The sequence below is a fragment of the Acinetobacter sp. NRRL B-65365 genome, from assembly GCF_001605865.1.
GTDB classification, from domain to species: domain Bacteria; phylum Pseudomonadota; class Gammaproteobacteria; order Pseudomonadales; family Moraxellaceae; genus Acinetobacter; species Acinetobacter vivianii.
In genome coordinates this window covers 1-56,925 of the sequence record NZ_LRPD01000027.1, presented here as the reverse complement: position 1 = coordinate 56,925, position 56,925 = coordinate 1, and the positions used below count along the sequence as shown (strand labels likewise).

The 56,925-nt window shown below is 39.5% G+C and carries 62 protein-coding genes (1 of these 62 only partly in view); 32 read left to right on the top strand and 30 right to left on the bottom strand.

What is annotated here, in order from left to right:
• The 6 genes from tadA to AWW72_RS11555 form a co-directional block, all read left to right on the top strand.
• On the top strand, window positions 1-369 hold the 3' portion of the coding sequence (gene tadA / locus AWW72_RS11580; RefSeq protein ID WP_062847436.1) for a tRNA adenosine(34) deaminase TadA. 141 nt of this gene lie to the left of the window's left edge; the window shows 369 of its 510 coding nt (coding positions 142-510); the start codon falls outside the window, past its left edge; the stop codon is at window positions 367-369.
• 66 nt (window positions 370-435) lie between these two features.
• Window positions 436-876 (top strand): SRPBCC family protein, encoded by a 441-nt coding sequence (locus AWW72_RS11575; RefSeq protein WP_047427874.1) that lies wholly within the window; start codon window positions 436-438, stop codon window positions 874-876.
• Between the two features lie 9 nt (window positions 877-885).
• Window positions 886-1,563 (top strand): (d)CMP kinase, encoded by a 678-nt coding sequence (gene cmk / locus AWW72_RS11570; protein ID WP_062847435.1) that lies wholly within the window; start codon window positions 886-888, stop codon window positions 1,561-1,563.
• 118 nt (window positions 1,564-1,681) lie between these two features.
• Window positions 1,682-3,364, top strand: coding sequence for a 30S ribosomal protein S1 (rpsA, locus tag AWW72_RS11565; protein WP_004772497.1), 1,683 nt, complete (start codon window positions 1,682-1,684; stop codon window positions 3,362-3,364).
• 157 nt (window positions 3,365-3,521) lie between these two features.
• Window positions 3,522-3,824, top strand: a complete 303-nt coding sequence (locus AWW72_RS11560) for an integration host factor subunit beta (protein WP_004653854.1) — start codon at window positions 3,522-3,524, stop codon at window positions 3,822-3,824.
• A 14-nt stretch (window positions 3,825-3,838) separates the two neighbouring features.
• Window positions 3,839-4,204: a lipopolysaccharide assembly protein LapA domain-containing protein gene (locus AWW72_RS11555; protein ID WP_004772496.1), complete on the top strand. Its 366-nt coding sequence runs from the start codon at window positions 3,839-3,841 to the stop codon at window positions 4,202-4,204.
• Between the two features lie 85 nt (window positions 4,205-4,289).
• Here the strand turns inward: AWW72_RS11555 and AWW72_RS11550 are convergent, their stop codons facing one another.
• Together AWW72_RS11550 and AWW72_RS11545 are read right to left on the bottom strand one after the other, a co-directional pair.
• The gene (locus AWW72_RS11550) at window positions 4,290-4,616 is read right to left on the bottom strand and encodes an AzlD domain-containing protein (protein ID WP_004772494.1); all 327 of its coding nucleotides are present in this window, start codon (window positions 4,614-4,616) and stop codon (window positions 4,290-4,292) included.
• Window positions 4,613-5,269 (bottom strand): AzlC family ABC transporter permease, encoded by a 657-nt coding sequence (locus AWW72_RS11545; protein ID WP_062847434.1) that lies wholly within the window; start codon window positions 5,267-5,269, stop codon window positions 4,613-4,615. The genes AWW72_RS11550 and AWW72_RS11545 overlap by 4 nt, the downstream gene beginning before the upstream one ends.
• An 89-nt stretch (window positions 5,270-5,358) precedes the next feature.
• Between AWW72_RS11545 and AWW72_RS11540 the strand changes: the two genes are divergently transcribed.
• Window positions 5,359-5,907, top strand: a complete 549-nt coding sequence (locus AWW72_RS11540) for a helix-turn-helix domain-containing protein (RefSeq protein WP_062847433.1) — start codon at window positions 5,359-5,361, stop codon at window positions 5,905-5,907.
• Window positions 5,908-6,020: 113 nt separating this feature from the next.
• Complete coding sequence (pyrF, locus tag AWW72_RS11535; RefSeq protein ID WP_004772489.1) at window positions 6,021-6,701, top strand: orotidine-5'-phosphate decarboxylase; 681 nt, start codon at window positions 6,021-6,023, stop codon at window positions 6,699-6,701.
• A 12-nt stretch (window positions 6,702-6,713) separates the two neighbouring features.
• Here the strand turns inward: pyrF and AWW72_RS11530 are convergent, their stop codons facing one another.
• Window positions 6,714-7,631, bottom strand: coding sequence for a LysO family transporter (locus AWW72_RS11530; protein WP_004772487.1), 918 nt, complete (start codon window positions 7,629-7,631; stop codon window positions 6,714-6,716).
• A 231-nt stretch (window positions 7,632-7,862) separates the two neighbouring features.
• Between AWW72_RS11530 and AWW72_RS11525 the strand changes: the two genes are divergently transcribed.
• Window positions 7,863-8,438: a TetR/AcrR family transcriptional regulator gene (locus AWW72_RS11525; protein ID WP_062847432.1), complete on the top strand. Its 576-nt coding sequence runs from the start codon at window positions 7,863-7,865 to the stop codon at window positions 8,436-8,438.
• 25 nt (window positions 8,439-8,463) lie between these two features.
• Here AWW72_RS11525 and AWW72_RS11520 read toward each other — a convergent pair whose 3' ends face one another.
• Window positions 8,464-9,690 (bottom strand): multidrug effflux MFS transporter, encoded by a 1,227-nt coding sequence (locus tag AWW72_RS11520; protein ID WP_062847431.1) that lies wholly within the window; start codon window positions 9,688-9,690, stop codon window positions 8,464-8,466.
• A 231-nt stretch (window positions 9,691-9,921) separates the two neighbouring features.
• Window positions 9,922-11,436 (bottom strand): flavin-containing monooxygenase, encoded by a 1,515-nt coding sequence (locus AWW72_RS11515; RefSeq protein ID WP_062847430.1) that lies wholly within the window; start codon window positions 11,434-11,436, stop codon window positions 9,922-9,924.
• 155 nt (window positions 11,437-11,591) lie between these two features.
• Between AWW72_RS11515 and AWW72_RS11510 the strand changes: the two genes are divergently transcribed.
• From AWW72_RS11510 to AWW72_RS11490, 5 genes are all read left to right on the top strand, one after another.
• Window positions 11,592-12,611, top strand: a complete 1,020-nt coding sequence (locus tag AWW72_RS11510; RefSeq protein ID WP_062847429.1) for an AraC family transcriptional regulator — start codon at window positions 11,592-11,594, stop codon at window positions 12,609-12,611.
• A gap of 118 nt (window positions 12,612-12,729) precedes the next feature.
• Window positions 12,730-13,875 carry a cell division protein ZapE gene (gene zapE, locus AWW72_RS11505; protein ID WP_062847428.1) on the top strand — a complete coding sequence of 382 codons (1,146 nt, stop codon included), beginning with the start codon at window positions 12,730-12,732 and terminating at the stop codon, window positions 13,873-13,875.
• A gap of 290 nt (window positions 13,876-14,165) precedes the next feature.
• Window positions 14,166-16,328 (top strand): malate synthase G, encoded by a 2,163-nt coding sequence (locus tag AWW72_RS11500; protein ID WP_062847427.1) that lies wholly within the window; start codon window positions 14,166-14,168, stop codon window positions 16,326-16,328.
• Between the two features lie 180 nt (window positions 16,329-16,508).
• The gene (locus AWW72_RS11495) at window positions 16,509-17,129 is read left to right on the top strand and encodes a 2OG-Fe(II) oxygenase (RefSeq protein ID WP_004772473.1); all 621 of its coding nucleotides are present in this window, start codon (window positions 16,509-16,511) and stop codon (window positions 17,127-17,129) included.
• A gap of 77 nt (window positions 17,130-17,206) precedes the next feature.
• A complete protein-coding gene (locus AWW72_RS11490) occupies window positions 17,207-17,872 on the top strand; it encodes an SOS response-associated peptidase (protein ID WP_062847426.1) in 666 nt (221 codons plus the stop codon).
• A 56-nt stretch (window positions 17,873-17,928) separates the two neighbouring features.
• Here AWW72_RS11490 and AWW72_RS11485 read toward each other — a convergent pair whose 3' ends face one another.
• Window positions 17,929-18,393: a MarR family winged helix-turn-helix transcriptional regulator gene (locus tag AWW72_RS11485; RefSeq protein ID WP_004772470.1), complete on the bottom strand. Its 465-nt coding sequence runs from the start codon at window positions 18,391-18,393 to the stop codon at window positions 17,929-17,931.
• Window positions 18,394-19,034: 641 nt separating this feature from the next.
• Window positions 19,035-19,892, bottom strand: coding sequence for an alpha/beta hydrolase family protein (locus AWW72_RS11480; protein WP_062847425.1), 858 nt, complete (start codon window positions 19,890-19,892; stop codon window positions 19,035-19,037).
• 134 nt (window positions 19,893-20,026) lie between these two features.
• Between AWW72_RS11480 and AWW72_RS11475 the strand changes: the two genes are divergently transcribed.
• A complete protein-coding gene (locus tag AWW72_RS11475) occupies window positions 20,027-20,482 on the top strand; it encodes a hypothetical protein (RefSeq protein ID WP_005257874.1) in 456 nt (151 codons plus the stop codon).
• Between the two features lie 13 nt (window positions 20,483-20,495).
• Here AWW72_RS11475 and AWW72_RS11470 read toward each other — a convergent pair whose 3' ends face one another.
• Together AWW72_RS11470 and brnQ are read right to left on the bottom strand one after the other, a co-directional pair.
• Window positions 20,496-20,756, bottom strand: coding sequence for a hypothetical protein (locus AWW72_RS11470; protein WP_004772467.1), 261 nt, complete (start codon window positions 20,754-20,756; stop codon window positions 20,496-20,498).
• A 426-nt stretch (window positions 20,757-21,182) separates the two neighbouring features.
• Complete coding sequence (brnQ, locus tag AWW72_RS11465) at window positions 21,183-22,484, bottom strand: branched-chain amino acid transport system II carrier protein (protein ID WP_047427841.1); 1,302 nt, start codon at window positions 22,482-22,484, stop codon at window positions 21,183-21,185.
• Between the two features lie 357 nt (window positions 22,485-22,841).
• Here brnQ and map point away from each other — a divergent pair, with 357 nt between their 5' ends.
• A complete protein-coding gene (gene map / locus AWW72_RS11460; protein ID WP_062847424.1) occupies window positions 22,842-23,636 on the top strand; it encodes a type I methionyl aminopeptidase in 795 nt (264 codons plus the stop codon).
• 31 nt (window positions 23,637-23,667) lie between these two features.
• Here the strand turns inward: map and AWW72_RS11455 are convergent, their stop codons facing one another.
• Both AWW72_RS11455 and AWW72_RS11450 read right to left on the bottom strand, forming a co-directional pair.
• The gene (locus tag AWW72_RS11455) at window positions 23,668-24,588 is read right to left on the bottom strand and encodes a LysR family transcriptional regulator (protein WP_062847423.1); all 921 of its coding nucleotides are present in this window, start codon (window positions 24,586-24,588) and stop codon (window positions 23,668-23,670) included.
• Between the two features lie 55 nt (window positions 24,589-24,643).
• Window positions 24,644-25,072: a guanosine-3',5'-bis(diphosphate) 3'-pyrophosphohydrolase gene (locus AWW72_RS11450; protein ID WP_062847422.1), complete on the bottom strand. Its 429-nt coding sequence runs from the start codon at window positions 25,070-25,072 to the stop codon at window positions 24,644-24,646.
• 89 nt (window positions 25,073-25,161) lie between these two features.
• Here AWW72_RS11450 and AWW72_RS11445 point away from each other — a divergent pair, with 89 nt between their 5' ends.
• A complete protein-coding gene (locus AWW72_RS11445) occupies window positions 25,162-25,485 on the top strand; it encodes a hypothetical protein (RefSeq protein WP_004772461.1) in 324 nt (107 codons plus the stop codon).
• A gap of 51 nt (window positions 25,486-25,536) precedes the next feature.
• Here AWW72_RS11445 and grxD read toward each other — a convergent pair whose 3' ends face one another.
• A complete protein-coding gene (gene grxD / locus AWW72_RS11440; protein WP_004772459.1) occupies window positions 25,537-25,878 on the bottom strand; it encodes a Grx4 family monothiol glutaredoxin in 342 nt (113 codons plus the stop codon).
• A 163-nt stretch (window positions 25,879-26,041) separates the two neighbouring features.
• Between grxD and AWW72_RS11435 the strand changes: the two genes are divergently transcribed.
• A complete protein-coding gene (locus AWW72_RS11435) occupies window positions 26,042-27,256 on the top strand; it encodes an aspartate aminotransferase family protein (protein WP_062847421.1) in 1,215 nt (404 codons plus the stop codon).
• A gap of 58 nt (window positions 27,257-27,314) precedes the next feature.
• Here the strand turns inward: AWW72_RS11435 and AWW72_RS11430 are convergent, their stop codons facing one another.
• The 3 genes from AWW72_RS11430 to AWW72_RS11420 form a co-directional block, all read right to left on the bottom strand.
• Complete coding sequence (locus AWW72_RS11430; protein WP_004772457.1) at window positions 27,315-27,746, bottom strand: CBS domain-containing protein; 432 nt, start codon at window positions 27,744-27,746, stop codon at window positions 27,315-27,317.
• A gap of 138 nt (window positions 27,747-27,884) precedes the next feature.
• Window positions 27,885-28,262, bottom strand: coding sequence for a DUF2750 domain-containing protein (locus AWW72_RS11425; RefSeq protein WP_032810616.1), 378 nt, complete (start codon window positions 28,260-28,262; stop codon window positions 27,885-27,887).
• 334 nt (window positions 28,263-28,596) lie between these two features.
• Complete coding sequence (locus AWW72_RS11420; protein ID WP_004772455.1) at window positions 28,597-28,830, bottom strand: SEL1-like repeat protein; 234 nt, start codon at window positions 28,828-28,830, stop codon at window positions 28,597-28,599.
• A 226-nt stretch (window positions 28,831-29,056) separates the two neighbouring features.
• Between AWW72_RS11420 and AWW72_RS11415 the strand changes: the two genes are divergently transcribed.
• The 4 genes from AWW72_RS11415 (at window position 29,057) to AWW72_RS11400 (ending at window position 32,025) form a co-directional block, all read left to right on the top strand.
• Window positions 29,057-29,416, top strand: a complete 360-nt coding sequence (locus AWW72_RS11415) for a hypothetical protein (protein WP_004772454.1) — start codon at window positions 29,057-29,059, stop codon at window positions 29,414-29,416.
• 113 nt (window positions 29,417-29,529) lie between these two features.
• Window positions 29,530-29,859 carry a hypothetical protein gene (locus AWW72_RS11410; protein ID WP_062847420.1) on the top strand — a complete coding sequence of 110 codons (330 nt, stop codon included), beginning with the start codon at window positions 29,530-29,532 and terminating at the stop codon, window positions 29,857-29,859.
• A gap of 116 nt (window positions 29,860-29,975) precedes the next feature.
• Window positions 29,976-31,097 (top strand): signal recognition particle-docking protein FtsY, encoded by a 1,122-nt coding sequence (gene ftsY / locus AWW72_RS11405; protein WP_062847419.1) that lies wholly within the window; start codon window positions 29,976-29,978, stop codon window positions 31,095-31,097.
• A gap of 331 nt (window positions 31,098-31,428) precedes the next feature.
• Complete coding sequence (locus AWW72_RS11400; RefSeq protein WP_004772449.1) at window positions 31,429-32,025, top strand: nitroreductase family protein; 597 nt, start codon at window positions 31,429-31,431, stop codon at window positions 32,023-32,025.
• Window positions 32,026-32,171: 146 nt separating this feature from the next.
• Here the strand turns inward: AWW72_RS11400 and AWW72_RS11395 are convergent, their stop codons facing one another.
• Window positions 32,172-32,660 carry a pyridoxamine 5'-phosphate oxidase family protein gene (locus tag AWW72_RS11395; RefSeq protein WP_062847418.1) on the bottom strand — a complete coding sequence of 163 codons (489 nt, stop codon included), beginning with the start codon at window positions 32,658-32,660 and terminating at the stop codon, window positions 32,172-32,174.
• Window positions 32,661-33,020: 360 nt separating this feature from the next.
• Here AWW72_RS11395 and AWW72_RS11390 point away from each other — a divergent pair, with 360 nt between their 5' ends.
• Together AWW72_RS11390 and AWW72_RS11385 are read left to right on the top strand one after the other, a co-directional pair.
• Window positions 33,021-33,482: a hypothetical protein gene (locus AWW72_RS11390; RefSeq protein WP_062847417.1), complete on the top strand. Its 462-nt coding sequence runs from the start codon at window positions 33,021-33,023 to the stop codon at window positions 33,480-33,482.
• Between the two features lie 1,199 nt (window positions 33,483-34,681).
• Window positions 34,682-35,371: a DUF2057 family protein gene (locus AWW72_RS11385; protein ID WP_062847416.1), complete on the top strand. Its 690-nt coding sequence runs from the start codon at window positions 34,682-34,684 to the stop codon at window positions 35,369-35,371.
• A gap of 92 nt (window positions 35,372-35,463) precedes the next feature.
• On the opposite strand, the gene AWW72_RS11380 is transcribed toward AWW72_RS11385, so the two are convergent.
• Genes AWW72_RS11380 through AWW72_RS19665 form a run of 3 tightly spaced genes read right to left on the bottom strand, consistent with a single transcriptional unit; the run spans window position 35,464 to window position 37,671 of the window.
• Complete coding sequence (locus AWW72_RS11380; RefSeq protein ID WP_062847415.1) at window positions 35,464-37,122, bottom strand: PepSY-associated TM helix domain-containing protein; 1,659 nt, start codon at window positions 37,120-37,122, stop codon at window positions 35,464-35,466.
• A 2-nt stretch (window positions 37,123-37,124) separates the two neighbouring features.
• Window positions 37,125-37,412, bottom strand: a complete 288-nt coding sequence (locus AWW72_RS11375) for a hypothetical protein (protein ID WP_062847414.1) — start codon at window positions 37,410-37,412, stop codon at window positions 37,125-37,127.
• A 1-nt stretch (window position 37,413) separates the two neighbouring features.
• Complete coding sequence (locus tag AWW72_RS19665) at window positions 37,414-37,671, bottom strand: hypothetical protein (protein ID WP_005257846.1); 258 nt, start codon at window positions 37,669-37,671, stop codon at window positions 37,414-37,416.
• 168 nt (window positions 37,672-37,839) lie between these two features.
• Between AWW72_RS19665 and AWW72_RS11365 the strand changes: the two genes are divergently transcribed.
• Entirely contained in the window at window positions 37,840-39,999 is a 2,160-nt protein-coding gene (locus AWW72_RS11365) for a TonB-dependent siderophore receptor (protein ID WP_062847413.1), read from the top strand.
• Window positions 40,000-40,077: 78 nt separating this feature from the next.
• On the opposite strand, the gene AWW72_RS11360 is transcribed toward AWW72_RS11365, so the two are convergent.
• From AWW72_RS11360 to AWW72_RS11325, 8 genes are all read right to left on the bottom strand, one after another.
• Window positions 40,078-40,374, bottom strand: a complete 297-nt coding sequence (locus tag AWW72_RS11360; RefSeq protein WP_005257841.1) for a cyd operon YbgE family protein — start codon at window positions 40,372-40,374, stop codon at window positions 40,078-40,080.
• A 4-nt stretch (window positions 40,375-40,378) separates the two neighbouring features.
• Window positions 40,379-40,480: a cytochrome bd-I oxidase subunit CydX gene (gene cydX / locus AWW72_RS11355; RefSeq protein ID WP_000270276.1), complete on the bottom strand. Its 102-nt coding sequence runs from the start codon at window positions 40,478-40,480 to the stop codon at window positions 40,379-40,381.
• A 14-nt stretch (window positions 40,481-40,494) separates the two neighbouring features.
• Entirely contained in the window at window positions 40,495-41,640 is a 1,146-nt protein-coding gene (gene cydB / locus AWW72_RS11350; RefSeq protein WP_004772432.1) for a cytochrome d ubiquinol oxidase subunit II, read from the bottom strand.
• Window positions 41,637-43,214: a cytochrome ubiquinol oxidase subunit I gene (locus tag AWW72_RS11345; RefSeq protein ID WP_005241807.1), complete on the bottom strand. Its 1,578-nt coding sequence runs from the start codon at window positions 43,212-43,214 to the stop codon at window positions 41,637-41,639. The genes cydB and AWW72_RS11345 overlap by 4 nt, the downstream gene beginning before the upstream one ends.
• On the bottom strand, window positions 43,214-43,405 hold the full coding sequence (gene cydP, locus AWW72_RS11340; protein ID WP_004653758.1) for a cytochrome oxidase putative small subunit CydP: 192 nt from the start codon (window positions 43,403-43,405) through the stop codon (window positions 43,214-43,216). Before cydP ends, AWW72_RS11345 begins: the two co-directional genes overlap by 1 nt.
• A gap of 556 nt (window positions 43,406-43,961) precedes the next feature.
• Window positions 43,962-44,573, bottom strand: coding sequence for an OB-fold-containig protein (locus AWW72_RS11335; protein ID WP_171066990.1), 612 nt, complete (start codon window positions 44,571-44,573; stop codon window positions 43,962-43,964).
• A gap of 22 nt (window positions 44,574-44,595) precedes the next feature.
• Window positions 44,596-44,901, bottom strand: a complete 306-nt coding sequence (locus AWW72_RS11330; protein WP_104021878.1) for a Rieske (2Fe-2S) protein — start codon at window positions 44,899-44,901, stop codon at window positions 44,596-44,598.
• Window positions 44,902-44,917: 16 nt separating this feature from the next.
• Window positions 44,918-45,931 (bottom strand): adenosine kinase, encoded by a 1,014-nt coding sequence (locus tag AWW72_RS11325; protein WP_062847412.1) that lies wholly within the window; start codon window positions 45,929-45,931, stop codon window positions 44,918-44,920.
• Window positions 45,932-46,043: 112 nt separating this feature from the next.
• On the opposite strand from AWW72_RS11325, the gene AWW72_RS11320 reads away from it, so the two are divergent.
• From AWW72_RS11320 to AWW72_RS11305, 4 genes are all read left to right on the top strand, one after another.
• Window positions 46,044-46,493 carry a GNAT family N-acetyltransferase gene (locus AWW72_RS11320; RefSeq protein WP_062847411.1) on the top strand — a complete coding sequence of 150 codons (450 nt, stop codon included), beginning with the start codon at window positions 46,044-46,046 and terminating at the stop codon, window positions 46,491-46,493.
• Window positions 46,494-46,625: 132 nt separating this feature from the next.
• Window positions 46,626-49,565 (top strand): insulinase family protein, encoded by a 2,940-nt coding sequence (locus AWW72_RS11315; RefSeq protein ID WP_062847410.1) that lies wholly within the window; start codon window positions 46,626-46,628, stop codon window positions 49,563-49,565.
• A 20-nt stretch (window positions 49,566-49,585) separates the two neighbouring features.
• Complete coding sequence (locus tag AWW72_RS11310; RefSeq protein ID WP_062847409.1) at window positions 49,586-50,752, top strand: phospholipase A; 1,167 nt, start codon at window positions 49,586-49,588, stop codon at window positions 50,750-50,752.
• Window positions 50,753-51,280, top strand: coding sequence for a cysteine peptidase family C39 domain-containing protein (locus AWW72_RS11305; RefSeq protein ID WP_062847408.1), 528 nt, complete (start codon window positions 50,753-50,755; stop codon window positions 51,278-51,280).
• Here the strand turns inward: AWW72_RS11305 and AWW72_RS11300 are convergent.
• Together AWW72_RS11300 and AWW72_RS11295 are read right to left on the bottom strand one after the other, a co-directional pair.
• A complete protein-coding gene (locus AWW72_RS11300) occupies window positions 51,268-52,605 on the bottom strand; it encodes a TrkH family potassium uptake protein (protein WP_062847407.1) in 1,338 nt (445 codons plus the stop codon). The two genes, AWW72_RS11305 and AWW72_RS11300, sit on opposite strands and share 13 nt — an antisense overlap.
• A 1-nt stretch (window position 52,606) precedes the next feature.
• Window positions 52,607-53,257 carry a potassium channel family protein gene (locus tag AWW72_RS11295; RefSeq protein WP_062847406.1) on the bottom strand — a complete coding sequence of 217 codons (651 nt, stop codon included), beginning with the start codon at window positions 53,255-53,257 and terminating at the stop codon, window positions 52,607-52,609.
• 234 nt (window positions 53,258-53,491) lie between these two features.
• Here AWW72_RS11295 and AWW72_RS11290 point away from each other — a divergent pair, with 234 nt between their 5' ends.
• A complete protein-coding gene (locus AWW72_RS11290; protein ID WP_249409169.1) occupies window positions 53,492-53,764 on the top strand; it encodes a hypothetical protein in 273 nt (90 codons plus the stop codon).
• Window positions 53,765-53,966: 202 nt separating this feature from the next.
• Here the strand turns inward: AWW72_RS11290 and ilvA are convergent, their stop codons facing one another.
• Window positions 53,967-55,505 (bottom strand): threonine ammonia-lyase, biosynthetic, encoded by a 1,539-nt coding sequence (ilvA, locus tag AWW72_RS11285; RefSeq protein WP_062847405.1) that lies wholly within the window; start codon window positions 55,503-55,505, stop codon window positions 53,967-53,969.
• A 104-nt stretch (window positions 55,506-55,609) separates the two neighbouring features.
• On the opposite strand from ilvA, the gene rpiA reads away from it, so the two are divergent.
• Window positions 55,610-56,281 carry a ribose-5-phosphate isomerase RpiA gene (gene rpiA, locus AWW72_RS11280; RefSeq protein ID WP_004772412.1) on the top strand — a complete coding sequence of 224 codons (672 nt, stop codon included), beginning with the start codon at window positions 55,610-55,612 and terminating at the stop codon, window positions 56,279-56,281.
• The coding region (locus AWW72_RS11275; RefSeq protein ID WP_062847404.1) for a M48 family metallopeptidase at window positions 56,281-56,925 on the top strand (645 nt) is incomplete at its 3' end. The genes rpiA and AWW72_RS11275, both read left to right, overlap by 1 nt.

The window sequence follows — 56,925 nt, the reverse complement described above, 5'->3', positions numbered from 1 at the left end:
CCGATTAAACTTTCAGATCCTACTGCACATGCAGAAATACAGGCTTTACGTGCAGCGTGTCAGTCTTTAAATAACTACCGTTTACCTGAAGATACGACACTGTATGTTACGCTTGAACCTTGCACCATGTGTGTGGGGGCTTTAGTGCATGCACGGGTGAAGCGTGTGGTTTTTGCCACGACTGAGCCAAAAGCGGGCTCTCTGGTCAGTGCCAGACAATTACTTGAAAGTGGTTATTACAATCATAAATTTATTTTTGAGCAAGGTTGTCTGCAAGCGCAGTGTTCCTTGCAGTTAAGTGATTTTTTCAAACAAAGAAGAAATGAAAAGAAGAAAATCCGTTCGTCAAAAACGTCCTTAAATGATTAAAAATGTCTCATGAGTTATGGCACACTAAGCCTCCAATGTTTTTGGATATAATCAAAAGGCGAAGTTATGCGTAATGCAATCACGATAGAAAAAGAATTCAATGCACCGATCTCTGAGGTTTTTGACTTGTTGTCAAAACACGCAACCTATAACAAGGCATTTGCACCATTACAGGTGGTTCGCGTGAAAGATTCTGCTGATCCAGAACGTCCTGACGGGATTGGTTCAATTCGCCGCATGGGATTTGGTCCGATTAAACCGCTTCAGGAAGAAATCACGCTACTGGAAGAGAATAAACGAATTGAATATAAGTTGATCAACAATCCATTAGTAAAACACCATTTAGGGCAAATTGACTTTAAAGAAGTCACACCTTTTGTAACTTTGGTGACCTATAAGATTGAATTTACAGCAAAAGCACCTTTTGTAAGTAAATTAGTTCTTGCACAACTCAAAGCAGCCATTACACTAGGTTTTTCAAAATTAGCCAAATCAGTTGCTTCATAAGAGATGGGAATGACAGTTCATATTATTACGATTGATGGTCCAAGTGGTTCTGGTAAGGGCACGTTGGCTGCAAAAATTGCCGCACATTATGGTTTTAATTTATTAGACTCTGGTGCGTTATATCGTTTACTTGGGCTGTCTTTGTTTCAACATGGCTTGCTGGATCAGCTAGATACCAAGCTAGAGCAGTGTGTTGAATACGCCACACAGCTTGATATCGAATTTAAATCTACAGAAGCTGCAACACTTGTTTTTCTGGAAGGCATTGATGTTACCAATACCATTCGCACAGAGCAGGTCGGTGAGTATGCATCTAAAGTGGCAACTGTCCCAGAATTAAGAAAAGCATTATTTGAACGTCAACGTGCATTTATTCAGGCACCGGGCTTGGTAGCTGACGGACGTGATATGGCGACATCGATTTTTCCAGAAGCCCAAGCCAAGATTTATTTAACTGCATCGGCTGAATCTCGTGCAGAGCGTAGAGTAAAACAGTTGCAGGGTATGGGTCTTGATGCTAAAATAAGCGACATTTTATCTAACATACAGGCTAGAGATAAGAGAGATATGGAGCGAACTGTTGCTCCGCTCAAGCCAGCTGAAGACGCGTATGTCATTGATAGTTCTACAATAGGCATCAATGAAGTGTTTCAGTTAATGGTGGACTATATCGATAGCCGTATTTAATAGATAAACCCTTTTATTTTCAGTTGAAGCATTGCTTGATCAGATTTTTTGGACAATGTAACAACTTAACTAAACCGGCCTTGTCTGATCCAAGACCGCGGACTTTATCAGGTATATCATGACCGAATCTTTTGCAGCCCTCTTTGAAGAAAGTGAATTAAACCTCAACGTTGAAAAGGGTGCAGTCATCCAAGGTACTGTTGTTAGTATCGATTCTGACTGGGTTACTGTTGACACTGGCCTTAAATCTGAAGGCGTTGTTGACCGTGCTGAATTTTTAAATGAACAACGTGAACTTGAAGTTCAAGTTGGCGATACTGTTGACGTAGTTGTTGAAGCGCTTGACAACGGTATGGGTCAAACAGTTTTATCACGTGAAAAAGCGAAACGTGCTGAAACTTGGACTAAACTTGAGAAAATCTTTGAAGACGGCGAAATCGTTACTGGTGTTATCTCTGGTAAGGTTAAAGGCGGTTTCACTGTTGACATCGGTCCTGTACGTGCATTCTTACCAGGTTCTTTAGTTGACACTCGTCCTATCCGTGACACAACTCACCTTGAAGGTAAAGAGTTAGAGTTCAAAGTAATCAAACTTGATGCTAAACGTAACAACGTTGTTGTATCTCGTCGTGCAGTTATGGAAGCTGAATCTTCAGCTGACCGTGAAGCATTACTTGCTCAACTTGAAGAAGGTCAAACAGTTACAGGTACGATCAAGAACCTTACTGATTACGGCGCGTTCGTTGATCTTGGCGGTATTGATGGTCTTCTACATATCACAGATATGGCTTGGAAGCGTATCAAGCACCCTTCAGAAGTTGTTGAAGTTGGTCAAGAAGTTACAGTTAAAGTACTTAAGTTTGACCGCGAGCGTAACCGCGTATCTTTAGGTCTTAAGCAATTAGGCGAAGATCCATGGTTAGCGATCATGAGCCGTTACCCTAAAGGTTCTATCGTTAAAGCACGTGTAACTAACTTAACTGACTACGGTTGCTTCGCTGAAATCGCTGAAGGCGTTGAAGGCTTAGTACACGTTTCAGAAATGGACCACACAAACAAAAACATCCACCCATCTAAAGTTGTTCAGATCGGTGACGAAGTTGATGTTATGGTTCTTGAAGTTGACGAAGAACGTCGTCGTATTTCATTGGGTATCAAACAAACTCGTGCTAACCCATGGGAAGAGTTTGCTAAAGCAAATGAAAAAGGCGAAAAAGTTTCTGGTACGATCAAGTCAATCACTGATTTCGGTATCTTCATCGGTTTATCTGGTGGTATCGACGGTTTAGTACACTTGTCTGATATTTCTTGGAACGAACAAGGCGAAGAAGCAATTCGTCGTTACAAGAAAGGTGACACAGTTGAAGCAGTTATCTTATCTGTTGACGCTGAAGGCAACCGTATCAGCCTTGGTATCAAGCAATTAAACAGCGATCCATTCAATGACTTCTTGGCTGCGAATGAGCGCGGTGCTTTAGTTAAAGGTACTGTAACTGCTGTTGATGCTAAAGGTGCTACAGTTAAATTAGCTGATGACATCGAAGCAACACTTAAAGCTTCTGAAATCAACCGTGACCGCGTTGAAGATGCGACTAAATTCTTAGAAGTTGGTCAAGAAGTTGAAGCTAAGATCATCAACGTTGATCGCAAATCTCGCTCTATCAACTTGTCTATCAAAGCGAAAGACGAAGCTGAAGAGAAAGAAGCTGTGAACAATGCTCGCCAAGCTGCTGCAACTCAAGCTGCAGAAAGCAATGGTCCTAAGACTATTGGTGACTTAATTAAAGCTCAAATGAAGTAATTTGTTAAAAAGTACGTTTCTTGTAACAGAGACGTACTTTTTTATACAAAAATACTGTAAACGGTAGCGTAGTAATCATGTACTGCGCTACCGTTTTGTATTTAAACAGGTTATTATTAAAAACATTGGAAAGTAGCGATAATTAAAGAGGTCATCAATGACTACTGAAGCACTTAATAAATCTGATTTAATTGAACGGATTGCTCTTAAAAACCCACACTTGGCTGAACCTTTAGTTGAAGATGCAGTTAAGATCATGATTGATCAAATGATTGAAGCACTTTCAAGCGGTGATCGTATTGAGATTCGTGGTTTTGGTAGTTTTGCATTACATCACCGTGAACCCCGTTTAGGTCGTAACCCTAAAACAGGTAAGTCAGTTGATGTTGCAGCGAAAGCAGTTCCACACTTTAAACCTGGTAAGGCACTTCGTGATGCAGTAAACGAATCTGCTGAATAAGTATTGAGGTCTTTATGCGTTATGTCTTAATTGCATTACTCGTTGCCATTTTTGGTTATTCACTTGCTTTGGTACTTCAAAACCCGGCTGAGCTACAAGTAGACTTGTTATTTACTCAAGTTCCAGCGATGCGTTTGGGGTTATTACTTTTATTGACGTTAGTCTTAGGTGTTGTTGTTGGTTTACTTCTAGGCGTACAGGTTTTCCGCGTTTTCCAAACCAGTTGGGAAATTAAGAGATTGCGCAAAGATATTGATCATCTTCGTAAAGAGCAAATTCAACTTGCACAGCAAGCTGCCGCAGAAGCTGCTGCGAGTGTAAGACATGAGAAAACGGTTCTGGATATTAACCCAGAAAGCCAGCCGCGTACTCCGTTATAAATTTTATATTTCAGCCTTATAAAATCTTGATGATTGTATAAGGCCCTTAAAAGCTCTTTATTGGATTAAAGAGCTTTTTTTGTTTTTATGGAAAACCGAAATATCTCAACATGGCGGTAATGAGCATGGCGACTAAAATCACCACGATAAGAGAATATTTTTTCCATGCAAAAATGATCGCAACCGAAACGCCAATAATTTTACTGATGCCACTAAAGTGAGTTTCTGTAAAAAGGGTATTAAATACGGCTAAGGTGAACAGCAGAACACAGGCAGAATCAGCCAATAGCTGTTTATGATGTTCTTTGATCTCAATGCGATTTGCCAGATAAAAGCCTGAATAACGAATCAGGTAGGTCCCTAAAGCGAGTACAACAATGCCTATGAAGATATAACTTTCGCTGTATTTCATTTCGTTTTTCGACCTATCATTAAACCAAGCATGGACACTAAAACCGGAAGTCCTGTTGGAAGTAAGGGAATAGAAGCTAAGGAAAGTGATGTGCCTAGAAATACTCGATTTCGTGTGGTTTTATTCTTGAGCATGGGTAGGATCAAGGCAAAAAGAATGGCTGGAAATGCTGCATCAATGCCAAAGACATAGATATCTGGAATATTTTTGCTGAGCAGATAACCGAGGAATACACCGAGCGGCCAAAGTATGCTGATGCCTAGGCCACACATCCAGTAAGCCCATTTTTTCAAATGCGCTTCTTGTTGACTCAGTCCGAACATCACACTTTCATCATTCATGATGTGACAAGCAATAAAGTGATAGACATTTTTCTCAATAAATGTTGCGACAGATAATCCAAAAGGCAAATGGCGCAAATTGATGAGTATGCCTGTGAATGCGGCAAATACAGGATTTGCTCCTGTTGCAATCATGCCAATAAAAGTAAATTCAGCTGCGCCAGCTAATACTGTTAAGGACAGAGCGAGAGGAATCCACATGGGCAGGTCAAAACTGGCTGCAACTGATCCAAGAGAAATCCCGACAATTCCTGTTGCGACTGAGATGAGAATAATGGCTTTGATTAAGTTATAGCGTTCTTTATCTTGCATCTTTATTTTCTATATCAAACGACCGTACGATATAATAGATTAATTTTATATCGTTCGTCAAAACGAACAATCGTTTTTTATGGTGATTTATGGCATTGCCAATTGAAATTGTTGCAAAGGGTTTGCAAAGAGAGAGACAAAAAGCAGGACTGTCATTGGCAGAAGTCGCGCGTCGGGCGGGTATAGCCAAATCAACCTTGTCGCAATTGGAAGCTGCACAAGGAAATCCTAGTCTGGAAACATTATGGGCCTTGTGTGTGGCTTTGGATATTCCATTTGCAAAGTTAATGGAAAGCAATATTGCACAAACTCAGGTCATTCGTTTTGGCGAAGGGCCATCTGTTACCTCTGAAATTGCCCATTATCAAGCGATCCTATTGGCCAATTGTCCAACGGGCGCCAGACGTGATGTATATATGCTCACCACACAGCCTGGTGAACCACGTTGCAGTCAGCCGCATCCGATTGGCAGTATTGAGCATATTGTGATTATGAAAGGTCAGGCCAGAGTAGGCTTAATTTCCGAGCCAGTTTTGCTGAATGAAGGAGACTATATTTGTTATCCTGCCGATCAGCCCCATATTTTTGAGGCTTTGCAAGACGATACTAGAGCAATTCTTATTTCCGAGCAAAGATAAGGGCTATTTCTGTATGATCGAAACGCTTTTTTGCATTATGGTTACTTTCTTGCTTTGTTCATGCTGTGAATCACTTTATAATTAACTGATTTTTATGTGATGGAACTAGATTCGTGAGTATTATTGTTGCCCTAGACGCAAAAAGCCAATATGACGCCTTAACAATTGTTGATCAGCTTGATCCGTCACTTTGCCGTGTGAAAGTTGGCAAAGAGCTTTTTACTCATGAAGGTCCATCAATTGTGAAAAACTTACAAGACAAAGGTTTTGAAGTTTTTCTTGATCTAAAGTTCCATGATATCCCGAACACTACCGCTCAAGCAGTATGTGCTGCTGCCGACTTAGGTGTGTGGATGGTGAATGTGCATGCTTCAGGTGGCCGTAAGATGATGGAAACTTGCGTTGAACGATTGAAGGCTGGCAACTATCAGACTCAGTTGATTGCAGTGACGGTATTAACGTCAATGGGACGTGAAGATTTGCGTGATATCGGTCTGGATATCGAGCCAGTTGAACAAGTGAAGCGTTTAGCAAAACTCACTCAGGAAAGCGGGCTGGATGGTGTCGTGTGTTCAGCACAAGAAGCCAAGATCCTTCGTGATATGTTGGGTCAACAGTTTGCATTGGTGACACCAGGTATTCGTCCAGAGGGTTCAAATGCAGATGACCAAAAACGTATTGTTACCCCAAAACAGGCCATGCTTGATGGTTCAACGCATTTAGTAATTGGTCGTCCAATTACTAAAGCGGAAAAACCGACTGAGATGTTGAAATCAATTTTGGCTTCAATCTAATGAAGTCAAAGTTTAAAACTTCATACTGAGAAATAAGCTGATTAAGAGTGGTGCGAGGAGCGACAGAATCAATCCACTCATCATGGCATGTGGTACATAATGTGTGCCACATGACTGTTTCACCATCGCAAGCGTCACATCCATCGACGTGGCACCTGCACTGGAAATCGCAGAGCGTGGAAAACGCCAACCTAAACAGTACATCAATAAAATCGCAAAGATTTCTCTAAATAAATCGGTTAATAAGGCAATGCCACCCAATTTGGCTGAATGTAATTCAGTAAATAAAATCCCAGACATTGAATACCAACCATAACCTTGTGCTAGGGCCATGACTTCATTCAGGCTGTAATGATTCGATAGAATAAAATAGTTAACAATTGCCGCAAGGCAAGATCCAATAAAGGCTGCGACAGGCACCAATAAGATTTTCCAGCTTAACCAGCTACGATCGAATTGAGTAAAGGCCAGTTCAACACCAATCAAGAAAATAAAGATTAATAATAAATACCAGCTATTAAAGGCAATATGCAGATCTAATTTTTGAATAAGCATACCCAAGCCAATACCCACGGCTAAGGCCAGAAAGGCTTTTCCAATATTCTTCAGTGCATTTAGAAACAAGTGGAGTGAAATTTTCCCTTGCACGCTTTGGCGATCAATCAGCTTATACGTCATTAAACAAATGAAAAAAGAACCAATCGAAGTGGTAAATGCAATGAGTACTGCTGGTGGCAAGATTGCAGCTGGATTTGGAATATGGTTGAGTGCTTGTGTGAGTTCAAACGCAACACTAACCAGTAAAATATAAGAAAAATAAGGAAGAATTCTAAATACAAATTTTTTTAGGGATTGAGATAAATGCGGTGCTATAAAATAACCTAAGCTAATACAAACAAAAATTTGGAAAATCAGAACAAAAGAGGTCATACGATCAGAGCGTTGAAAGTGCTGATTTATTATGCAGGGAAATCTGATAGTTGGGTAGATTTATATATCATTTGATCAAGAAAGTTTGGGGCTGAAACAATGAGAAAGAGTTGAACAGAGCATCTTCCAGATTTTTATTCTATTTTGATCTACAGATTGAATGAGCTGATTCATCTATGAATATTGTTTGAGGTGAAATATACTTTTATTAGTACAAGAGGTAGATGATTTGTGACAGCAGCTAAGATTCAAAAATATGCATTGGAACGTTTTGCAAAACAGGGCTTTGCCGCCACGTCATTGAATGAAATTGCGACTGATGTTGGTATAAAAAAACCTTCGATTTATGCACATTTTAAGAATAAGGATGAGCTCTATCTTAGCCTGATTCCCATTATGATTGATGAAGAACTGGGATATGCTAAAACAATTTTGCAAGGTGGAGAGCATCTACAGCAACAATTGCATGATTATTTTATCAGCATCGAACAGCGCTTTAATGAGTCTTATGCGGTTCAGTTCTGGATGAATGCTTTGATCAGTCCACCTGTGCATTTGTATGATCAGGTGATTGAGCCGATGCATGTATTTATGGCTGATCTGGAACAGTTATTTTCGCAAGTGATTCAGAATTCTGAAGTGTCTAAAAATCAGCATCAACTCGATTCCCAGACACTTGCTCGGGTATGCATGAGTTTTGTGGATGCATTGCAAAGTGAATTGATCTGTGGCGGTCGAGAAAAGTTCCGACTTCGTCTGGATGCCATCTTAAAAGCATTGAATGTATTGATCAGTACCTCAATTTAAAAGGTACTGATGCGTGTGAATATCATTATTCAGCTTCTGCAACAGGAAAGTGAGCCCGTTGTCCTGAGGCGGCAAAAATAGATAAGCCCAGTGCGATACTGCCACAGATGAATAAACTTGCAGGAAGCAGGCTGATATTAACGTCCATAAAGCTGACAATAAAACCAATCAGTGAAGCAAAGGCATATTGGAGTAAGCCCATTAATGATGAGGCTGCACCTGTTAAATGCTGTGGGCTTTGTTGCATGGTAAGTGCGGTGACGTTACCAAAGATAAATCCTGTAGACCAGATACTTAGTCCCAAAAGAACAATGTATTGCCACAAGCTTAAATCATAAAAAGATACACTCATTAGCAGAATCAAGCTGGCCCCACTAAATATACACATCCCAAGTACCAGTAAGCGTTGCGCAGACCAGCGTTTCAATAACAGGATTGAAACTTGCCCAAGAATGATTAGTCCAATCGCATTGGCTGCGAATAAGGTACTAAAAGTTTCATTATGAATATGATAATGCTGAATAAAAATAAAAGGAGACTGGCTTAGGTAAACAAAGAAAGCACCCAAGATAAAACCACCCGCAAGGGTGTAGGCCATAAAGCTTTTATTTAAGCTCAATGTTTGATAGCTGGTTTTGATTGTAGTGAGTTGGAGTGGCTGACGATATTCAGGCTTTAAGGTTTCGGGTATAGCGTAATTACCCCAGAACCATAAGATTGTACCGAGTACGGCCAATGTATAGAAAATAAGCGTCCATGATCCGAATCGAAGAATAAAGCTACCAAATAAAGGGGCAATGATTGGAATGATCATCATCACCTGCATCAGGATGGAAAAGTTTTTGGCGCTACTTTGTGCATCGCATACATCTGAAATAATCGCTCTGGGTACAACTAAACCCGCAGATGCACCAATGGCTTGTAGGAATCGGGCAGCCAGTAACCATTCAATCGACGGTGCAATTGCAGCCAGTAATGAACCTAAAATGAAGATCGCAATACCGATTAGCAAAGGTTTACGGGGTCCAAAACGATCAAGTAAAGGCCCGTAAATCCCTTGACCAATTGCAAGACCAATCAAGAAGACCGAGAGCGTCAATTGAACTTGTCCAGGCGTGGTTGCAAAGCTTTCTGCAAGAAGTGGAAATGCAGGTAAATAAATATCAATCGCCAGCGCATCTAAAGCGGTAAATAAGGAGAGCAGTAGTAACAAAGACCAACTGATTTTAGAAATTGGAGGAGCAGATTGCATATCTTGTAAACTCGAGTGCAGAAAGCGAATAGGTATTAGTTAACTACCTAACGGTAGGTAGTTAAAATCTTAGCATGAATTATTTAGTTTTGCCTATAAAAAGAAATGCGGTTTTAAGTTAGAAAAGATAAAAAAATGAAGAGAGGGCAAGCAAGAGGTATAAGTCGTTGTATCATTCAGAAATAAAAAGCCCCTGAGAAGTTCAAGGGCTTTTTAACTGTATTTTGCTATTTATGCAGCATTGGATTTGGTAGCAGTTGAGCTATTGATAAAATTATAATCAGCCACGTTTACTTTGCGTGTCTCTAGCCAGTATCTCCATGTATAGGTTGGCCATAGTGAGAAGTTTTTGCCATCAGCAGCTTGATACCAACTGCTACAGCCACCCGCTTGCCAGACCGTACCTTTCAGTTGCTCTTGTACACGCTCATTAAACTGATCCTGAACATCCTGCTTGATTTCGACAGCTTGAGTCTTGGTTTGATCGACAGTTTGAATCAATTGCAGAATGTAGTTCACCTGTGATTCGATCATGAAAATCACAGAGTTATGACCAAGAATAGTATTTGGCCCAAGTAACTGGAACAAATTCGGGAAGTTTTTGGTGCTGATACCATAGTAGCTTTCCGCGCCATCTTTCCATGCTTGTTTGAGTTCAATACCGTTACGACCAATGCAATTGAAATGCTTTAAGTAAATACGTGGGTCAGTAATGAAGCCCGTTCCATAAATCAGGCAATCAATTTGGCGTTCTTTGCCATCTTTGGTGATGATGCCATTCGCTGTAATTTCTTGAATAGCATCCGTCACCAGTTCAACATTGTCACGGTTAAAGGTCGGGAAGTATTTATTAGAAATCAAAATACGTTTACAGCCCATCACAAAGTCTGGGGTTAATTTTTTTGCCAGTGCTTTGTCTTTTACCTGAAAACGAATAAAAGCTTCTGCCAGTTTTTGACCATATTTCATGATTTGTGGCTGTACAATCGGCACGACACGAGATTCATTAGTCCAGTACAGACGGGTACGATGAATTTGACGATAGATGTTTGAAGCTTTAAACAGTGTTTTGCTGAGCTGTGAGTATTTGCGTTCATCACGTGGAATTACCCAAGCTGCGGTACGTTGTAATACATAGAGCTGCTTCACTTCGGGTGCAATTTCTGGAATGTATTGAATCGCACTACCACCTGTACCAATGGATGCAACTGATTTACCTGTTAAATCATAATCGTGATCCCATTGAGATGAATGGAACACTTTACCTTTGAAGTTCTCAATTCCTTTGACATGAGGAATTTGTGGAACATGTAATGGGCCAGAAGCAAAAATCACAAATTGTGCTTCGAGAGTGGCTTGGTCTTTAAAGTCCAATGTCCAGATATTGCGGTTTTCATCAAACTCGGCTTTGGTCACTTCATGTCCGAATTTGCAATAGTCTTTTAATTTGTATTGTTCAGTGATGTCTTGAATATAAGTAAAGATCTCATCTGCTTCTGCATAACGTTTTGACCAATCGGTTTTTGGTGCAAATGAAAGGGAATACATATGCGACTGCACATCACATGCTGCGCCTGGGTATTGGTTTTCGCGCCACGTGCCACCCACGTCATTGGTTTTTTCTAAAATTACAAAATCATGGATCTGACTTTGTAATAGGCGAATGGCCATTGCTAAACCACCAAAACCTGCACCAATAATTGCCACTTTTGTTTTTTGAATCGCATTTTTGGTTACATCACGCATAGCGTATATCCTGCACAGCTAAATTTTATGCAAGTTTAATGGTTTTATCGAGATTAAATATGATTGTACCGACGTAAAACTTGACCATTTCGGCAATTCATTTGCTCAGGCTTTTATAGTAAAACATTAAAGTTTTGAGAACTGTATTTGGAACTATGAAGAGATCTATCCTCGGATTGATGTATTTGATTCAAGGCATGCGTCATGTTGGCATTGATGTAGATGCACGTTTAGCAAATATGGGTATACAAGCCGATGCTTTAGATCCAGCTTCAATTATTCCTGATGAGATCGAATGGGATATCTTGCAACATATTAGTCAGGATATTTTACCTGAACAAGGTCTGTTCATCGGGCAACATTATGCGTTGGCAGGTTATGGGCCATTTCTGATGTTATTGGTCACCAGTGAAACTCTCCATAAGGCTTTGTTAAATGGTGTGCAATTTCAGCAGTTGACTCATTTATTTGGTTCTTTACATCTCGAAATTAAAGAAGATTTTATTCATTTGTTCTATCAGCCTGTTGATTTGAATACGCATTTAGGACAATTGCGCGCGCAATGTGAAATTTCAGGTACGTATAAGTTCTTACAAGATATTTTTAAAATGATGGGATTAGAGATCCCTAATATTCGGATTGAATTGCCATTTACCCGTCCGAAAGACTTAAATTTGCTTGCAGCCTATCAGGATTATTATGGAATAGATGTCAAATTTGGATGTAGAGAGGCTGCTTTCATATTAGAAAATACTCAAATACTCAACATTAAGATCCCATCTGCTGATGTATTGACCTATCGCATTTATGAAGAAAAATGCCTAGCGGATATTCAAAATCTAGAAAAAAGTGCCAGTCTAAAATTGACAGTGGTCGAATATGTTAAGGATTATCTGGAAATGCAAAATGGGGTCATTCCGACTATGGCAGAAACGGCCTGTGCTTTGCATATTCCTGAGCGAACTTTAAGGCACCAATTGCAGCAAATGCAGACCAGCTATAAAGAAATTCGTGAAAAGCTGATCCAGCAGAAGGCCATAAAATTCATCGAAAACAGTTCATATTCGATTGAACAGGTGGCTGAAATGTTGGGTTATTCTGAGCCAGCAGCGTTCAATCATGCCTTTAAAAGATGGTTTGGATTGAGTCCAAGACAATATAATCGCAATCATTAAATGATTAAAAATGGTACATTATGATGTTTAAACTCTATGATAATTAAGCCTAAAATCTAATGTCATTGAACGGAATGTTCGATATAATTTTCACCAATTAAAATTGCAATAACACCTTATGTCAAATTCTAAACCAGACTCACATAGCACTGCATTTATCCCAACGTCACCTGCTGAGCGTTATACTCAAGCACTTGAGTCAGGACAATTCATGCCAGATGAAGCACAAGCTCAGGCTGTGCGAGAGTTAGACCGAGTATGGAAAGAGTTACTCACTCGCTATAAGGCTTCAAAGAAAGCGTTTCGACGTTTCCGTCGTCAAACCTATCCGAAAGGCGTTTATATGTGGGGTGGTGTAGGCCGTGGCAAGACGTGGCTGATGGATCAGTTTTACGAATCTGTTCCATTCCGCCGTAAAATGCGTATGCATTTCCATCACTTTATGCAACATGTCCACAAAGAGTTGAATAAGCTTTCAGGTCAACGCAATCCTTTAGATTTGGTTGCGGATCAGATTTATAAAGATGCTGTTGTAATTTGCTTTGACGAATTTTTCGTATCGAACGTTACAGATGCAATGATCCTGAGCGATTTGTTCCAGAAGTTATTTGAGCGTGGCATTACGCTGGTTGCAACGTCAAATATTGCACCAGATGGTTTGTATAAGAACGGGATTCATCGTGACCGATTCTTGCCAACCATTGAGCTGGTCAAGAAAAACTGTGTCATTTTAAACGTAGATGCCGGCGTGGATTATCGTTTACGTGTTTTGAAACAAGCACAATTATTCAAGTATCCATTAACGGATGATGCCCAAGCTTGGCTATCTGGTCGTTTTAAAGCCTTGACTCAAACACAGGCGCAATCTAATTCTCCAATCATGATCAATAATCGTGTGGTAGAGACTTTAGGTCATACTGAAGATGTATTGTGGTGTGAATTCTCTGAATTGTGTTTTAAACCGCGTAGTCCAGCCGACTTTATTGAAATTGCCAACATTTACAGTACCGTGTTGGTGAGTAATGTTCCGCATTTGACAGATTTCTTGTCAGAAGGAACACGCCGTTTTATTTATCTGGTCGATGAATTCTATGATCGTGGTGTAAAACTGATTCTTACTTCTGAAGATTCAATCATTGATCTGTATGAGGGGGAGAAATTAGCATTTGAAATTGAACGGACGCGTTCACGTTTATTGGAAATGCAATCGGATGATTATCTACATTCCGAGCATCGACAGATTCAGGTCGCACAAACTTCATAAATCAAAAAGGCATTCTTCTGAATGCCTTTTTTTATAAACTTACATTGATAAGGCTTTATTCCTGACTGATTTTTGTTATAACTAGATGAGTTTGAAAAGGGAGTATATTGCAGAACTAGAAAGAAAAGCATCGACATTTGATATTTTGATAAATATAAAAAATCTTGTTTGTCAATACTTCTAATGGGGAAAATGCTTACTATTTAGGAATGTGATATTACTATTCAGGCTAGTATAAATCAGTATACTAGAATTCTTGTTATAAAAAGTTAGCACCATCAGGAAAGACAATGACTGTACGTATTCAAAAAGGCAAGCTAGCGATTGCTAAAGAACTTTATGATTTCATCGAAAATGAAGCTTTACCAGGGACTGGTTTAGAGAGTGAAACTTACTGGAAAAACTTCGAGCAAGTCGTTGTCGACCTTAGCCCAAAGAACAAGGCATTATTGGCTAAGCGTGATGATCTTCAAGCGAAGATTGATGAATGGCACCGTAATAATAAATTTGAACTTAATGCTTATAAAGCATTCTTAACCGAGATTGGTTATCTAGTACCAGAAGTTGCAGACTTTAAAGTAAGCACTGAAAATGTAGATGAAGAAATTGCTTTACTTGCAGGCCCTCAATTGGTTGTACCTGTACGTAATGCACGTTATTGCCTAAACGCAGCCAATGCACGTTGGGGTTCTTTATATGATGCGCTTTACGGTACAGATGTTATCTCTGAAGAAGGTGGCGCAGAGAAGGGTAAAGGTTATAACCCAGTTCGTGGTGACAAGGTTATTGCTTTTGCTAAAGACTTCTTGAATCAAACTTTCCCATTGGCACAGGGTTCACATGCAGATGCAACCAAATATGTAGTTGTAAACAACGCTTTGGCTGTGACTTTAAAAGATGGTTCAACCACTACTTTGGCTCATCCATCTCAATTTGTTGGCTTTAATGGCGATGCTGCGGCTCCTGCAGAAATCGTACTCTTAAATAATGGTTTGCACGTGATCATTGAGATCGATGCAAATAGCCCAGTGGGTAAAACTGATGCGGCGGGTGTAAAAGATTTAACACTTGAAGCTGCTGTAACCACGATTCAGGATTTGGAAGACTCGGTTGCTGCGGTTGATGCAGAAGAGAAAGTTGAAGGCTACCGTAATTGGTTAGGCTTGATGAAAGGTGACTTACAAGAGTCAATCGAGAAAAATGGTAAAACCATTACCCGTGCTTTGAATAAAGATCGTACTGTACAAAACCTGATTGGTGGTACAACTACTTTGCATGGTCGTTCATTGATGTTGCTTCGTAATGTTGGGCATTTAATGACAAACCCTGCGATCCTTGTCGATGGTGAAGAAGTATTTGAAGGCATCATGGATGCATTAGTGACGCCATTACTTACCGTTGCTGATATCCGTGGCCAAAACGAGAATAAAAACTCTCGTAAAGGTTCAATGTATATCGTTAAGCCAAAAATGCATGGTCCAGAAGAAGTTGCGTTTGCTGTTGAATTGTTTGAACGTGCTGAACAAGCAATTGGTTTACCTGCAAAATCGCTCAAAATCGGGATTATGGATGAAGAGCGCCGTACATCTGTAAACTTGAAGAACTGTATTGCTGCTGCAAAAGATCGTACGATCTTCATCAATACTGGCTTTATGGATCGTACAGGTGATGAAATCCATACGTCTATGGAAGCTGCACCAGTTGTTCGTAAAGAAGCAGTTAAAACACAAAAATGGATTGCTGCTTACGAAAACCGTAACGTTGCCATTGGTTTGGCATGTGGTTTACAAGGCAAAGCGCAAATTGGTAAAGGCATGTGGCCAAAACCAGACAGCATGAAAGATATGTTGGCAACCAAGACAGCTCATCCAAACGCGGGTGCATCTTGTGCATGGGTTCCATCTCCTACGGGTGCGGTACTTCATGCCTTGCATTACCATCAGATCAATGTAAAAGCGCGCCAAGATGAATTAGCTGCTGAAAACATGTTGTCTTTAGATGACTTGTTAACACCGCCGTTTGCACCAGAAACAAACTGGACTGCGGAAGAGTTAAACAATGAACTTGAAAATAACTGTCAAGGTATCTTGGGTTATGTAGTTCGTTGGGTAGATTTAGGTGTTGGTTGTTCTAAAGTGCCAGACATCAACAACGTTGGTTTAATGGAAGACCGTGCAACATTACGTATTTCATCTCAACACGTTGCAAACTGGCTGCGTCACGGTATCGTAACGCGTGAACAGGTTGAAGAAGTGCTTAAGCGTATGGCTGTGATTGTTGATCAGCAAAATGCTAATGATCCACTTTATACGCCAATGGCACCTAACTTTGATGGTATTGCGTTCCAAGCTGCTTCTGACTTGATCTTCAAAGGTGCAGAGCAGCCATCTGGCTATACAGAGCCATTGCTACACGCAGCGCGTTTAAAATTAAAAGGTTATACAGGTGATTAATTTCATCTAAATAAAAAAAGCCTCTTCGGAGGCTTTTTTTATGTCTACGAGTTGGAAAGATAAGGTTTATTCATTGTTATTGAGCTAAGCATCGAATGTTTTAAAAACAGGATAAAACAGATTAGCACCGAAATATTTGTTATAATTATTGCAGTTTGATCATTTAGCCGAATCATAGCGATGTCACAAATTTTAAAATTAGATGCTTTAAAACAGGCGCAAGTTTCAACTTCGCCATATCCTTACTTTGTGGTGGAAAATTCAATTGTAGACAGCGAAGTGAAAGCTGTGATTCAGGATTTTCCAAAGATTGAGCAAGGTGGAAGCTATAACATTGAAGATGTTGAGATTAAGCCTAATTTTGATCGTTTCTTAAAATCATTAGATACCAAAGAATTTCGTCAGATTTTAACTGAAAAATTTGATGTGGATGTGATGGAACATCCGATGATGATCACTTTACGTGGTTATTCACGTCAAAAAGATGGTCGTATACACTCGGATTCAAAAACCAAACTTTTGACCATCCTGATTTATTTAAATGAATCTTGGGATGCACCTACAGGTCGTCTACGTATCTTGAATGATGAAAAGAACATGGATGATTATGTTGCAGAGATCGATGCTGGCCCGGGTACATTGGTTGCTTTTAAAGTTACCGATAACGGCTGGCATGGTTATGTCCCTTATGAAGGACAACGTCAATCAATCCAGATTAACTTTTTAACCAGTGATAAAGCCAATGCCAAGCACCGCTTTATTCATGGTTTAAGTGCAAAAATGAAAAAATTATTTGGCTAATATTGGCTGAATAGAAAGAGGAGGGTTGATACCTCCTTTTTTTAACTTTATTTTCGAAGGTGAATACTGAACGAACTATGTGTGCCAACTTTAAACCACTGACAGACGAGCAAGCGAAGCAGCTTGGTTTGCCTCCGATTCCATTTGAATATGTAGAGGAGGTTTATCCAAGCTATAAAACCCCTTTGTTGTTTAAATCGGAACAAGGGTTTGAGTGGCGCAATGTGTTATTTGGTTTGGTACCTAAATGGTCGGAAGATATTAATATTTCCAAGCATACCTATAACGCCCGACATGAAACACTGTTTCAAAAGCCGAGTTTTCTGGAAGCTGCTTCCAAATGTAAGTTTGGCGTCATTCCAGTCACTGAGTTTTATGAAAGTAAGTACATTGATAATAAACCGCAACGTTGGGCAGTACGCCGTAAAGATGGAAAGGCTTTCTTTATTGCGGCGTTATATGAGATCAGAAAGCTAAATGATCAGGTGATCCGCTCAGCCACCATGCTAACGATGGATGCCATAGACCACCCGATGATGAAGGATTTTCATGAACCAGGTGATGTCAAACGATCTGTAGTGGTGATTCCGTATGAGCGTTTAGATGAATGGTTAAGCTTAAAACAGCCCCATCAGCTTTATGATTTTATGAAGGGTTTCCCTGTAGAAGAGTTTGAGTGTCTACATGTTCCCAAAGCAAAAATAGAGAAAGTGACACCGCAGTTAAATATGTTTGATTTTTAATTTTCAAATAAAAAAGGCTTCATGATGGAAGCCTTTTTTTATCTTTTATCATTGTATTAACGTGCAAGATTTTTAAACATATGACGCAGAATTTCCATGGTCTTTTCAATTTGCAATGGTGTTAAACCGTCAAAAGATTGTTCTAGTATGACTGCAGTCAGGTCATTGATCTTGGTAATCATTTCTTGACCTTTCTCAGTAAGATAAACACGAGTAATACGTCCATCTTCCTTGCATGAGTAGGTGTCAATATAACCTTCATCTTTCAGGCGATAAACGATCTTGGTGGTGGTCGACATTTTTGAAATGACCATCTCGGAAAGTTCAGATACGCTGGCATGCGGTTTGACGTGCAAGGCAATCAAAATACGACGACGTGAATTGTCTAGACCGTACTTTTTCAGCACATTGTCGATGTTTTGGACATACTGAGCATTTACTTGAGAAATCCAGTAAAAAGGGAAGTCTTCCAGATTAAATGAATCGGCTGTAGGTAAAAAACGCGCATATTTTTTTGGCATTACTTATTTCCTATGCTTGCACAAGGAGCTAATCCAATTTAGCTCTTAGATTCCATGAAATGTCTACAATTTGCCTGTTAACAAAAATCCTTTTCCTGATTTTTTTAACATCCCATTTTTAACATCTTTGCCTAAAGATAATCTTTAAATTATCTTTGTTCTGAATAGAGAAGTCATCATAAAATTCACATAAATCAGCTATTAAAGATGAACTATCCAGTCGTCTAACCCTAAAGGGAGTTCTACAGTTTCGCATTGCTGCTTGTTTATAGAATACTCGTATTGTAGAAAAAAAATACGAATTTTGACGTGACATTTTTATAAAAATTTCTGTCTAAAATGTCATAAATATATAAAATCAATATATTTATAAAATAAATAACGCTTAAATAAATAGCGAATACATGAGTTTGTCTTGATCAATTGGTTAAAATATAGCACATCAATTTTTTTTAAAAAGATGAATAAATACATTCTTTGTCACACTTTTCTATTAAATTTCTAAAAAATCGAGTGTGTAGTCGGTTAAATAACGTTATTTAAGATGATAGATCCCATAAAAAAACGCACCTAAACAGGATTACAGGTTTAGATGCGCAAAAGTAAACTGGTTGTTGTGTTCGCTTTTTATCTGGTTATGGTCAAATCCGTAATTCATTTTCTAATATGGGCCAGATCTTCTGATGAGATTTCTTGAACATCAGCATATGTCCAATTTGCTTATAACCAAGCTGTTGCGGATTCAGTTCAATTAATTTTGTTTCTGCATTCGGATATAAACGAAGCAAATCTTTAACATTGGTATGTGTGGCAATTTCATCATCTGTTGCCCAGAATGACGTGATAGGGCATTGAATTTGCTGATGATAATCTTCAAAGATACTTTTTCCTATGGCATTCATTACATAACCAGGTTTACTACAAAACTCTGCCCATTGTCGTGCAACATTCTTTGGCAGATTTTCACCCATTCCGATGAATTGGGTCGCGCCATAACCTTTAAAAAAGCTAGAAACAGGAAAAATGACATTGAACATGAGCGGTGCTAGAACTTTGGTTTTACCTTTGAGTCCTTTTACGTGGCCCGTTGAGCCAGCAATAGCTAATACTTTTGCAACCTTGTGATAATTTGATGCAATACCAAGTAATTGCCCTCCAGCACTATGACCTACGATAATGATTTTCTCTGCTTGGGTACGATTCAACAATGCTTCTATCGCAGCAGGAATATCATAAATTCCCCAGTCATTAATACTTGCTGTGGAGTCTTTTAGTGGACCATGTAGTGATTCTCCAATTCCTCGGAAATCAAAACTCAGTACTTGATAACCTTGTTGGTTCAGCCATTCAGCGAATGCATGATAAAAGTTTTTGGTAATTCCTGTTGCCGGGCAGATCAAAACTGGATAGGGCTTATCAGAATGTTCTATTGGGTAGAACTGGGCAGCAAGTTGATAGCCATCTTTACAACTGATCCAAAAAGATTCAACGCTATTCATGGAGAAAACACTCTTATGTATTTATCTTTATACTTTACATAAGTTCCAAAAAGAAACCTGATTAAAAAATGACTTAAAAGTCAAATTTTATGTAATATAGGCGCCTATAAGAAATTAGGATATAGGGAAATAAGATGTATGTTTTAAATACAGCAACACAATTTGCAATTGTATTTAGTGGGATTTTTCTATGGGTGGGGATGCTTACAGGTGTTTGGAAATATTATCAAATCAGACAATCTGAGCTGGCGAGAGCGCATTATTATGTCGATATTGCACATCGGAGTAGTCTGCTTTATGCGCCAGCAAGTCTGATTTTAGCTGTATTAAGCTATTTTACGGTTTTATCGGATGAGATCGTTTTATTCTGTGTGATTGCTAATTTATTCTTTTTTGCGATGTCGATCTTGATGTATATATTGCATGGCTTATTAAAAGATACGACCAATCAATTTAAACAACCGCATAAAGTAGGGCGATTAAATTTACCTGCATGGTGTATGACATTAATGATGCTCAGTTTAATTATTGTCGAGTTAGGCGCTACCACAGTGTTGTTATTCGGGACAATTGCTCAGTTTTTAAATTAAAAAAAATGGATGATTACTCATCCATTCTCCCTAGAGAATTTTTTTGGCGTGCTGCGCTTAACTGTCGAAACTTTCGATCGACGATCGCCCACATACAAAAGGCAACAGAGACAATCAATGCATATGCAAAATATTCGGGTTTTAAATTACCTTTAATTGTGCCTTGAAACAGCAACGTTACCATTAAGGCCAGCGTTGTCGTTGCATATACTATTGTATCATTCGCCTTCAGAGCGTTAATGAAGACTTGCTTGTTGAAATGTATTGATAACATCTCCATCCCTCCTTGTTGTGACGACAAAACCATGCGTTTTTGTCTGAATTGTTTTTTAAGTTGTACTGCTATTTTCTGAGCATTTCAATAGCAAAAAGGGGTATTTTGAAAATAAATTTTGGAATGTACTGATTTATATAACTTTATAGTATTTTTTATATTAATTTATAGTATTTTTTAGTTAAATATTGGTCGATATTTTTACATTATGAAATATTTATGACAGCTATATAAAGTGGTTTATAGCAATCCTTTTAGAAATATCGGCTATCACAAAAGAATAGAAAACAGTGTGATTTTACGCGGTTTTTAACGGATAAAAAAGAAAGATTTGTCGTAAACAAAAAATGAACGTTGGATAAAAGGACATTTTCTGCATAGCTAAAATCATGTTTGGGTAAAACATCACTTTAACGACAAATCATTTTACTTCTTCTGAGCTAAAGCTCGGTCAACTACAATCGCAATCACCAGAACAGCCAATGATGGGAGTAACCATGCAAGGTTCTGTTCATTTAAAGGTAAATGTTGAATAAAGGTTGGGAGTTGTGCTGTAAAACCTGCGGCTTTAATCGCTTCAACAATACCAAAAAGGAAAGCTACGGCTGTTACTGAACCTACGACGATCGAAGGATTATTCCAGCGTTTCCAGAAAAAGCTGAGCATGATCACAACAATTGCTGGCGGATAAATTGCACTGAGTACAGGTACAGAGAATGCAATTAGCTTGGTTAAACCCAGATTGGAAATTAATAACGAGAAGCCAGTAAGAATGAAAACAAGTAATTTATAAGATAAACCTGTTAATTCATTGAAATATTCTGCACAAGCACAGGTCAGTCCAATCGCAGTGACCATACACGCAAGGAAAATCAGACAGGTGAGGAAGTAAGAACCATAATCACCAAATGCATGCTGTACATAAGCATGGAGGATAATCGCACCATTGGCTGCATCAGGTGCAACTTCGTGACTACCTAAACCAAGTTTAAATAAGCTGACATAGACAAGGGTAAGTCCAACACCAGCAATTAAGCTTGCGATAATCGCGTATTTGGTAATGAGTTTGGTATCTGTAACGCCACGAGATTGAATCGCTTGAATAATCACAATACCGAATACCAAAGCACCCAAGGTATCCATGGTGAGGTAACCACTGACGAAACCTTCAGAAACCGGACTGCTTACATAGTTATTCACCGCAGGCGAGATAAGACCTGTTGGAATAGCAAAAGCTGCAATACCTAAAATTGCCAGTGCAATAATTTTTAAAGGTGCAAGTACATGACCTACAGTGTCGAGCAATTTGTTTGGGTACAACGAAACCGCAGTAACAAAAGCAAAATAAACAATACTATAGATAAAGAGACTACTACCTGAGGTACCAAAATAAGGAGCAAAGCCAATTTCATAAGAAACGGTTGCTGTACGCGGAGTTGCGAATAGCGGCCCTACAGTTAAGTAGCAAGCAATGGTGAGCAGTAGGCTAAAGAAACGGCCAAGTGGAGAACTAATGATTTCGATCGAGCCTTTCATACGAGATAAAGCCATGATCGTAATAACAGGTAAACCAACTGCGGTGATTAAGAAACCGAAAGCGGCAAGCCAAACATGTTCACCAGCCTGCTGAGCAACAATAGGAGGAAAGATAATATTGCCTGCGCCAATAAATAACGCAAAGGTCATAAAACCTAAAGCAATGATATCTCCTGTACGAAGTTGATTCATAAAGAGGGAGGCATAAAATAAAAGTGCAAATTTTAGAATAAAAAAGCGTTCATTTGAAACTAATTTATGTGAAAATTGTTTGTTTTTTGACTAAAAAGAAATTATTAAAATCATATAATTAGATGTGGTAAAGCTAATGCATTGAAAAGGTTTTTAAAACTCCGAAAATAAAAAGTGCTGATGTCTTTTCTCAATTAGCTTAATCGAAATTAAATGTAAAATAAAAATGGTCTTTTAGTCTTAAAAAGATTGAAGATTTGCATGCAAGGGCGTACAACTATTGAAATACTTTATGCAGCCCTAATATTTTTGCTTGCATGTGAAATTAATCTGATAGATGAATAAGGAAAATCTCGAATGAGAGCTTCTACTGTGACCATTAAAACTGAACAAGATCTTGAGAAATTAAGAATCTCAGGTCGTTTGGCGGCACAAGTGTTAGAAATGATTGGTGCTTATGTTAAGCCTGGCGTTTCAACTGAATATTTAGATGATATCTGCAATGATTATATCGTGAATACCTTGCAGGTGATTCCAGCCAATGTTGGCTATCACGGTTTTACCAAGACAACCTGTATTTCTGTCAATGAAGAAGTGTGTCATGCCATTCCTTCTGCCAAAAAGATTTTGCAAGAAGGCGATATCTTGAATATCGATGTGGCCGTGATTAAAGATGGCTATTTTGGCGATACCAGCCGCATGTATTTTGTCGGTGAGCCGAGTCCTGAAGCCAAGAAACTGGTTGAAACAACCTACGAAGCGATGTTAGCTGGTATTCATACCGTCAAACCTGGTGCAACATTAGGTGATATTGGTCATGCGATCCAGACAGTTGCCCAAAATGCAGGATATAGTATTGTTCGTGAATATTGTGGTCATGGCATCGGCCGTATCTATCATGAACAGCCGAATATTTTGCATTACGGACAAAAAGGCCAAGGTATGGTCTTGAAAAAAGGCATGGTCTTTACTATTGAACCGATGGTCAATGCAGGCAAGCCACATGTGAAAGAGTTAAATGATGGCTGGACTGTGGTCACCAAAGATAAGTCACTTTCTGCACAATGGGAACATATGGTTGCGGTGACTGATGATGGTTTTGAATTACTTACCCCTTGGCCAGAAGGTACAGGGCATTATCCAGCAGTTTAATTGTATTGCGATACAGCAAAAGGCTCGATGATTAATCGGGCCTTTTCTTTGTTGAGCACTGTGTTAATTGCTCAACCAGATAATCAATAAATACACGTACGGCAGGTAACAAGCCGCGACGAGATGGATAGACTGCATGGAAAACACCATGTGGCGCTGTCCATTCAGGTAGTACAGTCACCAGTTGTCCAGTCTTAACAAAGTCTTGTGCAATGCTGTCCGGTAACAAGGCGATCCCGCAGTTTTGTGTTGCCAGCTCTGCCAACATTAAAAGATTCGATCCCATAATGACAGGATTTACCTTAATCTTTTTCTGCTGATGATCTGGGCCAGTTAACAAGAATTGCTGGTCAAGATGATCTTCGGCCATGCTGATAATTCGATGTTCGGCGAGCTGTTCTGGCGTTGTCAGATTACCAAACTCATTTAAATAGGCTTGACTGGCAAAAAGACGTTGTTCAATCGCTTCAAACTGTCGTAGTACCAGATTCGGATCATCATCTAATTTAGAACGCACTCGTAAAGCCAGATCAATTCCTTCATTAATGACATCGACTCGACGGTTGCTTACCAACATCTGAACACGTACTTCAGGATACTTTTTCAAGAAAGCAGGCAGGATTTTTGCCATTTGGTTCTGGGCAATATCGACAGGCACACTGACTTTAATCACACCACGTGGCTGACTACTTAAATGATTCACCACATCATGTGCTGCTTGCGCTGCATTCATCATGACTTGCGCGTGGCGATAGACATCCATCCCAATATCAGTCACTGCGAAATGACGCGAACTACGCTGAATCAGACGTACGCCAAGTTGTTCTTCGAGGTTATATACCCGACGGCTTAATTTTGATTTTGGAATGTCAGTCGCACGTTCAGCTGCACTAAAACCACCATGCTCAACCACAAGCGCAAAGCAATAAAAATCATCTAAATCCGTTAGCATTACGCTATAAACTCCAGCTTATTGTGTTCAGGTTAAATCATTATAAATGCAATTATTAAACATTTTGGGATAATAATATATCTCGAACCTGTTGATATTCTTTCAATCGTTCAAAATCTTTCACTGTCGGAGTCTGAATCCGCGACAAGTCCATATTGTCTGTGATATCAGCTAATTTAACAACACGTGCAATGGGAATCTGTACAGTCCGTTGGGCCGCTTGTATTCGGGATTCGCCCTCCTGCTTGGTAAGGGCAATAATTGCGTCGATCAAATGTGTCTGAAAACCTAAGCTATAGAGTTCATCAATCGTGGTTGCGGTGTCTTCTAAAATATCATGTAAAACAGCAACGATTTTGTGCTCAATATCTGGCACGTTCAACATGACTCTTAGTGGATGCAGAATATAGGGCGCATTGGCTTTATCCACTTGGCCTGCATGCCGTTCTGCTGCAAGTGAAATCGCCCGTTCAAGTGTTGCCATGATTGAAATCCTCCCATTCAAAAGTATTGAAGATAGATTCAGGCATCATATTCTTTTAAACTGCATGAAACTTTTGATGCTTTATTATTATGTCATACCAACTGATTAACATTGCCGATGCCACCCAAAATATTGCCTGCCCGTATTGCCAGCATGCAGTTTTAGACTGGGATCAGGAACAATATATTCAACCTTGTGAACATACCTTGTTTATGGCAATGGATTTAGGTTTTGAATTTATCGCAGATCGTTTTGATGAGGTTTTGTCACAATCGGTTGATGAAATTCATGAAGATCCAAATATGAATATTTTTGCAACGGTGAGTCAGGCTAATTATCCTGAAATGCAAATTTATAAAGCTGATTTAGGGGTAGAAGGCTTATTTCGCTATGTAGGCTTTAGCCAAAACTAATGACCAACCAATAAAAAAGCCAATCATTTGATTGGCTTTTTGCTTTACGACTTATGCTTCTGGAGCAGGGCTGTACTGTTCAACCAATGGCTTTAATTCACCATTCTGGAACATTTCAAGCATAATATCACTACCACCAATAAGCTCGCCATTTACCCAAAGTTGTGGGAAAGTAGGCCAGTTTGCAATTTGCGGTAAAGTTGCACGAATATCTTGATTTTCTAAGATATTTACATACGCAAATGGACGACCAATTTGGCTAAGTGCTTCTACTGCACGAGCAGAAAAACCACATTGCGGGAATTGTGGAGTGCCTTTCATGTAAAGTAAAACAGGGTGTTTCGCAATTTGATCACGAATTAACGCTACTGTATCACGCGCTTGTTCCGTCATAGATAGATCCTCTACTAATCTCCCTGCATTATACCTAAAAAATGGCGTGACGGAGGATTGCAAAAGATTTTTCTTGTATAAATGTGACTTTAAGCTTTCAATCTATGCAAGTTTTTGCTTATATAACTTTTTTCACCACAACTACCGATAGATTGAGTTTGTTATGACTAATATCACTCTTGCTCCTGTGCAACCTGATCAACCCACACATCTTATGGCTACTTATGGTCGCCAGGCGATCAGCTTTGTACGAGGGCGAGGGGCGTATTTATATACAGCAGATGGCACTGAGTATTTAGATGCATTAACAGGTATTGCAGTATGTGGATTAGGGCACGCACACCCTGTCATTGCTGAAGCAATTGCTGAACAGGCTGCAACTTTAGTACATACCAGTAATTTATTTGAAATTCCTTGGCAAACTGCCGCTGCTCAGAAACTCGCTGAAGTTTCTGGAATGGAAGAAATCTTCTTCTCAAATAGTGGAGCAGAATCTAATGAAGGTGCAATTAAAATTGCGCGTAAATTTGGCTCACAACAAGGCATTGCCAATCCTAAAATTTTAGTGGCAGAGCAATCTTTCCATGGCCGTACACTTGCAACCTTATCCGCAACAGGCAATAAGAAAGTACAGGAAGGTTTCGCACCCTTGGTAGAGGGCTTTGTTCGTGTTCCGTTTGGGGACGTTGAGGCGATTCAAGAAGCAGCTATTACTCATCCAGATATCGTTGCCATCCTGATTGAGCCAATTCAAGGTGAAGGTGGGGTGAATACTGCACCTCAAGGCTTTAGCTATCTGGAAGATGTGCGTGCTTTATGTAATCAGCATAACTGGCTGATGATGCTAGATGAGATCCAGACAGGTAATGGTCGTACAGGCAAATATTTTGCTTATCAGCATACCAATATTATTCCTGATGTCATGACCACAGCAAAAGGTTTGGGGAATGGTTTTCCTGTGGGTGCGGTGATGACACAAGGTAAGGCGGTAGGCCTACTTGGCGCAGGAAGCCATGGTTCAACCTATGGTGGTACAGTGCTGGGTTCACGTGTGGTATATACCGTGCTTGATACATTGGAAAAGGAAAATGCTGTTGAAAATGCTGCAACAGTGGGTGCTTATATTGTTGATCAGTTAAGAGCACAGTTGGCGGATCATCATGTACAGGTGCGTGGTTTCGGGATGATGATTGGTATTCAATTGCCAAAAGATTGTGCTGAGCTGGTTGCAATTGCGCGTGATGAATATAAGTTGATTGTGAACGTGACGGCTGGTTCAGTTGTTCGTTTACTACCGCCTTTGAATATGACGCAAGCGCAAGCCGATGAATTATTGCAACGTCTTGTTCCAGCCATTCAAAATTTTCTAAACGCTTAATCTGTAATAAGTAATAAAAAAGGGCAATTCATTTGCCCTTTTTTGTTTTTGATTAAAATTAACCAGAAATATATTGTTGAAGCTGCTCAATCAGAATGCGCTGATCATCCATCGCTGCTTTTACCAGATCTCCAATTGAAATAAAGCCCACTAACTTTTCTTGATCCAGTACTGGAAGATGACGTAAATGGCGATCGGTCATGAGGTTAAGACATTCTTCTACCGTATGATTAAGACTGACCGAAATGACTTTCGAGGTCATAATATCTGCAACAGGCGTGTTATTTGATGAACGTTCCATTAAGGCAATTTTACGCGTGTAGTCACGTTCAGAGAAAATTCCAACAACTTTTTCATCTTCAGCAACAACCAGAGCACCGACACCTTTATCGGCCATGATCTTAATTGCTTCAAGTACAGTCGCATTTGGTGAAATTGTAAAAATTGATTGTACTGCTTTATTCTTGATGACTTGAGCAACGATTGTCATTGTTTATCCACCTGTGTTGTATTGTCATTTTCATTTAACTTAACGGTATTTTTTTTAATTGCAAAGTGCTAATTTCACTCCAATGATAACTTTTTCTCATAAATGCTCAAAAAGTCATCACTGGCGCTAAATCATGTTTTAAGCAGGTATAACTGCTTCACGGGGCATAAAAAAGAAATGCTGCATTTGCTGTGTTGAGAGCTTAAATTTGCGGTGTGATGAGTTGAATAATGCTGGCTCAACCTGCAAGCGGGTTAAAGTGGGAAGCAATGACTCATGAAAATCCTTAGGAGTGATTTTCCTTGGCGTGTAGTGTTTCCAGTTGGCTTTGGCATAACGATGGGCTTGTACACCATTGAGCCAGAAAGGGAAGACATGACCGTCCTGATCCGATTTGATTGCCCAACCTTCGTGGTAAAGACCCCAAAGTGCACCACAGTACATCATTGTTTTTAGAATTGAAATTTTAATCATCAACTCTCGTGAAACCGGCTGAAAATGGTTAAAGCGATACATTTTATTGAACTAATATTCTTAAACTTATGGTTCATTATAAGAAATCTAGATGTCATTTATGTTTAACAATTGACTAAAATCGTAAGCAAATATTGTAGTTACTTAGAAAATTGAGTGATTAGTTCTTTAATTTTGTAAGCTAAAGCTTTGGATAAAATAGAGTTATTGTGTTTTTATCGGTCGGGAAATTCGATCAAGATAGGGCAATGTTTTAATGCAGTACGAGTGAAAAAGAGCAGATCATCTTACTAATTATAGTTTAACAGGCATTAAAAAAACGCCACCTGAGCAAATCAAAGCGATGAAAGCTTTGATATAGCGCAAGGACGTTTCTTTAAGCTTGAAGGGTTGCCATCTTCTGCCAATACTGAGCTTTCAAGGAATCACGTTCTACTCGGAAGCCTTGATAATACAATTCTGCTAAAAATAGTGCCGCTTTACCGTGACCTGCTTTAGCGACTTCCTCAAGCTCTTTTACTGCATCTTGGAAGTTTTTTTGCGATTGAATTGTATTGACCGCATTTGCATATAGATGCTCTAGTTCATGGTGTGTAAAATGTTGAATCATATAATAACTCCTTATTTTAATTATGATTACCGCAAATTCTATCCAAAGTTACTCTACTTTGAATTTAAGCTACTTTAACTTAGAATTATTAAAGTAATATGACAAATTGATGGAATTGTCAAATATATTCAGCAATTTTGCGTAAATAAAAGCTTACACGATTAAACATTTACCACAAATAATTTTAAGTAGAATCAAAGTGAGAATAAGAGAAAAGGAGAATAACATGTCAAATGTAATTGATGGTGTGAACGTTGATGTTCCTCCATTAGAAAGCCAAATCATTGCGCTTGCTCATCATCATCGTAAATTACTTGATGAAGCGATCTTTCATCAGGAAATTCATCTAGGTGATTATTGTCTTGCTCAGCGTAAGCGTGTTTATGACTTTGCCAGCCATTTAAGTCCTGAACAAAAAGACCGTTTTTATAAAATTTATGATGGCGAGCTGAAGAATATTGCCGATGACGATGATTTACATCCTGCTGATGCAGAAAGTGGGGTGGGGATGTTTGCAATTTTCATTGTTCTCGTCATCATTGCATTCATTCTGTACTTTGCTTTTGTTCGTTCGCTAGTCAGTTAATCACAGCTAAAGTTGTTTGCACGTTCAATAAGTTGTGGAATTGTGACTTATTGAACGTTGTACTTGTCCTAAGCGAATCAGAGACATACACTACCTCTAATTCGAGGTAGGTTATGTTGTCTATACTTTCTAAACATAAAGTGATGCAATCCAGATTAGGATTCAAACTGGACCAATTTTATAATATTTTGGTCGGTATTATTATTTTGTCCATTTTTATACTTGCGTATAACGCATTACTACGTCCAATCAATGCAGTGCAATATCAGCAAGTGGTGCAGTTTGCTCATCAGGCCAGCCATCCCAGAACCCAACATATGGCGCATGATGTTTTAGAACAGATGCCAATTCGCCGTCTAGATTATTTAAAGTTATTAAATGCTTATCAATTTGAATCAAGCCGGATTAGACAATATCCAGCGATGGCGAAAGAAGATGAGTGAGTTTTAATCGACTCCTTTCCATTATAAATGAATGAATTGTCCCATTCGGGAAAACGATAGCAATTTATGCTAGACTGGCCCCATTTTAAAAGCTGCTTTACTCTCAAGGAATCGACATGCAACAGCAATCGAATATGCAAAATAAATTCTTGATAAATGCTGACATCGGTGATGACGATGTGACATTACCAAGTTTACCTGCTGTCGATGTTCCCATTATAGAGCCAGCTGTAGAGCAAACAGTTGAAACCCCTGTAGCAGCACCAGTCGTTGAGCAACCAGCATCGGCAGCTGTTGAAGAAGAAGCCAAATCAACAGGCTTCTTTGGTCGTATGAAAGATGGTTTGACGAAAACCCGTCGTAGTTTTACGGATGGTATGGTCAATATTCTGATTGGTGGTAAAGAAATTGATGACGAATTACTGGAAGAAGTTGAAGAACAACTTTTAGTTGCAGATATTGGTGTTGATGCGACCAAAACTATTATTGCCAATTTGACTGAACGTACTGCTCGTGGTGATTTGATTTATTCGCATGCTTTATACAAGGCACTTCAGGAAGAATTGGTTGCTTTGCTTGCCCCACGTGTTAAACCACTGCATATTGATCCGAACAAATCACCGTATGTGATTTTGATGGTAGGTGTAAATGGTGTAGGAAAAACCACAACCATTGGTAAATTGGCGAAGCGTTTACAAGGTGAAGGCAAGAAAGTAATGTTGGCTGCGGGCGATACATTCCGTGCAGCAGCAACTGAACAATTGCAAATCTGGGGTGAGCGCAATGACATTCCTGTTGTGGCTCAAGGTCATGGTGCTGATAGTGCTTCTGTGATTTTTGATGCATTTGAAAGTGCGCGTGCCAAAGGCATTGATGTATTGATTGCAGATACCGCTGGTCGTTTGCAAAACAAAGCCAACTTGATGGAAGAGTTGAAAAAAGTGAAACGTGTGATGCAGAAAATTGATGCAACTGCTCCACATGAAATCATGCTAATTGTAGATGCTGGTACAGGTCAAAATGCGATTAATCAGGTTCAGCTTTTTGATGAGGCTGTTGGCCTAACAGGTATTACCATTACCAAACTGGATGGTACTGCAAAAGGCGGCGTATTGTTCAATATTGCAAGTCGTACCCATGTGCCGATTCGCTATATTGGTGTTGGTGAGAAAATCGATGATTTACGTCCATTCTCGGCTAAATCTTTCGTTGCTGCGTTATTTGAAACAGACAAATAAATTAGCTTCCAAGATGAAATAAAAGCCGAGTTCTCGGCTTTTTTTCTTTTTAAAAACAAGATATAGCTGGCAATATCATTGCGTGATTACGAATCATTCTACTAAAAGAGATAGAGTGGAACAGAGCAAAATAATAAGATTTGCTAGGGGCAAGAGTTAGAAGTGAATCCATTAAATCCAAGTACATCTGAACCTGAATCGTATATGAATTAGCATTGTTTCAAAAAAAGAACGATCTGTTATGTTTTTTGGTCTATTCCTGAAAAATACCTCGTTATACACTACATTCAATCCAAGATAACGCCTCAGGGCACAAAGTAGGAATAACAACATGAGCAACTTCTTAAATAGTATTAAATCACGCCGTACAATTTATGCGATTGGTAAAAACCTTACAGTAGACCAAGCAACAATTGAAGAAACGATCCGTGAAGCTGTAAAACAAAGCCCATCATCATTCAACTCACAAACTTCACGTGTTGTGACTTTATATGGTGAATCACATGCAAAATTCTGGGAAATCGTACGTGAAACTTTACGTAAAATGGTTCCAGCCGAAGCTTTCGCTAATACAAGCGCGAAAATTGATAGCTTTGCAGCAGGTTTTGGTACAGCGTTATTTTATGAAGATCAAGATGTTGTAAAAGGCCTACAAGAGCAATTCGCGCTATATGCAGATAACTTCCCAGTATGGTCTGAACATTCAAGTGCAATTGCTCAATTTGCAACTTGGACTGCCTTATCTGAAATTGGTGTTGGTGCATCATTACAGCATTACAACCCAATTATTGATGCAGAAGTTGCAGAAACTTTTGATATTCCTGCAAATTGGAAATTACGTGCTCAGCTTGTATTTGGTTCTATCGAAGCTGCTGCTGGCGACAAAACATATATGGATGATGCAGCACGTTTCAAAACTTTCAACTAAGTTTAGATCGGGCATCAAAAAAAGAGCACTTTATGTGCTCTTTTTATTGGAGTAAAAATTTCTCTTTTAAACTTATACGTTGTTAGAGGAGCATTTCATTGAGAGAAGACAAATCAGGTGCCGTCTTGTAAGAAAGCTCACTAAATTTACAGGGAGATGTTTTTCGTCGTGCCAAGCTCCTCAGATTCTCCTGTAATAGAAGCTTTAGCAAGTTTGAATAGGGTTGCTACTTTACCTGAACCTTTCCAGTATTGAGCGCCGTTGCAGATCACACGGAGTAGTTGAATATCTGGGTCAGATTTACCATGTTCAAAGAATGCTTCATAAGCAGGAGACCAGATCTGATCAAGAATCGCAGGATCGACGACACACTCAGCGATACCATTAATCGAAACATAATCATTATTCGATATATTGCTATATCCCAAATTGACTTGGTTATTTAGCGGAATACTTTTCACAAGTTCAGAACTTTTAGAACCTAAAAACCATACGATTCCATTAAAATCAGTATCTTGGGTGGTCATTGGTACAGAGTGTAAGTGGCCTTTTTCAGAAATGAAAGTAACCATGGCAAATTTAATGCCTTTAAGCAATTGATTTAATTCTTGATATTCATTGTTTAGGTTGTTCATACCGAAGTTCTCCTACATTTGATTTCTCAATATCCATGAAAACAAAAAAGTAGAGGGTTTCGGTTTGTGGCGCATTTGTTTTATCCATCTAGAAATGATGACTTCATGTTAATTAAATTATTAAAAAATATTTAAAAGCAGTTATTTCAATCGCTTTGGGAAGCTTGTCTTATATTTCGCGGAAAGCCATTTGTATGTTTTTAAGCCAATTAGGTCTGTGACTATCAGTAACTTTAAGAGGCAGTTATGATTTGTTGGTTTAATTATAAGTTTTTGTTTTATAATGCTTAATTTGAAATAATTATGTGAAAAGTGTAAAATATACACTTGTCTTTATTTGTTTGTTTATTGGGTGGCTTGGTGAAAAAAATATTAATTCTTCTTATAAGTACGGTGATTTCTGGTTCAGTTTATAGTGCAGATGACTTATTTAATAAACCTCAATCTATATTGATTTTGCAAAATGACGAACCTCAATATCAAATCGAGAGTAGTGAACAAGTTGATTTCTTTGAGTCATTGAAGCAGCAAGAGCAAGAGCGTCTAAGTCAACGGACTCAAGATTTAGAAAGCTTGAATGAAATTCAATCAATTACTTCTAATATGAGTCCTCATGACAGAGCGCAGTATTATCTTGAGCATCGACATTTGGGTGCTTTAGATGCGCATGGGCAAGAGCAGCAATTCAATTCATTACAGAAGGCTCGAAATAGAGGTATGATTTCAAACCAAGACTATCAACAAAAAATTATGAAACATAGTCCATTACCTTTAGAGCATAGAAGTAATCAACTTAAATTATCAATTCCGATTGGAGATTAAGGCGACTGATTTCTAATGAAATTGGGTGGACAGATTTCTTTTCCACCCAAAGCTTCCGTAATAATGACATCTGACTTACATTCTTTAGCTATTTGCATAGGACAGGTTATTCAAATTATTCATCGGCGATTAAAAGCTGAATGGCGATGCGACCTATAGTTAAGTTTTCCCCCCAGAGTAGATACTCTCTATGCATGGGAGCTTATCCATTTAAATTATCTATAAAAAACAAACTCAGTACTGTAGATTTGAATTGAGTATTTTTGACCATTTGGTAAAATAATAGAGTAAGGTACTGTTTTTGGGGTGCTTTATTTTACTTTTCAAGGGGTTGAAAATTATGAATATTATCAAGTTTTTAAAAAGCTTTAACACAATTGGGGCTTATCTAATCGTTGCAAGCATCGTACTTGTCATACTTATTTTATATTTTTATTTCATTAATCCAAATTAAGTATTAATCATTGTTAAGCAAAGCCACTTTCGGGTGGTTTTTTACTGCTTATATGTTCTTGCGGAAGAGACAAGATGTTTCAATGTTTACAATATGGTAATAATTTAAACACGATAATTACAATCCGATTACGAATTATTACACTTAATCTGATATAAAAATTTTAACGAGAAGAGGTTGATAATTATGAATATTTTTAAGTTTTTGAAAAGCTTTAATACGGTAGATTTTTATCTGGTTATTGCTAGTCTTATGCTGGCGGCACTTATATTTCTATTTTACTTTGTGAGTCCAAATTAACACCTAACGAAGTATTGTCTGGCATTTTTTATACCCTAAATTGCAAGATTGGTGTAATCATTATTTTTACCAAGTCCGTTAGACCATATGATGTAAAAGTGTTTAAGGAATTGTTGGAGGGTACCAATCGCGAAAAGTTACAGAAAAACCTTTTTAGAGAAAATCTTGAATTGCAATCTAAATTATTAAAAACGCAGTAAAAATCAAAAATTAAATAATAATAGGGTTGTGTTAAGGGTTTGTAGATATCAAAGAATGTTGAAATCTTTGCCTTTTAACACTAAGTTTTAGATAAAGCTTTTTTCTTTTGCTGGTTTTAAGCTGTACTTATCTTAACAAAGCTAAGTTGTTGCAATAGGCAGTTTTAACTTTTGTCATAAAATCGTCATAATCGCATTGCATAGTGCATACGGTTTCATAAATTGTTTATAACGAGAAGAGTCTAATGTCTTTAAGAGTTGGTGTTGCTGCTTTCGGGTTATTATTAAGTAGTTCAGTGTTTTCAGCAGTTACAATCACTGCACCTGAAGAAATCGTGATTCTTGCTGTAAATGGTCAAGAAGTGAATAATGGATTAATTACTTCAAAAAAGAATAACTATCAGGTCGATCCGGGTAATTTAGTGGTTAATGTTCGTTATCGCGAATATTTTGAGCATTTGAATGGTGAGCATGACATCCTTAAGTCAGGTGTAATCACGATTCAGGCACCGAACCTTCAAGATAATCAAACTTATACTTTAGGTTTGATCAACGCACCTAAAGATTTTGAAGCCGCAAAGAAATATGCTGATCAGCCTACAGTTGCTTTATATGATCAAAATAAAAAGCTTGTCGTTCAACAAACAGGTGCGAACAATGAAGCACAACCTTGGTTCTCAGGCAATAATTTTTTAAGCCGCACTCTGGATTTAACCCAAAAGAATAAAAACAATGTTGCCAATCAGCCAGCACCTGTTTACTCAGGCACTGCTACACAAGCAGCGGTTGTTGCAACTGCGCCCGTTGCTGTAACTACATCAGCCCAAGTAGGTGCAATCAAGACAACCGATCAGCAAATGGCAGAATTATGGCAAAAAGCATCGAAAGCTGAACGTCAAAAATTCATGGCATGGTTAGCTGGACAAAGCAACTAAATTTCATATCAATAAAAAGGCCGATGATATCATCGGCTTTTTTACGCTTTTAAAAATAATTAGACTGTTTTATCTCTGGATCTACGAATAAGTTAGACCTGATTTTCTGTAAGAACTGAATGATCCTGTTTTTGATTGGACCAGATTGAACCTACGGGTGCGCTTAGTGCTCGATCTCTTGCTTGTTGATAAAAGCGTAAAAACACTAAAGAGAAGAATATTGCAACAATATCTATCCAGATTAAATATCCTGTTGAATGCCATAACCCTTGAATAGGAAATAGGTAAGCGAGAACAGAAGTAGTTGGAATAAGCAATAAAATCACCGCAATTGCAAAGAAGAGCTGAGGTAATGCTTTGGCTGCTCCAATTAGAAAGCTGTATAAAACACAAGCAATAAACACAAAATAGTAGCTGTACATGAATACATGGTTATGACTTTGTAATTGCATTGGTATGACGTAGGCCCAGCGTCCAACCAGCATGCTCACAAATATTGCCAGCATACAGCCTAGACATGCGCCGATCGTAAGATTAGCAATAAACATCACATCCTTACGTTGTTGTGGAGCTGGCAGATTAGGATTTTTCTGTTTCCGTAAACGGGTTTCAATCCAAAGGATATTGCCAGAATAAAATAAATAAGCACCACCTAAACCAAAGATGAGATAAATCCAACGAATGGAATCACCACCATAATTTCCAAAATGTAGTGCGAACATAGAACGGATCAGTGATGCAGCCGAGCTTTCTTCTGTTGATAGGGTTTTGGTTGGATAAGGTGAATCTTGATAAGGATTAAAATTCATATAATCAAAAGTATCACCCCGTAGCATCCGGTCTGGATGATACAGTGCAACGAACGCAGAGGCCCGTTCAGGATGATCCAGCTGGTTGAAACGGATACCATCAATGCGATAATCAGGTGCAGCTTTCTGTATATTCTGGAAAATCTTTTCTACATCGAGCTGTGGTGCTGGATCAACAATTTTTACCGCAGGCGGTCGTTCAAAAAGTGGTTTGTCTTTTGAGACCAGTTGGCTGAGTGCACTGTAGAAAATATCATGAAAGGCAAAAACAACCACGGTAACGCTGATAATAATATGAAATGGTAAGCTGGTGATCCCGATAACATTATGGGTATCTAACCAAAAACGTTTTTTATTTTTACCTGGACGGACAGCAAAATAATCTTTGATCAATGTCGGCAATAACACGATCAGACCAGACATAATTGCAAGAAAATATAGAACTGAAACCACACCCATCACCATAACGCCAGCAGTATGATGTCCCATCATGCCTGGAATGCCTGCAGTTTCATGAAGTTGTTCAATCAGCCAGCCTAATTTAGACACATGCACTTGTTGAGCAATCAACTGACCATTGGCATCGAGTGTTGCCAACATACTGGTTTGAGCAATATCAACTCCATGATGATCTTCTTCTGGCTCATGTGCTGCTTCCCATTGAATCGGCGCATTATGTCCTTCTGGTGAGCTAAAACTGAGCGTAAAGGCTTTCTTTGTCTCTGGATATTGTGCCTGTACTTGTTCAACGAGCTGGTTATATTGGTTAGATTGAATGGCCGCTAGTTTTTGTTGAGGAGGTGTTGCCCATTGACTCAATTGATGTTGAAACATGGTTAAACCACCAGCAAAAAAACAGATAAACAGAAGAATACCTGCGCTGATTCCGACCCATGTATGAAGATTTTTACCTGTTTTAATGATATCTGCGCGAACTTTCATTTTTAACCTCGTAACCAGAACAACAGGGCATAAGCAAGCACATTCGTAATACTGAAAATCAGCATCGTTTGCCAACCTTTCGGGATGAAATAGGCAATAAAGAAAGCAAATAGCCAGAACCACGGGATCGACCACATACCTAATTGAGGTGCAATAGAGGAGTCCGAGTGTGACTTGTTGAGTAGAACGATGATTGCACCCATTGCCATGGCAAAGCTCAGTCCTAGAAAGAAACCGGCAAACGTTTTTGTCCACCAGTCTGGTTGTAATTTTTGTTTCAGCATATCCATTTTAATTTGACCTTTTCATTAGCATGAGCAGAGGAGCGAATGACCAGACTAGTGTCGCAATTGCAAGCCAGATCAAGATTGCCACGAGTAAAGGCAACGCATAAAGCAATATGCTTAAACCAATCAATAAACCGATTATGGCCGTATAAAAAAAATAACGACCCAGTTGTTTTTTTAAGAAATTTTGATTGGGATGGCTGAGATAAAGACCCATACAGGATAAAAGTGTGACAGTGATCCCGATTAGTTTTAAAGTCATATGTGAAATCTGCAAATAGTAATGATAATAATTATTGTTTAAATTTTAGCAAAATTAAAGCCTATATTCAAAAACTTAATCAAATCCAAAAGGAACAAAGGAAATCATTGTTATTGATAATCATTTGCATTTATGTAGAATGTAAAAAAATATTTTCAGGGGGAAAGAATGAAGCACCATCATTTATATACTGCGATCATGTTTGTTTTGGCTGGTCAATATCACAATGTCGCATGGGCAAATGATTCTCGTATGGAGCAAGAGAGCAATAATGTTTTACCCACAATTCATTTAAAAGCAGAACAAGCAGATCCATCCTATACCGTAAAAAAATCAAAATCTGCGACGAAACTTGATTTATCTCTGAAAGAAACACCTCAGAGTGTCACGGTATTTACAGCACAACAAATCGAAGACCAAAACCTGAATAGTACCAATGATGTCTTGGCTCAGACTGCTGGTGTCACCATGGTTCAGTACGGACAATTGGGTGCGGGCTATAACACTTATTACTCACGAGGTTTTGCAATCACCAATGTTCAACGCGATGGAATACCAACATCAACTGCTTCTTTTGGTGGTGCAGATATGTTTGGTCTTGAAGATTCAGCACTTTATGAACGTATCGAGGTGACTAAAGGCGCTACAGGTTTGACCAGTGGATCAGGCAATCCAAGTGCCAGCATTAACTATGTACGAAAACGTCCTACAGCAGAGTTAAAAGGGGCCGTTAATGTACAGGCGGGTAATTGGGATCGGTATCGTAGTCAAATTGATGTAAGTGGTGGACTAAATCAGGATAACTCGATTCGTGGTCGTACCGTCGCTGTTTATGAGGAAGGCGGCAATCAACAGGATCGGTTTCATCGTCAAAATGCAGTGATTTATGGGGCTTTAGATGTTGATTTAAGCGATAAAACAACGCTTACTACGGCTCTTACAGCACAACAAGTCAAAATTGATGGGGCGACGGCGCACGGTTTTCCATTTATAACGCATGATGGACAAAAACAGGTAAGTTTTGGGAGAAAGGATAATCCTGCGGCAAACTTTACCTTTAGTGACACTGAGAAATTAAATATTTTTCTAGGCCTTGAACATCAGTTTAATGATAACTGGCAGGCAATTGCGAATTATGCATTTACCAAGGCAAGCAATAAACGTGAGTATGGCGTCGCTGGATCTGGGGGCATTACTTATGATAAGCCATATAGTGTGAATAAAACCTTAACCTTACAACCAGGGCAAATGGTGGTGACGAGTGGGCGTTTAGAAAGTACACCAGAGGTACATTCCCTAGATTTATATACATCAGGCAAGTTTCAGGCATTTGGGCACGAACATGATGTTAGTTTTGGGGTAAATGGTTATCGGATTCAATCGGATGATCCAACTTTCAACCGTTATTATGTCATTGAAAATATTACAGGTTGGAATGGAGCGAGTCAAAGACCTGATATAAAACAAAGTGGCCGTAATCTTGTAGATGAGCAGCAATTAGGTGCCTTTGCCGCTGCGAAATTACAATTGCTTGATCCATTAAAACTGGTATTAGGTACACGTTTTAGTAACTGGGAACGTAAAATCACGGATAATGAACAAAAACAGAATGGGGTTTTTACACCGTATGCAGGTTTAATTCTTGATCTGACGGAGAATGTATCTGCTTATAGCAGCTATACCACAATTTTTAATCCTTCTTCTCGAAAAGATAAAAATGAAAACTATCTAGATCCAGAAGAAGGCAATAGTTTTGAGGTGGGTCTAAAAGCAGATTTTTATGAAGGGCGTTTGAATGCAAGTGCTGCCTATTTCTCAATGAAACAGGATAACTTCGCAATTCAGGATACCAGTGCCGGAACAGCAGAGTTGGATTTTCAGCCTTATATTGCTGTAGATGGTGCGAAAGTGAAGGGCTATGAATTGAGTCTTGCCGGTGAAGTTTTACCGGATTGGAATATTCAGGCTGGCTATACTCATACGGATGCTAAAAATCAGAATGGTGAGATTCTGAATCCTATTTTACCGAAGAATACCTTTAAATTATTTACCACATATAAGCTGGATAAGATTACTTTAGGCGGTGGAGTAAATTGGCAAAGTGAAATTTATGATGCTGCTTCCGCAAAAGCTGGGGGCTTAGCTGCCCAATTGAACCGACAAGACAGTTATGCGTTAGTCAATTTGATGGGGCGTTATCAAATGACTCCAGATGTCAGTCTTGGCTTAAATGTGAATAATTTATTTGATAAAGAGTACAAGGCAAATACTACAAATACGTGGGGTGTGGCGCGTAACTTTACAGCTTCAGTGAACTTTAAGTTTTGATGACTTGATAAGTCAGCCGAAAATAAAAAAGCTGCCAGATCTGGCAGCTTTTTTAAATGGTAGGAAAAAGAAAATAACTTATTGGCCTAACCAGATAAAGTATCCAAGAACCATCAAAGGCCAGGCGATATAAGGGCTAAATAACCATTTCCATAACCAGAATCTTGGTACAAAACCAACCCCATGCACAAAGCCACCAGAAATGCCAATCATCACCAGCATCAGCAGGCTATGATTATAGTGTCCGTTTGCATCCAGCATCAGCGATGGATGTACCAGTAAAATAGCCGCAAGGGGCAATGCCAACAAAAACGAAATGGTCATTGCAAGCACTTGAGCTTTACGATTCTTCGGTGTTGTCATTGCTTCAGCCATTTTATTATTCCTCATCTAAATTTTGATGATGTTCGATATACAGTGCACTGAGTACACCTGCGAAACATGCCATCAAAATGCCTAGAATCCATGCAAAATACCACATGTCACATCTCCTGATTAGTACAAACTATGTGAATTTTCTTCAATGTGTTTGTTGGTGATGACGCCCCACATTTTGTAATAAGACCAAGAGGTATAGATCAAAATGAGCGGAACGAAGATACATGCAGCAACCGTCATTACCCCGAGGGTCTTATGACTAGAAACAGCATCCCACATGGTCAAGCTTGATGTTGGATCAATGCTTGATGGTAACAAGAATGGGAACAATGCAAAACCTGCAGTCAAGATTGCACCGACAATCATTAAGCTTGTACCTGTAAAACTTGCAGCCGCTTTATGTTTGCCTGCACTAATGATGACCAGTAGCGCACCTAAAATTGCAACAATAGGCGCCGCCATGGTAATCGGATAAGTTGCATAGTTATTTAACCAACCATGATTGGCATTGGTCACAACGTCTTTAGCAAGTGGGTTGAGTGCCGCATTTGTATTTACAGCAGTGGCATAGCTATAACCCGAGATATTACCAAAGAATAACCATGCACCCGCAGCCAAGAAGCACACAAGGAATGCAATTGCCATGATTTGTGTTGCTTTGGCAGAACGATTATGTAAATTCCCGTCCGTACGTAGCATGAGCCATGCACCGCCGTGTGCGCATAGCATTGATAGGCTGACGATACCGCAAATCAATGCAAACGGATTCAATAGTGCAAAGAAGCTACCTGTATATTGTGAGCGTAATGTGTCATCTAGGCTGAATGGTACACCAAGGAACAAGTTTCCGAATGCCACACCAAACACTAGCGCAGGCACCGCACCACCGATGCATAGACCCCAGTCCCAAGAAGTACGCCATTGGGTATTCTCTAACTTGGAGCGATAGTCAAATCCGACGGGTCGCAGGAATAGGGCAAATAAAACCAGTAGTAAGGCCCAGTACATTCCAGAGAAGGCAACCGCATAGACCATTGGCCAAGCTGCAAATAAAGCACCACCTGCGGTAATGAACCAGACTTGGTTACCATCCCAGTGCGGTGCAATCGTATTGATTGCAGCACGGCGTTCAGAATCGGTTTTACCCACGAATGGCATCAGTGCCATTGAGCCCATATCGAAACCGTCGGTGAGGGCAAAGCCAATCAGTAGAACACCGACCAATACCCACCAGATAATTTTTAGGAGTTCATATTCGATCATGACTGAGCCTCCCCAGCTTTTGCTTCGAGTTTTTCGAAGTGATATTTACCAGTATGTAACGAGCTTGGACCTAAACGCGCAAATTTGATCATTAAGTACATTTCGATAATCAGTAGCACTGTATAGAACGCAGCTAATGCAATGATTGAACCCCATACATCGCCTGTACTCACACTTGAAGCAGACAGATGTGTTGGTAAGATTTCACCAATTGACCACGGTTGACGACCACCTTCAGCCACATACCAACCTGTTTGAGCAGCAATCCATGGGAGAGGGAGAGCAAACAAAGCAAATTTGAGTAACCACGGTTTATCTTCGGCATTACGTTTTGCCACTGACCATGTTGCAAGAAGGAATAGCAATAACATCAGGAAGCCAGAAGCCACCATCGCACGGAACGAGAAGAATAGAGCCGCTACATTTGGAATGGTATCTTTAGTTGCCGCCTGAATATGTTCTTCAGTTGCATCAACCACATTTGGAGAATATTTTTTCAAGAGTAGGCCATAACCTAAGTCTTTTTGATTTTTCTCAAATGAAGCCAGTAAGTCTGGAGAACGGTCACCCGCACGAAGTTTTTCTAACTCGCTATAGGCCACCATACCATTACGGATACGCACTTCATGTTCTTTCATCAAGTCACGTAAACCAGTCACTTCTTTGTCTGTAGAACGGGTTGCAATAATCCCCATCACATAAGGAATCTTAATCGCATAGTCGGTACGCATTTCCTGCTGATTTGGGAGACCAAATAAGGTAAATGCAGCAGGTGCAGGTTCGGTATGCCATTCAGCTTCGATTGCAGCAAGTTTGGTTTTTTGAACATCACCGAGTTCATAACCAGATTCATCACCAAGCAAAATCACAGAAAGTGTTGAAGCTAAACCGAAGATGGCAGCAATTGCGAATGAACGACGCGCAAACGGTAAGTCACGTTTCTTTAATAGGTAATAGCTTGAGATCGCAAGGACGAAGATCGCACCTGTGACATATCCCGCAGAAACCGTATGTACAAATTTCACCTGAGCAACAGGGTTGAAGATCAATGCACCGAAATCAACCAGTTCCATACGCATGGTTTCATAGTTAAATGCAGCACCAACTGGGTTTTGCATCCAGCCGTTTGCGATCAGAATCCACAAGGCAGACATATTCGAGCCAATTGCGACTAACCATGTTACGCCTAAATGTTGGACTTTAGACAGGCGATCCCATCCAAAGAAGAACAAGCCGATAAAGGTTGATTCAAGGAAGAAGGCCATCAAACCTTCAATGGCAAGTGGCGCCCCGAAAATATCGCCTACATAGTGGGAATAATAGGCCCAGTTGGTACCAAACTGGAATTCCATGGTTAAACCAGTGGTTACACCTAGGGCAAAGTTAATCCCGAAGAGTTTCCCCCAGAATTTGGTCATGTCCTTATAGATTTCTTTACCAGAAATCACATACGTGGTTTCCATAATGGCAAGAATAAAAGCCAGACCTAAAGTTAGAGGGACGAAAAGAAAGTGATACATTGCGGTCATTGCAAATTGGAACCGCGAAAGATCGACCACGCTTTCAGAAATCATCAACGTGTCTCCTGAGTTTTGGACATGTCACCAGCAATACGCTCGGCAACTTCATTGTTAAAATCTTTTGGAATCGTTGGGGCATCAAACCAGATGTGTTTAATCACCAAGAGAAGAGCAACTTTAATAATAAGAATAATCGTGATTTCTCGGATGAGCCGCCGATTTGGATCTTGAGAACTTGTGTTCATAGAACTTAGCCTCATACACATTTTTAAAAGATGTAAAACATTATTAAATAAAAACCATTGAAAATAAACCTTTAGGGTTTTTAATATATTTAATTTTGAATAAACTATATAAAACAGTAACTTGGTTTTATTTTTGATTAAAATTTAAAAATAATGGTTTTATCCAACTAAAATAATATGAATTATTTTTTAAATCTGATTAAAACAGTTGTATTTATGATTTTAAATCTGATTAAAAAGCTCTGGTTTAAAATGAGTTAAATAAATATTAAACCAACTAAAATAGTATGGATATAAAATATATAATATATACAGTGAGTTATCATTTTAATTACATATCAAAATTATTTTTAGAATGAAATGCTGATAAAACCAAGCATTTAGGTAGAGTTTATTTGTAGAAATGTGATGAACATCACTTTTGTGTTTTGCCGTATTTATAGATCACGAATCACTTCAGAAGGGAAGATATAAAACACCTATTTTTATTGTGTACTTTTGTAACATTGTGTTTATTTGGGACTTGGAGATCGCGTTTAGCGGTTTTTGATTGGTTTTAATCTGGGGTAAACAGGTTATTTGAAAGAGAAATCTTTTTTGCAAGATAGTGTGAATTGGATTTTTGGCTAATCAGCAGGACTTGTGATTGTAATTCCAGTTCGCCATATTCTGGTTCAACTTGTACATAGTATAGTTGCCCAAACTCATCACGAACACGCGCTTGAGCAGAAAAACCTGGACGGGCATTTCCCGTTGAAATTGTTGCTAGACGACCAACCAGATTGGTATGTGTATGAATGACTTTGGGTTTAATTACCTGATCCAGACAGTGAATCATAAAGACAGTAAAGAAAATGTCGATGATCAAAGCAGGAACAAATAAATAATATGGAGAAATAAAGTAATGCTGTAAGGCAAAGAACGAAAGCTCAAGAAAATAGCCCGCAAAACTAAAGTTGATGAGCAAGAAAACAAAAATCAGATATTTGGAAAACTTTACATCTACTAAAGGCGAGTTCAGTAACCATTCTGGGGCCAGTTTCTTCACCAGATGGCTTGGACGTAAGCCGATAAAAATACCAATGGTTTCTGCAATGCTAAGCACGATCAAAGCGACTACGCTCATATGAAATGGCATAAGGTAGTAGTTGAGGAAAAACTCAGTCATTGCAGAATTCATGGTTTAAGCATCAATCGATATAGATACCACCATCTGAGTGAACTTCCAGATTTACTTTTTCAAGGAATTCACCCAGACATGGGCCTGAAATACATTCGCCAGTTTCAACAGAAAATAGGGCGCCGTGAGTAGAACATTGGATATATTCGCGATCCTGATCAAGAAACTGATTTTCCAAGAACTCAAGTTCTGTCTGCAAATGCGGGCAAACATTCTGATAGGCATAAAAGCTGCCATCTTTTTGAGTAATAAAAATAGTTGTCCCTTTCATCGTATCGTATGCACGAGACTCACGCTCAGGGACTTCTTCAGTCATGCAAATCTTTTCCATGTTAAGCACATTCCTGTTGAGCTTTTTTAAATTGTTCCAAGAGTTCTGCATAGTTTTCGACGCTTAAACGTGGGCCGAATTGTGCAACAACTTCGCTAGAGATTAAAATAGCAAGTTGAGCGGCTGCTTCCAAGCTCAAACCAGCATTAATTGCATACAAGAATGCGCCAGCAAATGCATCGCCAGCGCCATTGGTATCAACCGCTTCAACTACGCGGCCATTCACATGGAACTGGTGAGCTTCATTTACGATGACAGCGCCTTTGGCACCTTGTGTGATTACAATGTGCTGGTTTTTTAGTTTCAGTGTTTCAATTGCAGCATCAAGATTTTCTGTATTGGTAAACATGAGTGCTTCCTGTTCGTTACAGAAAAGCAAGTCAACGCCATCATCGAGCAGTTCTTCTAAACCTGAGCGAGCATATTGCACCATTGCAGGGTCAGAAAGAGAAAGGGCAATTTTAACACCGTGTGCTTTAGCCAGTTCTCGTGCCTGTTTAACCGCTACGCGTGCAGTATCACTTGTAGATAAATAACCTTCGATATATAACCATTTCGCCGTTTTTAATGGTTCAAAGTCAATTTGTTCAGCTGTCAATTCAGCGGTAATACCGAGATAAGTTTGCATGGTACGTTCAGAATCTGGACTAATCAGTACCATGCAGGTACCTGTAACACCTTCGCTGATTGATTGGGTTGCTGTTTTAATGCCAGCTTCGTTTAAACCGGTTAAATAGATTGAGCCAAGTTCATCGTTACCTACACGGCAACCATAAAATGCAGTACCACCTAGAGCACTAAAAGCAACGCTTGTATTCGCTGCTGAACCGCCACTGGCTTGGCCTTTGTAGCTTTGGGTAGTTTGTAATTTTTGATATAAATCTGCCTGTGTTTCGCCATCAGCTAATTGCATGGTACCTTTTTGCAAAGCTTGTTCTACTAAAAACTCATTGGAAACTTTAAATTCCTGGTCAATGAGTGCATTACCAATTGCAAAAAGATCAACAGTTGCCATGTTTGTCATCACAGTAAAAATCAAAAAGCAAAGTTTACACCAATGCTCAGGATTACAATAGTTTGTTGAAAAAAAATCAGCTGTTTATACGCGGGAAATTCAGGACAAAGACATGGGTTTTTTACAAAGATTAAGAATAGAACGAATTTTAACGCTGCCGACTGATCTGAATATGCTGATTGAATTGTCTGAACGAGAAGGGTTCCAGTTTTTAAAAAGACTTAGGTACGACTTTGAAACGGGTGAAAATCGTTTTGATCAATATGGAGAAGGCTTATTTGCAGTATATAAAGATCAGGATCTGATTGCAGTAGGTGGTGTTAGTCAGGATCCTTTCGATAAAACTGGAAAAATTGGCAGACTACGCCGTTTTTATATTCATCCTGATTGTCGTCAAAAAACAGTGGAGGCATATTTGTTAAAGCATATCGAGCAGTATGCCCAAACCTATTTTGAGCAGTTGTGTTTATATACCGATACTAAAAATGCGGCGAATTTCTACCCATGTATGGGATATGAAGGTGTAGATTGGGGGCACAGTAATTTCCGGAAAGTTTTTTAATCAACTGTGTTCTGATTAGCCGCTGCATTTTTCTACAAAAATAGAGTAATTTACATGGATATCGATACGTATTCTTCGGTAGACTCTCTATAATCAATCGTAATGATTTAATAGAGATAAATTGGAGATCACATGACTGTAGATGTTACTGAAAGCATTACTCAAACTATTCATCCCGCGTTTCAGCTATTACGTCAACACCATGTAGAAGCACTTGATATTCAAGTTTCAGAATATAAGCATAAAGTGACTGGCGCTGTTCACTATCACTTGGCGACCAGTCATGATGAAAATGTGTTTCTGGTTGCATTTAGAACCCAGCCAATGGATTCAAAAGGAGCAGCACATATTTTAGAGCATACTGCGTTGTGTGGTTCTGAGAAATTTCCTGTACGTGATCCGTTTTTCCTGATGATCCGTCGTTCACTCAATACGTTTATGAATGCTTTTACTGCCGCCGACTGGACAGCCTATCCATTTGCGACACAAAACAAAAAAGATTTTCAAAACTTACTGTCTGTTTATTTGGACGCTGCATTTGCTGCCAATTTGAACCCTTTAGACTTTGCTCAGGAAGGGATTCGTATTGAGCTTGAAAATGATCAGGCGGTGTATAAAGGCGTTGTCTTTAATGAAATGAAAGGTGCGATGAGCTCTCCGACAGATCAGCTTTATCATCAACTTGCACATCATTTGTTCCCAGAAACAACTTATCACTACAACTCTGGTGGCGATCCAAAAGACATTCCAGATTTAAGCTATGAGCAACTAGTTGATTTCTATAAAACGCATTATCACCCAAGCAATGCGGTATTCATGACTTTTGGCAATCAAAGCGCGTACGATCTTCAAGAACAGTTTGAAAGTTTGGCATTACATAAGTTCTCTCAAGGCACGACTTTATACTCAAAACCTGAGAAACGCTTAACTGCACCAGTCGAAGTGACTGAAAGCTATGCGGTTGATAGCGAAGATTTGAAAGATAAAACTTATCATGTAATGTCATGGTTATTGCCACAAACCAGCGATACCAAACTCCGTCTAGGTATGCGTTTGGTTGAGGGGATTCTATTAGAGAATTCGGCTTCACCTTTACGTCACTATTTGGAAACCTGTGGTTATGCACAGTCAACAGGCCCACTCATGGGGGTTGATGACAGTAACTTTGAAATGACCTTCTATTGTGGTGTTCAAGGTTCAAATGCTGAACATGCAGAAACATTTAAAAATGGCATTCTGGATATTCTGAAAGAGGTGGCTTCTAAGCCAGTAGATCGCGATTTTGTCGATGCCATTCTTCATCAAATTGAATTACATCAACGTGAAATTAATGGCGATGGTACACCGTATGGTTTAAGCCTGATTTTAAATGGTTTAGGTAGTGCCATTCATCATAGTGATCCGATTCATGTCTGGGACGTGGACTCTGCGATTGAGCAAGTGAAAGAAGAGTTGAAAGACCCGATGTGGTTGTCAAACCTGATCCAAACTCATTTGTTGGATAATCTGCATCGTGTACAAATGACTTTAGTCCCTGATGCAACCAAATCGGTGAAAGAGCAGCAAGCAGAACAGGCGCGTCTGGCTGACATTACGGCCAATTTAACCGATGCGCAGAAGATCGAGATTGAAGAAAAAACCGCAGCCTTAAAGCAGCGTCAGGATACGCCTGATAATCTTGAGTTATTACCAAAAGTTGGTTTGGAAGATGTACCTGCCGAGTTGCAGATTGTTCAAGGTCAGTTGCGTGAGATTATCTGTAATCGTTTAGATACGCCGTTAAATTTATACCATGCCGGTACCAATGGTATTTACTATCAACAAGTGTTGATTCAGATTCCTGATGAGATTGTTCAATCACCTTACTTCAATTTACTTTCGATTCTGATGGGTGAAGTCGGCGCTGGTGAATATGATTATCTTGAATTCCAGCAGATTCAGACAGCCGTCAGTGGTGGTTTGGGGATGGGCGCATCTTTGCGTAGTAAGGTCGATGATAAAGACCGTATCAGTGCATGGCTGACTTTAACCACCAAATCTTTGACACAAAAACTGGATGCAATTCAATTATTGAAATTGGCATTTGAACAGCTACGTTTTGATGAGAAAGATCGCATTATTGAACTATTACAGCAACGTAAAACGCGTTGGCAGTCACGTTTATCCGGTTCTGGTCATAGCTATGCGATGCATGCTGCATCACGTCAAATGAGTGCTTTGGCGCGCCGTGATTATCACAACACAGGCTTGGGCGCATTGAACTGGTTAACCGAGTTGGTCAATAAAATTGATCAGGATGATGCAGCTTATCAAGCGTTAATTGGCGAGTTACAGTCGATTCATCGTAAATTACTACAAGCGTCTAAACAATTCCTATTAGTCTGTGAAGAACATCAATCGGATCGTCTGGTCGAAGAAATTCAAAATGTCTGGGATAAGCTGGCTGTTGACGAAACACCTGTTCAATTAACGCAAGTCGAACCTGTGAATACTTCAGATGATGAAGCGTGGTTAATTCAAGCCAATGTACAATTCTGTGCATCTGCTTACCAAGCAGTTGATGTAGCTCATCCAGATGCAGCACCATTGATGGTATTGGCAGCTTATTTACGAAATGGTTTCTTGCATAGTGCCATTCGTGAAAAAGGCGGTGCGTATGGTGGTGGTGCAAGCTATGATGGTAATGCGTGTTCGTTCCGTTTCTATAGCTATCGTGATCCACGTTTGGCAGAAACATTCAACGATTTTGAAGCCAGTGTGCAATGGTTATTGAATACCGAGCAACAGCCACATCAACTTGAAGAAGCTATTCTTGGTTTAGTTGCGAGTATGGATAAACCGGGTTCTCCGGCGGGCGAGGCGATTACAGCATGTTATGCATTGCTACATGCACGTACACCAAAATTCCGTAAGATTCTGCGTGAACGTTTGCTCAATGTGAATCTGGACGATTTACAACGCGTTGCCAAGCAGTATTTATTGGCTCAAAAACCTGTGAAAGCGGTTGTTGCGCCATTTGCGAAGCGCGAAGAATTGCAGAAACTTGGATTTAGCATCAAGCAAGTCAATTAAAAGAAAAATTGGAGAATTCTATGGCGTTCAAATCTTTTGAACGTAGTTATCTGGAGCTGAGTGTCTTGACGATACTTGGCTTAACTACGTCGTTGGCACATGCGCAAGCGACCGCACCAGCCAGTCCAGCTACGGCGGATGCATGTGTGGCTTTAGCCTCAAATGCTGAGCGTTTGGCGTGTTATGATGCGATTTTTAAAGCACCTGCTGTGATTCAGTCACAAGTGCAGACACCAGAACCTGTGGTCGCTGTAGCAGCTGCACCAGCGCTAGCCAGTACTGAAAAAGCTCAACCAGAATCTTTGAAAGATAAAGTGGTTCAAAAGGTAAGTGATCTGCATATTCTTGGTGCTGCGCCGAAGTTTGACCCGAATGTCTCTTTACTGGATCGCCGTTGGGAACTATCAGAAGACAGTAAGTTAGGTACATGGAATATCCGTGCTTATCAACCGGTCTATTTGCTGCCTGTATTCTGGACCAGTGACAAGAATGAGTTTCCAAGTAGTCCGAACCCTGAAAATACGGTTAAAGACAAACAAGAACTCACCTCAAGCGAAGCCAAGTTCCAGATCTCATTTAAGACCAAGGCTTGGGAAAACATTTTTGGTGATAATGGTGATTTGTGGTTGGGTTATACCCAGTCTTCACGCTGGCAAGTCTATAACTCGGATGAGTCTCGACCTTTCCGTGAAACGAATTACGAGCCTGAAGCGAGCTTAATGTTTAGAACCAATTATGAAGTTTTAGGCCTGAATGCGCGCTTACTCGGTGTGACGTTGAACCACCAGTCTAATGGTCGTTCTGATCCGCTATCGCGTAGCTGGAACCGTGTCATCTTTAATCTTGGCTTCGAGAAAGATAATTTCGCCTTGATGCTGCGTCCTTGGTATCGCGTTGAGGAAGATGCTAAAGAGGACAATAACCCCGATATTAAAGATTATGTAGGTCGTGGTGATTTAACCGCATTTTACCGCAAAGGTGATCACGATTTTTCATTGATGCTGCGTCATTCCTTGAAAGGTGGTGATCGTTCACACGGTGCGGTTCAGTTTGACTGGGCATTCCCAATTACGGGCAAATTGCGTGGACACTTGCAACTGTTTGATGGTTATGGTGAAAGTCTGATTGATTACAACCACCGTGCGACCTACGCAGGCTTGGGCGTATCATTGATGAACTGGTATTAAATGAGTTTAAATATTCCAGAATCATTATTACAGCTAGACGCAAATTGTGGTGTGTTCGCACTGTGGCTCATCTTAAAGCAATATCAAACCCATATTGATATTGCTGATCTGATCCAGTTGTGTCGCCATGATCGTAAAGATGGCACATTCACGATTGCACTGGCTTTAGCCATGAAGAAATTAGGCTATACTGTTTCATTTTATACAGCACCTGATCCGAATATTGATGACAATGAAAAGCAGTGTTATCGCGAAGCGGAAGGTCTGCAGATTCCTATCGACGCTGCTTTAACCTATGCTGAGATTCAGCACGCTTTTGAAAGTGGCAATTTTGTGATTGTGTTTTATGACACCTTACAAGGAATGGGGAACCAGTCCTTGCTTTATTCAATTGATGAACAGAAAGTGAGTTTCTGTGATCATTTTGATGTGATGTCTAAAGCTGTATTTGAACAACAGCGCCAAGCTGATGGAATCTGCCAACAAGTGATTGTGATTGAGCAGCCTTCGAGTTTTCATCCAATCTGAATGTTGGCATTGGCGTGTTTTAAACGGCTCTTTTTCGGCGTTGCAATTAAATAGGCAAGCGTTAAAGGGCCGAGTCGACCTGTAAACATCAGTACACTTAGGACAAATAAACTGCCGTCATGTAATTGGCTTGTCGCGCCGCGTGATAAGCCCACTGTACAGGCGGCAGAAACCACCTCAAACATTAAATCCATCACATCCAGTTTGGGTTCGAGCAGCAGAATAATAAAGCAACCGACAAAGACCAACATGCCTGTAATCGCTGTCACGGCAAGGGCTTTATAGGTTGTTTCTGCTGAAACTGAATGATTAAAAATGCGGATTTCCTCATTACGCCGTAAAAAAGAAAGCACACATAGCAACAAGATCACAAACGTACCGACTTTGATGCCACCTGCGGTACTGAGAGAACCACCACCAATAAACATTAACAGCATGGTGAGTAAGGCTGTACTATGTTCCATCGCACCTGTATCAATGGTATTAAATCCAGAGGATCGAGGAACTGTGGCCTGAAACCATGCATTCATGGCTTGTTCACCTAAACTCATTGAACCGAGTGTCAGCGGATTATTTGACTCTAATAACCAGATCAAGATAAAGGCGACCAGATTCAAAATCGCAATGGTACTGAGGATGAGCTTGCTGTTTGGTGTCAGTTTGCTCCAGCGCTTATTTTGTTTGACATCGATCAGCACCAGAAAGCCAATTCCACCCAAGGTATAGAGCAGGCTAATGGTTAAACAGATCAGATAATGACTCTGGAAATTGATCAGACTGTTATCGAATAAGGAAAAGCCAGCATTATTAAAGGCAGAAACGCTATAAAAGATGGCGTAATAAAGTCCGCGGGCAAAACCATAAATCGGGGCAAATGAGGCAGTTAATATCACAACACCAATCAGTTCAAAGAACAGGGTGTAGAGCACAACACCTTTGGCGACGAAGGTAACTTTGGATAGGCTGGTTTGGCCCAAGCTATCCTGTGCCATCATTTGTTGTTTAAGCCCCAACTTTGGTGCCAGACTCAATGCTGCCAATATGGCAAAGGTCATAAAACCCAAACCACCCGATTGAATCAATAACAGGATAATAAACTGCCCAAAATGATTGAATGACTCATTCAGATTAACCACGGATAAACCAGTAATAGTGACCGCTGATGTCGCGGTAAACAAGGCATCCATCCAGCTCACGTTGCCTTTATTGGCAATCGGCAGTTTCAGTAATAATGTCCCGATGACAATAAAACTTAAAAAACCAATCGCCAGCAAAGAAGGAGGGCTTAGGTTAAAAATCTTTTGGGAGTTTATTTTGAATGCCATGTTATGCGAAACATCCTGAAAGTTTTCTGAGATGGCTAAGCGAACCTTCCAAAATCAGTACATCATCTGTTTGCAAGGTAAAATTAGGATCAGTTTCATAAAAAATCTGCTGATTACGTTTAAGCAATAACAGTTTAATATTTGGCTCTTGCTTTAAAATACCTGACAAATTGATATTGTTCAGTTTCTCATTAACGGGAACCTTGACGATGTAATGATCATCATCCAGTGCCATATAACGACTCACCATTGGGTAGTTCAGTGCTTGCGCCACACGTACACCCATATCTTCTTCAGGATGGATAATCTTGCTGACATTTAAATGCGAAAGGATGGTGTGATGTGCTTTAGTTTTGGCTTTCACCAGAATCTTCTCAACACCTAAATTCTTTAGGTTTAGCACACAGAGAATACTGGCTTCAATATCTTCGCCAATCGCGACAATAACCGCATCACAATTCTGGATGTTCAGTTCTTCCAGAACGTGTTCATCTGTTGCATCGGCTATCACTGCATGTGTAATACGATCAGCCAGATTTTCTACATTGCGCTTGATGGTATCAATTCCGATGACATCATGATTTAGTTTGGTCAGCTCTAATGCAACAGTTGCCCCAAAACTACCTAAACCAATGACTGCAAACTGTGCCATAACTGTCCTTAACTAAATGATAAAAATATCTTTTTATTCATTTTAAGATGGATCAATTTATTAGTTTGTAATGATTTTGTTGGCTTGGCAAAGATACATCAGTTGTTGTTTTGATAAAAATAAAAAAGCGGTTTCAAAGCAACGTGCTTTGTAAATTTTGTTTACAATGTTAATTGTATTCAGCAACTCTTTTTAATGGTAAACATCAATTTTAGATCAAGTTAGTGGATAAAAATGAGTTTCTTAGTAAAAACACAACTCCTTAATAATATATTAAAAGAAATTGTATATGTAGCTCCTAAAAATTGGAGGGAAATTATTTATTATGTTGAAAGAATTAAAGATGAGAGTCTAGATCTGAGGCGTGGATCTACTGCCAAATGTTGGCTATCACCAAGTATGAATGAATATAATGAATCTCAAAGACCTGCTATACCCGTTTCTTTCGAGCTGATAGAGGCTGAAGATAATTTATTTTGGAAGAGTGATATGGTTGGTGAGACTTGATGTGGTCTTGTGATGAAAATTGATAATGCAGGTAAATATATAAGTAAATTTTATTACGAAGGTACCCCTTTGCTGGATGGAAATGATACTGAATTATCAAAACGACTAGCAGAAATAAAACCTTAAAAAGATTATTGCCATGTTTCACAGTACATGATGAAAACAAAGCCGACACGAGGTCGGCTTTAAGGTACTAGAACGCTTATTTAAGAAAACGCTTATATCCAATATTATTGCTGATTTCAGCATATGGATAAGTGATTTGCTCTAATGTTTCAATCAGACCATCTGGATTCTGTTTGGCATCCGTTGCTTCCAGACCCACCAATACACGACCTTCCGCGGCACCGTGATTACGGTAATGGAACAGGGTAATGTTATGGGTTGGCCCCAAACGCTCAAGGAAGGTGAGTAGAGCACCTGGACGTTCCGGGAATTCAACACGGAACAAGCGCTCATTTTCAATATTGGCATGACCACCAATCAGATAACGAATATGCAGTTTTGCCACTTCATCATCAGATAAATCATCCACTTCATATTGCTGTTTTAACATGTTGTGAATTTCATGACGTTCAGTTTCGCCACCTTTTAAGCTAATTCCAACAAAGACTTGAGCCAGATTGCTTGAGCTCGCGCGATAGTTAAACTCAGTAATGTTACGACCTTGCAATGCACGACAGAAGTTGAGGAATGCACCTTTTTGCTCAGGAATTGTCACCGCATAAATTGCTTCACGGCGTTCACCTAATTCGGTACGCTCTGCGATATAACGTAAACGGTCAAAGTTCATGTTGGCGCCACATACAATCGAGACCATGTTTTTATCAGTCAATTGATGCTCTGCAACATATTTCTTGATGCCAGCCAAGGCCATGGCCCCAGATGGTTCGACAATACTACGATTTTCATCATAGGTATCTTTAATGGCAGCACAGATTTCATCTGTATCAACCGTTACGATATCAGGTTCAACGATTGGGCCTGAATTATCCGATTTACGTAAACGGATCACATCAAATGGCAACTCGCCAATTTGAGCAACTGCTGTACCATCAGCAAATAGACCTACATGCGGCAATACCACGCGTTCATTTGATTCGAGTGCCGCTTTTAAACATGCTGATTCTTCGTATTCAACGCCAATGACTTTGACATGTGGTGCGACTTCACCGAGATAGGCCGCAACACCCGCAATGAGTCCGCCACCACCAACAGCAACGAAAACATATTCAACATCACGCCATTGGCGCAGTAATTCATTCGCAATTGTGCCTTGACCGGCAATCACCAGCTCATCGTCATAAGGCGGAATGAAAACCAGTCCTTCATCTTCCGCACGTTGTTTTGCATATTTGTTGGCAACATCAAAGCTATCGCCGTATAACACCACTTGACCGCCCAAGCGTTTAACAGCTTGAACTTTAATATCAGGTGTTGTACTTGGCATAACGATAATTGCAGGAATACCTAATTTTTTTCCAGACAATGCCACGCCTTGCGCATGGTTACCTGCAGATGCACAAATGACACCACGATCGAGCTGATCTTTAGGAAGCTGGCTGATACGGTTATAAGCACCGCGGAGCTTGAAAGAGAACACAGGTTGTAAATCTTCACGCTTAAATCGAATGTTATTATTAATTTTTTGACTAATTCGTGGAGCTGCTTCAAGCGGTGTTTCAATTGCAACATCATAAACCGTTGCTTGTAAAATTTGTCGTACCACACGAGACAGCATGTTCTTCTTCCCTATAACAGTTTAAAATAGACGATCATTGTAGCAAACCCCTGTGCATTTGCGCTGTTTTCTTGCAGCAAATGTCAAAATAGTTGAGTGAAGTCATGAGTCTATATGCAACCCAAGATGAAAAAAAACAAGCTGCGGCAAAAGCAGCTTTGAAACATTTGCCTAAAGGCGGCATTTTGGGCGTAGGAACAGGAAGTACCGTTAATTTTTTAATTGATTTATTGCCTGAATTGCAATTAGAAGCAGCTGTCGCTAGTTCGAATGCAACCGCTGAGCGTTTGAAGAAGCTCGGTATTGAAGTTGTGGATATGAACTCGGTAGGTGGCCTAGATGCCTATGTGGACGGTGCTGACGAAATCGACCGTCATATGCATATGATTAAAGGCGGCGGCGCTGCATTAACCCGTGAAAAAATTGTTGCTTCGATTGCAAAGAAATTTGTATGTATCGTTGATGATTCAAAATGGGTCGACCAGTTGGGTCGTGATTTTCCACTTCCTGTTGAAGTGATTCCAATGGCACGTTCTGCTGTTGCGCGTAAAATCGTCGCTTTAGGTGGTGATCCAGTTTATCGCGAAGGTGTGGTTACGGATAATGGCAACGTGATTCTGGATGTATTTAACTTAAACATTCTCAATGCGCTTGAGCTGGAAAAAACCATTAATGACATTCCTGGTGTTGTCACCAACGGTATCTTTGCATTAAATGCAGCAAGCATTGCGATTGTTGCAACTAATAATGGTATCGAAGAGCGTACTGCACAATAATGCAGGCAGTTTCATTAGAAACGTTATTACCTGAAATTAAGGTGGTTCGACATGCAAGGGCGAGAAATCTGCGCTTGCGTGTGGAGCCCACAGGTATTCGTTTAACGGTTCCGCTATTTTGTAGTAAAAAACAGATCCAGCAGTTTTTAACTCATTCTGAGCAATGGCTGGTTGAAACTTGGAGTAGACAACAAAAACAATTTAGTCTGAACGTGGATTTGCCTGAGCAACTTTCATTATTCTTTCATTCCCAACCTTTTCAGATTATTCGACAATCACAACGACATATTTTTAAGTTTGATTGGGAACAGCAGACGATCCTTATACGAGATACGGCGTCGGAAAAAGCGTTACAGGCAGCCGTTATGGCTTATGCCAAGCAATTTTTACCTGATTATCTGGATCAGGTCAGTCGGGAAATCGGCTTGGCTTATCAAGCTTGTACTATTCGAAATCCGAAAACCCGTTGGGGAAGTTGTAGTTCCAAACATGACATTATGCTCAGTGCAGCATTAGCGCTGATGCCTGAACACAATGTCCGAGCTGTGTGCGTGCATGAATTAGCACATACCAAACATTTTGATCATAGTGCGGCGTTCTGGAATGAAGTTGCTAAATATGATGAAAACTATCTGATCCATCGT

Bases quoted from the DNA above. Each gene is read 5' to 3' on its own strand.
- AWW72_RS11575 (WP_047427874.1), top strand. From the start codon at position 436: ATGCGTAATGCAATCACGATAGAAAAAGAATTCAATGCACCGATCTCT.
- cmk (WP_062847435.1), top strand. From the start codon at position 886: ATGACAGTTCATATTATTACGATTGATGGTCCAAGTGGTTCTGGTAAG.
- rpsA (WP_004772497.1), top strand. From the start codon at position 1,682: ATGACCGAATCTTTTGCAGCCCTCTTTGAAGAAAGTGAATTAAACCTC.
- AWW72_RS11560 (WP_004653854.1), top strand. From the start codon at position 3,522: ATGACTACTGAAGCACTTAATAAATCTGATTTAATTGAACGGATTGCT.
- AWW72_RS11555 (WP_004772496.1), top strand. From the start codon at position 3,839: ATGCGTTATGTCTTAATTGCATTACTCGTTGCCATTTTTGGTTATTCA.
- AWW72_RS11550 (WP_004772494.1), bottom strand. From the start codon at position 4,616: ATGAAATACAGCGAAAGTTATATCTTCATAGGCATTGTTGTACTCGCT.
- AWW72_RS11545 (WP_062847434.1), bottom strand. From the start codon at position 5,269: ATGCAAGATAAAGAACGCTATAACTTAATCAAAGCCATTATTCTCATC.
- AWW72_RS11540 (WP_062847433.1), top strand. From the start codon at position 5,359: ATGGCATTGCCAATTGAAATTGTTGCAAAGGGTTTGCAAAGAGAGAGA.
- AWW72_RS11530 (WP_004772487.1), bottom strand. From the start codon at position 7,631: ATGACCTCTTTTGTTCTGATTTTCCAAATTTTTGTTTGTATTAGCTTA.
- AWW72_RS11520 (WP_062847431.1), bottom strand. From the start codon at position 9,690: ATGCAATCTGCTCCTCCAATTTCTAAAATCAGTTGGTCTTTGTTACTA.
- AWW72_RS11515 (WP_062847430.1), bottom strand. From the start codon at position 11,436: ATGCGTGATGTAACCAAAAATGCGATTCAAAAAACAAAAGTGGCAATT.
- AWW72_RS11510 (WP_062847429.1), top strand. From the start codon at position 11,592: ATGAAGAGATCTATCCTCGGATTGATGTATTTGATTCAAGGCATGCGT.
- zapE (WP_062847428.1), top strand. From the start codon at position 12,730: ATGTCAAATTCTAAACCAGACTCACATAGCACTGCATTTATCCCAACG.
- AWW72_RS11500 (WP_062847427.1), top strand. From the start codon at position 14,166: ATGACTGTACGTATTCAAAAAGGCAAGCTAGCGATTGCTAAAGAACTT.
- AWW72_RS11495 (WP_004772473.1), top strand. From the start codon at position 16,509: ATGTCACAAATTTTAAAATTAGATGCTTTAAAACAGGCGCAAGTTTCA.
- AWW72_RS11490 (WP_062847426.1), top strand. From the start codon at position 17,207: ATGTGTGCCAACTTTAAACCACTGACAGACGAGCAAGCGAAGCAGCTT.
- AWW72_RS11485 (WP_004772470.1), bottom strand. From the start codon at position 18,393: ATGCCAAAAAAATATGCGCGTTTTTTACCTACAGCCGATTCATTTAAT.
- AWW72_RS11480 (WP_062847425.1), bottom strand. From the start codon at position 19,892: ATGAATAGCGTTGAATCTTTTTGGATCAGTTGTAAAGATGGCTATCAA.
- AWW72_RS11475 (WP_005257874.1), top strand. From the start codon at position 20,027: ATGTATGTTTTAAATACAGCAACACAATTTGCAATTGTATTTAGTGGG.
- AWW72_RS11470 (WP_004772467.1), bottom strand. From the start codon at position 20,756: ATGTTATCAATACATTTCAACAAGCAAGTCTTCATTAACGCTCTGAAG.
- brnQ (WP_047427841.1), bottom strand. From the start codon at position 22,484: ATGAATCAACTTCGTACAGGAGATATCATTGCTTTAGGTTTTATGACC.
- map (WP_062847424.1), top strand. From the start codon at position 22,842: ATGAGAGCTTCTACTGTGACCATTAAAACTGAACAAGATCTTGAGAAA.
- AWW72_RS11455 (WP_062847423.1), bottom strand. From the start codon at position 24,588: ATGCTAACGGATTTAGATGATTTTTATTGCTTTGCGCTTGTGGTTGAG.
- AWW72_RS11450 (WP_062847422.1), bottom strand. From the start codon at position 25,072: ATGGCAACACTTGAACGGGCGATTTCACTTGCAGCAGAACGGCATGCA.
- AWW72_RS11445 (WP_004772461.1), top strand. From the start codon at position 25,162: ATGTCATACCAACTGATTAACATTGCCGATGCCACCCAAAATATTGCC.
- grxD (WP_004772459.1), bottom strand. From the start codon at position 25,878: ATGACGGAACAAGCGCGTGATACAGTAGCGTTAATTCGTGATCAAATT.
- AWW72_RS11435 (WP_062847421.1), top strand. From the start codon at position 26,042: ATGACTAATATCACTCTTGCTCCTGTGCAACCTGATCAACCCACACAT.
- AWW72_RS11430 (WP_004772457.1), bottom strand. From the start codon at position 27,746: ATGACAATCGTTGCTCAAGTCATCAAGAATAAAGCAGTACAATCAATT.
- AWW72_RS11425 (WP_032810616.1), bottom strand. From the start codon at position 28,262: ATGTATCGCTTTAACCATTTTCAGCCGGTTTCACGAGAGTTGATGATT.
- AWW72_RS11420 (WP_004772455.1), bottom strand. From the start codon at position 28,830: ATGATTCAACATTTTACACACCATGAACTAGAGCATCTATATGCAAAT.
- AWW72_RS11415 (WP_004772454.1), top strand. From the start codon at position 29,057: ATGTCAAATGTAATTGATGGTGTGAACGTTGATGTTCCTCCATTAGAA.
- AWW72_RS11410 (WP_062847420.1), top strand. From the start codon at position 29,530: ATGTTGTCTATACTTTCTAAACATAAAGTGATGCAATCCAGATTAGGA.
- ftsY (WP_062847419.1), top strand. From the start codon at position 29,976: ATGCAACAGCAATCGAATATGCAAAATAAATTCTTGATAAATGCTGAC.
- AWW72_RS11400 (WP_004772449.1), top strand. From the start codon at position 31,429: ATGAGCAACTTCTTAAATAGTATTAAATCACGCCGTACAATTTATGCG.
- AWW72_RS11395 (WP_062847418.1), bottom strand. From the start codon at position 32,660: ATGAACAACCTAAACAATGAATATCAAGAATTAAATCAATTGCTTAAA.
- AWW72_RS11385 (WP_062847416.1), top strand. From the start codon at position 34,682: ATGTCTTTAAGAGTTGGTGTTGCTGCTTTCGGGTTATTATTAAGTAGT.
- AWW72_RS11380 (WP_062847415.1), bottom strand. From the start codon at position 37,122: ATGAAAGTTCGCGCAGATATCATTAAAACAGGTAAAAATCTTCATACA.
- AWW72_RS11375 (WP_062847414.1), bottom strand. From the start codon at position 37,412: ATGGATATGCTGAAACAAAAATTACAACCAGACTGGTGGACAAAAACG.
- AWW72_RS19665 (WP_005257846.1), bottom strand. From the start codon at position 37,671: ATGACTTTAAAACTAATCGGGATCACTGTCACACTTTTATCCTGTATG.
- AWW72_RS11365 (WP_062847413.1), top strand. From the start codon at position 37,840: ATGAAGCACCATCATTTATATACTGCGATCATGTTTGTTTTGGCTGGT.
- AWW72_RS11360 (WP_005257841.1), bottom strand. From the start codon at position 40,374: ATGGCTGAAGCAATGACAACACCGAAGAATCGTAAAGCTCAAGTGCTT.
- cydX (WP_000270276.1), bottom strand. From the start codon at position 40,480: ATGTGGTATTTTGCATGGATTCTAGGCATTTTGATGGCATGTTTCGCA.
- cydB (WP_004772432.1), bottom strand. From the start codon at position 41,640: ATGATCGAATATGAACTCCTAAAAATTATCTGGTGGGTATTGGTCGGT.
- AWW72_RS11345 (WP_005241807.1), bottom strand. From the start codon at position 43,214: ATGATTTCTGAAAGCGTGGTCGATCTTTCGCGGTTCCAATTTGCAATG.
- cydP (WP_004653758.1), bottom strand. From the start codon at position 43,405: ATGAACACAAGTTCTCAAGATCCAAATCGGCGGCTCATCCGAGAAATC.
- AWW72_RS11335 (WP_171066990.1), bottom strand. From the start codon at position 44,573: ATGACTGAGTTTTTCCTCAACTACTACCTTATGCCATTTCATATGAGC.
- AWW72_RS11330 (WP_104021878.1), bottom strand. From the start codon at position 44,901: ATGACTGAAGAAGTCCCTGAGCGTGAGTCTCGTGCATACGATACGATG.
- AWW72_RS11325 (WP_062847412.1), bottom strand. From the start codon at position 45,931: ATGGCAACTGTTGATCTTTTTGCAATTGGTAATGCACTCATTGACCAG.
- AWW72_RS11320 (WP_062847411.1), top strand. From the start codon at position 46,044: ATGGGTTTTTTACAAAGATTAAGAATAGAACGAATTTTAACGCTGCCG.
- AWW72_RS11315 (WP_062847410.1), top strand. From the start codon at position 46,626: ATGACTGTAGATGTTACTGAAAGCATTACTCAAACTATTCATCCCGCG.
- AWW72_RS11310 (WP_062847409.1), top strand. From the start codon at position 49,586: ATGGCGTTCAAATCTTTTGAACGTAGTTATCTGGAGCTGAGTGTCTTG.
- AWW72_RS11305 (WP_062847408.1), top strand. From the start codon at position 50,753: ATGAGTTTAAATATTCCAGAATCATTATTACAGCTAGACGCAAATTGT.
- AWW72_RS11300 (WP_062847407.1), bottom strand. From the start codon at position 52,605: ATGGCATTCAAAATAAACTCCCAAAAGATTTTTAACCTAAGCCCTCCT.
- AWW72_RS11295 (WP_062847406.1), bottom strand. From the start codon at position 53,257: ATGGCACAGTTTGCAGTCATTGGTTTAGGTAGTTTTGGGGCAACTGTT.
- AWW72_RS11290 (WP_249409169.1), top strand. From the start codon at position 53,492: ATGAGTTTCTTAGTAAAAACACAACTCCTTAATAATATATTAAAAGAA.
- ilvA (WP_062847405.1), bottom strand. From the start codon at position 55,505: ATGCTGTCTCGTGTGGTACGACAAATTTTACAAGCAACGGTTTATGAT.
- rpiA (WP_004772412.1), top strand. From the start codon at position 55,610: ATGAGTCTATATGCAACCCAAGATGAAAAAAAACAAGCTGCGGCAAAA.